Raw genomic sequence first — 57,671 nt, 5'->3', positions numbered from 1 at the left:
ATGAAGGAAAATACTATATTGCGAGAGTTAAGGCAAACAGTACCTGGGTGTTTCGCGAAGATGCGGTACAGATGGATGCAGCGAATCAGTTGACTAATATAGACTGGTATCCAGCTACAGATAAGGCAGATGAAGAATCCGTTCCGGGTGCTGTGGCAACATCATTTATTATGGGTTCAACCATCCAGAGAATTAAGAAAAATGGAGTGGAAGAATACAGTCAGATGTTGTATAACCGTGTCCACGATTCAGCACTGGATCTATTCAATTATCCCGATCCGGCTCTTTCATTATGTGAAAAGCATTTTTACAGCTTGCTCCAGCCGGAAGATGTTGAAGATTTACTTGCGCTGTGGCTGTATGATACGAAAGGCTATGTCTGCATCCCATCGACAAATAAAATTGCTACACCAAAGTATGAGTGTGTTTTGGTTGACCCAAATGACCTGAACCGAAAGCATATTTACATTCAGGTAAAGAAGGGTGATGTTGATCTCAATACAGATGACTATTCCAGCCTGAATGGTGAAGTATATTTGCTTACAACAGAAGGAAACGTTCAGAATGCACAGAAATATTCAAATGTGAAAGTAGCAGATCCAACAGTTATTTATGAGTTTGCGATCAATCCGGATAAGTCCCATATCATCCCGGAGAATGTTTTATACTGGGTGAAGTTTCTTACAGAAATAGAAAATAATCGTTTGAAGTTTTCTGCGTGTAAGGGAATCATGTTTGATACGAATATCTCGTATTCAGATTCAAATGAGTCTGAGATGCTACTTGGAAACAAAATAGCGGCATATGGAGATGCAAAACGGTATATCGACAGCTTCCGCAAAGATGACTATGCTCTTTTTTATTCTAAAGGAAGAGGAATTATTGCGGTTGGAAAGATTATCACAGACGCGCCGACGGAAGTGGCTGATGAAAAATATCACAGTGTAAAAATGATTGTACCGGAAAAATTCAATGGAGATGTCAAAGCCCTACCTGCGCTTTCTCCGAATGAGATTAAAACAATTTTGAAGCGGAATTTTTATTGGGCATCGACAATCAAAACACCGTTCCTTACAGGAGCACAGGTTGAAATGTTGATTCGTGAATTGAAAAAGAAGCATGTTTAACGAGGCGGCAGAAAGGGGAAAATAAGCAATGCCCTTACAGATTATCAGAAACGATATTACAAAAATGAGCGTTGACGCGATCATCAATGCTGCCAACACTTCTCTTTTGGGCGGTGGCGGTGTGGACGGCTGCATTCATCGTGCCGCCGGACCGGAGCTGCTTGCAGAATGCAGTACGCTGCATGGCTGCGAGACCGGCAGTGCAAAAATCACAAAGGGTTACCGACTGCCCTGCAAATATGTGATCCATGCAGTCGGCCCGCGCTGGCGGGATGGCAAGCATCGGGAGCAGGAGCTTCTGGAATCCTGTTATTGGACATCTTTGAACCTGGGAAAGAAAATGGCTGTCAGTCGGTGGCCTTTCCGCTGATTTCCTCCGGCATTTACGGCTATCCTAAAGACCAGGCTCTGAAGGTTGCAGTCGATACCATCAGCACATTCCTGCTGGAGAATGAGATGATGGTCTACATCGTTATCTTTGACCGGAAGGCATATCAGATTAGCGGAAAACTTTTTGCGGATATCGCAGCGTACATAGATGACCGGTATGTGGAGGAACATACCGATAGCCGGGCAGAGCAGAGACGGCGGCTCAAGGCGTTGTCAGAGGAATCTTGCTTTCCATGCGACCACTCCACAAAAGAAAATCGCTATACTATGGCTGTAAGGTACGAAACCGAGCAGCCATAATCTTTTGGGAGGACAAGCATATGAGAAAGAATTTAACAGAGATCGTTTTTATCTTAGACCGTAGCGGTTCCATGAGCGGATTGGAACGTGATACCATCGGCGGATTCAATTCCATGATTGAGCAGCAGAAAAAAGCAGAGGGCGAAGCACTGATCTCAACGGTGCTGTTTGACAATGTGAGCGAAGTTCTGCACGACCGTGTAAATGTAAGGGACATCCGACCGATGACTGACCGTGATTACACGGTTCGGGGATGCACAGCACTCTTAGATGCCATCGGCGGTGCGATTCATCACATTGGAAATGTTCATAAGTACGCAAGACCGGAGGATGTGCGGGAACACACCATGTTTATAATCACTACGGATGGAATGGAGAATGCCAGCCGCCGGTACAACAGCGAAAAAGTGAAGCAGATGATCGAGCGGCAGAAAGCGAAATACGGTTGGGAGTTTTTGTTCCTTGGTGCCAATATTGACGCAGTAGAGACCGCAAGTCAGTTCGGAATCGGTGCAGATCGTGCAGTCAACTATCAGTGCGACAGCGAAGGGACCGCGTTGAATTATGAGGTGGTCAGCGAAGCAATCAGCTCTGTCCGGTGCAGTGCCCCACTGAGCGCAGATTGGAAAAAGCGTATAGACGAGGACTACAAAAAGCGTGGAGGCCGCAAGCACAAGTAAATGTTTTTTGAAGCCGGGGTGATGATTCACTCCGGCGTTTTCTTTGGCAGGAACTGCCGTTAAAGCATCCGGAACGGACGCGCAGCCCGATGCCGCAGGCAGCGTTCTATGGGGATTGGGGAGTTTCCCCAACAAGCAGAAAATCGCTTTCGTGACACGAAAGCCCTGCTTGCAGAAGAGTGGATTCTAAAAAAATCGTTCAAAATTTGGAAGAACTTTCGATTGATTTTGTTCGTTTCTTGGAGTAGAATATAAATGAGAAATTTTAACTTGCTGCGAGTGACTTTAGACATCGAAAAAGAGGTTCCGTATGGATTTCATGACGATTAAGCAGGCTTCTGAAAAATGGGGAATCTGCACAAGGAGAGTACAGACATTATGCACAGAAGGGCGAATTGATGGTGCCGAGCGTTTAGGCCATCAGTGGGTCATTCCTATTAACGCCGAAAAGCCGAAGGATGCCAGAATCAAAAGCGGCAGATACATTAAAACAAAATCCGGAAATGGAGAGAACGAAGATGGAAAGAAAACCGTATAGTGCCGGAGCAGTGAAATTTTCGTTCTGGTTCATGGAATTTCGGAAAACCGTGCAGCTTTTGAGCGAGGGTAAGAGCTTTGCAGACATTAAAAAGTTGAATGAAGAGACAAACATTTATGGCGCACCAACAAAACTACGAGCGCAGCAGATTTATTCTACCGTAACAGCCCGTATCAAGACATTAGATGAAAGCTTTTACCCAATCTTTTTGAGCAGTGATCTTGCTACACAAAAATTATTTGTGCTGACTGCGGCTCTTTTGCATGACACGCTGTTCTTTGATTTTGTGTATGAAGTAGTGCGGGAAAAAATGATTCTTGGTTCCGACGAGCTGACGGATGCAGATATCCGGATATTCTTCAAAAATAAGCAGGAACAGAGTGAGAAAGTGGCTTCTTTTCAAGACTATACGCTGCACCGTCTCGGTTCCTGCTATAAGACACAGCTTTATGAAGCTGGGCTTTTAGAAAGCAACCGGGCAAACAGCACAAGAAAAATACTGAAGCCAATTCTTGATATTGCATTTGAGCATTGGCTTTATGACCATGATCTTGGCATCATGGTAAAAACACTGGCGGGGGTAAGATGAAATGGATTTAAGCCAAAGACTGGATGAGATGGAGCTTGCAATCCATAAGCCATCTTTCCGAAAAGGAACAGGCCGCGCAAATGAGGTCAACTATTGGGTGTTTGATTATCCACCGGAAAAGGAACTGGAAGTTCGGGAGCGTGTAGAGTATCTGAAAAATAAGAACGACCGGGGCGATGATGATTTTGAGCTTGTGGTCTTTGACCTGTATGATATCATCATTGACTTTTTGGAAAAGAAAAACTTCATGGAAAAGTGCTATGACTTTGAAAAAAAGCGAGGAATCGAGCGTATCGTCAAGGCAGTGACCAACTCCATGAAGGTGAATGACGATGACAGCCTGATCGTGCAATATATCAAAGAACATACGCCGGAGAATGCAGTTGTGTTCCTGACCGGTATCGGCAAGTGCTATCCGATTTTGCGCTCCCACAAGGTGCTTAACAACTTGCACCAGGCGTTTGTGCGCTGCCCGGTCGTGATGTTCTTTCCGGGAACCTATAATGAGCAGGAGCTGATTCTGTTCAATGAGATTAAAGACGATAACTATTACCGGGCATTCCGACTGGTAAAGTAATGGATGGAGGAAACTGTTATGCAGATCAAGGACATGTTCCGAAAGAAAATTGACCGTGAGATACAGGGCGTTATCATTGTCGGTCAGGGTGAAGAGACAAATGTAGCGCAGGAGCTGGAAGAGTATGTTGTGACCCGTGAGCTTCAGCGTCATTTTGCAGATTTCTTTGCAGCATATAAAAAAGGTATTCAGGGAACCACACCGAAAATGGGTGTCTGGATTTCCGGCTTCTTTGGAAGTGGTAAATCTCATTTCCTGAAAATCTTGTCCTATCTGCTTCAGAATAAACAGGTCGGAGACAAACATGCCATCGACTACTTTATCGAAGATCAGAAGATTACCAATCAGATGGTGCTGGCAGATATGCAGCTGGCAGCAAACACCCCATCGGACGTAATTCTTTTCAACATTGATTCCAAAAGCGATTCTAATGGCAAGGAAAATAAAGATGCCATTGTGAACGTGTTCCTGAAGGTTTTCAATGAGATGCAGGGCTTCTGCGGTTCCATGCCGCACCTTGCTGACCTGGAGCGCAGGCTTTCCGAGGAAGGTCGTTTTGAAGAGTTTAAGGAAAAGTTTGAAGAAGAGTATGGCGATCCGTGGGAAAGCTCTCGTCAGGACTTCGATTTCATTCAGGATTCTGTTGTCGATGTTCTTTCTGACATGGATTTCATGAGCGAATCAGCTGCCCGTAACTGGTGCGAGAAAGCAACCGAGAGCTACCAGATCAGCATTGAAGATTTTGCCAAGCGTGTAAAGTCCTATATTGATAAAAAAGGCAATAACCACCATGTAGTTTTCCTTGTGGATGAGATCGGTCAGTACATTGGTGATGATTCCAAGCTGATGCTGAACCTTCAGACAGTGACGGAAGAACTGGGCAAGGAGTGCATGGGCAAGGCTTGGGTAATCGTAACGAGCCAGCAGGATATCGACTCCATTACCAAGGTGAAGGGTAACGACTTCTCCAAGATTCAGGGACGTTTCGATACACGCCTTTCTCTGTCCTCTGCCAATGTAGATGCTGTTATCAAAAAGCGTATTCTGGATAAGACTGAGACCGCAGCACAGAGCCTGCGTCTGCTCTATGACCAGAAATCAACCATTATCAAAAATCTGATTGTCTTCAATGACGGTGTGGAGAAAAAACTGTACGCCAACGCAGAAGATTTTGCAGAGGTTTATCCTTTTGTTCCGTACCAGTTTAATTTGCTTGCAAGTGTACTGACCAGCATCCGTACCCACGGTGCATCCGGTAAGCACCTGTCCGAGGGTGAACGTTCCATGCTGGCTCTGTTCAAAGAGTCCGCCATGCAGCTGATGGACGATGAGATGGGGGCAATCGTGCCGTTCTATCGGTTCTATGATGCATTGGAGAACTTCCTCGACCACAGCCACAGCAGCGTGATCATCCGCGCTTATGATAACAGCTACATCAACCCGGAAAAGAAGGAAAAAGATGTCTTTGCCATCAATGTGCTGAAGACCCTTTTCCTGATTAAATATGTTCTGGAGATCGAAGCCAATGTGGACAACATCGTCAGCCTGATGATTACCAGCATTGACGATGATCGTATCTCTTTGAAAGCACAGGTGGAGGACGCACTGAAAGTGCTGATGCGCCAGATGCTGATCCAGAAGAATGGCTCCATCTATGTATTCCTGACCGATGAGGAACAGGAAATTAACAACGAAATCGAAAAAGAAAATGTGGAGATGCCGGAGGTCATCACGAAGATCGCGGAGATGATCTATGAGGACATTTTCTCCAGTAAGAAGTATCAGTACCCCAGCTTTGGTGGGCGGTATGCGTTCTCCTTCAATCAGACAGTGGATGACCGCCCCTATAAGGCAAATCAGAATTACGATATCGGCCTCCGTGTGCTGACCCCGTGGTATGAGGGCGGCACCGATGATGGTACGCTGCGTCTGCTCTCTGGCCAGGGCAAGGAAGTCCTTGTGGTTCTGCCGAACGATGATGCGTTCCTGACGGAAATGCGGGCATACTTGAAAATTGAGCGGTTCCTTCGCAAGAATACTTCTGTGCAGCTTGCCAAGTATGAGACCATTAAGGAAGCAAAGCGCGTAGAGATGCGGGAACGCAACGGGAACGCCAAGCTTTATCTGACGGAAGCTCTGAAAGAGGCTACCATCTATGTCAATGGCGATGTGCTGCACACCTCCGGCAAGGAAGTAACCAGCCGCATCAACGAGGCCATTGGCAGATTGGTGCAGACGGTTTACCACAAACTGTCCTACATTGACGCAGCGATGGGTGAAGCAGACATCCGGAAGATGTTCAAGACCAGCAACCAGCTGTCGCTGGCACTGGGAGATACCGGAGAATCCAATGTTCACGCACTGGATGATGTGCTGCAATTCGTGGCGGGCAATTCCCGGATGCACATGAAGACTTCTATGAAAACCATCAAGGATCGCTTTATGAAAGCACCCTATGGCTTTGTCGAAGATGACATCCATTGGCTGGTGGCACGTCTCTTTAAGCGTGGAGACCTGTCCTTTACGGTCAACGGTGAGAGCGTCAATCTGAACAACCGCTCCGAAGAGGAAATCATCGGGTACATCACGAAGAAGCAGTTCGTGGATAAGCTGCTGACGGAAGTGCGCGTCCGTGTGCCGGAAAACCAGAAAAAGACCGTCCGCACCGTGATGAAAGAGCTGTTCAAGGTGGCACCGCCTGCCGATGACGAAGATACCATCATGAAGAACTTCCAGCACTACTGCGAGAATCGGATCACCGAGGTTGAGCGGCTGGAACCGAAATATGAGAATTACACCTATCCCGGAAAAGAACTTCTGGAAAAGGGCAAGAAGCGGCTTTCCGCACTGGTGCAGATTCAGGCACCGCTGGAATTCTTTAAGACCGTATTTGACGAACAGGACGATCTGATGGATTTTGGAGAGGACTATGAGCCTATCCGTGATTTCTTTGGCAGTGAACAGCTGACCATCTTCACCCGTGCGCTGGATATGCTGAATATCTACGAGGACAGCAAGACCTACATCGTGGATGCAGAACTGGAAGAAGTGGTGGCTAAGATGCGCACCATCGTCCGGATGGCGAAGCCTTACAAGGAGATTCCGAAGCTGCCGGAGCTGCGCGAGAAGTTTATGAACTGCTATATGCGCATTCTGGAAGAGCAGGCAGAGCCGGTCAAGGATTCCATCAATCAGGATCGGAACCGTGTCTTTGAAGTGCTGAACACCAAGCCCTATAAGGATACGAAGTTCAACCGCTATCTGGAGCTGTTTAAGGAGATCATGGATGGTGCAGAGCACTGCAACAATGTCTCTACTTTGCGCAGCTATGCAGATAAGGCGGAGGCACTGAAGCTGCGCCTGCTCAACGAGATGAACGCAGAGGACATTCGCCTTGCGAAGGAAGCAGCGGCAAAGGCCGAGGCAGAGCGCAAGCGTCAGGAAGAAGAGGCGACAAAACGCGGCGAGACCGTGAAACCGGCTGAAAAGGTTGCAGAACCGCAGCCGGTATATAAGGTGCGCACCACGAAGAATGTTTCCATCAAGACGGTTGCCAAGACTGCATCGTGGCGACTGGAGAGCAAGGATGATGTTGATAAATACCTTGCCGCATTGCGTGAAAACCTGCTGAAAGAGATGGACGAAGATACAATCGTCAACATTGAACTATAAATGACAGGAGGATTGGCTCCATGAACAAGACAGCCATAAAGAATTTTGCGATCTGGGCGCGGAACAAGCTGATTGCAGATGTCAGCTATGATGCCCGCCTGATCGGTATTACGGAGGACGGCATTGCCAAGCCGCTGCCGCAGAGCTTCGACGGCACTCAGTTCTTTGATATCGGCACCGCAGAACCGTACTCGATTTCCGGCGAGGCCGTGCGCCAGCGTGACAAGCTGATAGAGGTTATTCAGCAGAAGGAAAAGGATACCGACTATAAAACCGCATATCAGTATGTGATCGAGGAGGTTGCCTATACATGGTTCAACCGCCTGATTGCGATCCGGTTCATGGAGGTCAACGACTATCTGCCTTCCCATATCCGGGTTCTTTCTTCCGAGAGCGGAAAGCTGGAGCCGGATCTGGTTACAACACCGTTTGACGCAGAGCTGCCCTTCACTGCGGAGGAAGAGGCTCAGATTTTCCAGTTGAAGCAGGACAACAAGCTGGACGAGGTGTTCCGCATCCTGTTCCTGAAACAGTGCAATGCCCTGAACGAGATTCTGCCTGCTCTGTTTGAAAAAACAAAGAACTACACCGAGTTGCTGCTCAGCCTGTCCGTTATTGACCAGGATGGTGTGGTCTATCATCTGATTCACGATATCCCGGAGGATGACTTCAACATCGAGCGCGGTGGTCAGGTGGAGATTATCGGCTGGCTGTACCAGTATTACAACACTGAACCGAAAGCGGCTGCATTTGCCAAGAACGGTAAGATCACCAAAGAGGAAATCCCTGCTGTAACCCAGCTGTTCACTCCGGACTGGGTCGTCCGTTACATGGTGGAGAACAGCCTTGGCCGTCTGTGGGTGGAAGGACACCCGGACTGCGGCCTGAAAGAAAACTGGAAATACTATCTGGAAGAAGCACAGCAGGAGCCGGAGGTACAGGCGAAGCTGGCTGAAATTCGCAAAGAGTACGCCGCCCTGAATCCGGAAGATATCAAGCTCATCGACCCCTGCATGGGTTCCGGACATATCCTCGTATACGCCTTTGATGTGCTGATGCAGATTTACGAGAGTGCCGGTTATAGCCAGCGTGATGCTGCAAAGAGCATTCTGGAACATAACATCTACGGTCTGGATATTGATGACCGCGCCTATCAGTTGGCGTATTTTGCCGTAATGATGAAAGCACGGCAGTACAACCGCCGTATCTTAAACGGTGAGAACACCTGCCATGTCTATGCTATTCAGGAGAGCAACAGCATTAACCGTGCGCACCTGAAGTGTTTCGGCGCAGGGATGGATGATATTGAGAAGAACGCCGCAAAGATGCAGCTGGAAGGCCTGCTGGACACCCTGACCGATGCCAAGGAATACGGCTCTATCCTGAATGTGGAGAGCTATAACTGGGATTTGCTGCGCCGGTTTGTGGCAGCGGAGGACACAGACGGTCAGATCAGCATGGACAGCGTGGGCGTGGAAGATACAGCTGAACAGCTGAATCGGCTCATTGATATTGGCGAGACGATGGCACGAAAATATTGGGTTACCTGTACGAATCCGCCCTATGCCGGAACCAGCAACCTGAGTGCAAACGTCAATAACTTTGTCAAGAAGAATTATCCAGATAGTAAGGTTGATCTGTATGCTGTTTTTATTGAACGTTGCCGCCAGATGACTGTAAACAACGGTTTTCAAGCAATGATTACGCAGCATAGCTGGATGTTCCTGTCCAGCTTTGAAAAATTGCGCGAAAAGATGATGCTAATTGAAACTATCAATATGGCACATCTGGGGGCTCGCGCCTTTGAAGAAATTGGAGGCGAGGTGGTGCAGACCACATCGTTTGTGCGCTGTGCAAACCATGTGGATGGTTATAAAGGCACTTACTGTCGCCTGATTGAGCCTACTTCTCAGCAGGGAAAAGAAGACATGTTCCTTGAAGGAAAGAATAGGTATATTACAAATCAAAATAGCTTCAGAATAATTCCTGGAGAGCCAATAGCATATTGGGCAAGCAATACAATTTTGAAGTGCTTTTTAAATAGAAAAGCTCTCGATGTAAAATATATGATGAGAGAAGGAATTCACACTGCAGATAATGAGCGTTTTTTACGGCTGTGGAGTGAAGTTAACTCGAATACGATTGTACAAAATGCAACTTCTTATAAGGACATTGACAAATATGGTCGATGGGTACCCTACAATAAAGGGGGAGCGTATAGAAAATGGTTTGGAAATAATGATTGGGTTATTGGTTTTGATTCAGTATATAGAGAGAAAATGGCGATGCTAAAAGGGCATGTTCGTCCTAGCGAGGGAATTTATTTTAGAGAAGGTGGAACATGGACAGCAGTTACTATGGGGGGATTTGGCATAAGATACTACCCTTCTGGATTTTTGTTTGATGCTGGTGGTCAAGTTGCTGTGGGCCCCAATATTATTTCCTGCATTGCCTACTTGAATTCTAAATTGTTTGGCGAAATCGCAAAGTTAACTATGCCAACAATAAATTATAAATGCGGTGTTATTAAGACATTGCCTGATTTATGTGTTGATGATAATGCGATAGTAGAAAAGGCTAAAAACAATATTGAACTTTCAAAATGCGATTGGAATGCGTTTGAAACCTCGTTGGATTTTAAGAAGCACCCATTGCTCCGGAATGTTTCCACGATTTCCGAAGCCTTTAACCAGTGGCAGACAGAATGCGATGACCGTTTTAACCAGCTGAAGGCCAACGAAGAAGAGCTGAACCGCATTTTTATTGACATTTATGGTTTGCAGGATGAGCTGACCCCAGAAGTGGAAGATAAAGATGTGACTGTGCGGAAGGCTGAGTTGCAGCGGGACATCAAGAGCTTGCTTAGCTATGCCGTGGGCTGTATGTTTGGCCGCTACTCGCTGGATGTGGAAGGATTGGCTTATGCAGGCGGCGAGTGGGATGGCAGTAAATACCAGAGCTATATTCCGGATGCCGACAATGTTATCCCCATCACCGATGAAGAATATCTGGACGATGATATCGTATCGCGCTTGTGTGCATGGCTGAAAGTGGTGTATGGTGCCGATACGCTGGAAGAGAACCTCGATTATATCGCAAAAGCACTTGGCAATAAGGGCAGCACCAGCCGGGAGATCATCCGCAACTACTTCCTGAACGATTTCTTCAAGGATCACTGCCAGACTTACTCTGTTACCGGCTCCGGCAAGCGTCCGATCTACTGGCTGTTTGACAGCGGCAAGCAGAACGGCTTCAAGGCACTGGTTTACCTGCACCACTATACGCCGGATACCATTGGCAACCTGCGTATCGACTACCTGCACAAGATGCAGCGCGTGTACGAATCCGAAATCAACCGGATGCAGGATATGATGGATCACAGCGGGAATGCCCGCGAGGTGGCAGCAGCCTCCAAGCGTAAGGATAAACTTGCCAAGCAGCTGAAGGAATGCCGGGAATATGATGAAAAGATCAGCCATCTGGCACTTTCCCGTATCGAGCTTGACCTCGATGACGGCGTAAAGGTCAACTACCGTAAGCTCCAGACTGCGCAGGACGGCAAGTTCTATGAGGTGTTGGCAGACAGTAAGAACATCATGGTGAAAGAAAAGAAATAAGAGGAACAGGAGGCGTTTGCAATGATTTTGTATCACGGAAGCAATGTTATCGTAGAACAGCCGAAACTTATCCGGCAAAATCGCTATCTGGACTTCGGTTTTGGATTTTATACCACCACCAACCGCGATCAGGCAGTGAACTTCGCTCAAAAGGTCACTGACCGCCGCAAAACAGGAGCCGCTACGCTCAATATTTATTCCGTAGAGGAAGCTGTGGCTTTCAAGGAGTGCAGCTTGCTGCGCTTTGATAGCCCAGATGAAGCATGGTTGGATTTTGTAGCCGAGAACCGTCAGGGAACCTATCAGGGAAAGCAGCATGACCTGATTTATGGTGCTGTGGCAAATGATGATGTGTACCGCACTATTACCCTGTATATGACCGGAGTGTTGGATAAGGAACAAACACTGGCGGCACTCAAGATTCGGAAATTGTTCAACCAGCTGGTGTTTGCAACTGAGAAGTCCCTGCAATACTTGCATTTTGAAGGGAGGGAGCTTGTATGAACGAAGATCAGTTCAGCGCAATGCTTGCAATCATTGTGCCGCCCATCATCGAACAGATTACAAAAAACAGCAATGTGGATGATGAAAAAGCGATATCCCGCTTTTATCAGTCCAAGCTCTATCAGGAGCTTTCGGATGAAAAATCAAAATTGTGGCACTACAGCCCGATGACGCTGTATACCATGTATCAAGATGAACTTCTGACAGGTTCCTATGATTACCCGGAGGAGGCGTGAGAGATGAGCAAAGAATCCAATTTTTTGATTTATTGCATGGAGCGGTACCGTCATTTCAAAGGGCTTTCCGGTGCGGATGTGGCGAAAACCTTTGAAGAGTATGGCATCTATGGGTATATCACAAAGTATTTTGAATCACTGCACACAATGGGGGATCATTGCATCGTGCAGGATATTGACGATTATATTAGTAGCATCACAGGCAACAACCGGATCAAGGCGTAACTGCCTGTATGATATTCCCCAAAGGGCGGAATCTATCAAGTAAAGGAAATTGATATGGCAGAATTGAACCTGAAACAAATTATAGACCGCCTGAATGCGGAATTTACCGGGGAGACCCGAAAACTGGTTTTCTGGTATGATGACAAGGCAGAATTTGCCGAGGATATGGAGACGGTGGAGCTTCAGAATGCGAAGATCTACCATCTCCAGCCGGATAACCAGTTCTATACAAAGTATTTTTTGGAGCGTGTGGATAAGACCACGAATTATCTGATCTATGCACCGTTTCCGAAGCCGGATGTAAGGGACAACCATCTGGAAGACACAATGCTGTATTCCAGACGGTTCTTTGCCGACCGTGCCTCCCTGCTGTCGGTTGACCTCGGTATTGAGGAAAGGTACAAGCCGGTTATTGAGAAGCACATTAAGTTCTTCGCCAACAAAGAGCGCACCCAACGCTTCTATGATCTGGAAATCGAAAACTTCAATGAAGAAAATATCCTTGTCGGTCTGCTGAGTGCAGTCTGCAAGGCGCGTACCTGCTCTTTTGAGGAAGTCGTGCGCATCGTGTTGACGGATGGCGAGCTGGTGGACAATGCTTTCTTGCAGGAGTTTGAAAAATACGATCTGCTGTCTGCATTCTGGCAGCTCTGTGAGCAGCATTTTGGATACACCGATACAAAACCGAGTTTGGAACGGCTGCTGGTGACGCTGTTCGTTACCTATACTGGGCGATATGTGCAGGCAGAGCTTCCGGCAGCATGGAAGAGTTTTGTCTCCTACAAGTCTGGCAATATTATCGCATTCCTCGATAGCCTGATGAACAGCGTCCTGTATCGGGACAAATACGATGCTCTGTCAGCGCACGTTGCCAAAGGGCTGAATGTTTTTTCGGCATTTGCAGGAATGCGAGTGGACGATTTGGTGGAGTGTGACACTTTCCTTGCCGTGGATCAGGTGCTGGTAAAGTGGCTCATTGGCAGACTTGTTTCGGAAGATATCGGCGCAATCGTAAACGGGCTTACCATCCCGGAACTCTGTGAAAAACGGGCTAAAATGCACTTTGGCAGAAAGACCGGGAAGACCTATCAGATGCTTTCCAGTGCATACAGCATGGTGAAGGAAGCGGATTACCATGCCGCAGATGGCTTAAAGCCAATCATCGACCGATATCTTGCTGCGGATTACAATATGGATCAGCAGTATCGGAAATTCTACTATTATTACGACCAGCAGGAGAGCACGGAAAGCTTTGAGCCGCTTCGGGAACTGGTGGAAAATATTTACACGAACGAATATCTGGCTTGCCTGCTCCCTGCCTGGAATGCCGGAATTCAGCAGGATGCCGCATTTTCTGCAATTCCGTTGCAGCGGGAGTTTTACAATGCCAACCTGCGCTATACCAAAGAACGCACCGTGGTCATCATTTCGGATGCCATGCGTTACGAGGTCGGACAGGAATTGTTTGCCCGAATGCAGGATGACCCGAAATGCACGACAAAACTTTCTGTACAACTAAGTGTCCTGCCGTCTTATACAAGGCTCGGTATGGCAGCACTTTTACCGCATAAAACACTGGAGATGACGGATGACTTCCAGGTGCTGGTAGATGGTATCCTTTGCGATAATCTGGCAGGTCGGCAGCAGGTGCTGCAAAGCTATAACCCGGATAGTGTCTGTGTACAGTTCGATGATATCAAAAATCTGAAAGTGGCAGAGCTGCGAGATGTGCTGACAAAACGTCAGATTATCTATGTATATCATAATCAGATTGACGCGCGTGGAGACAAGGCAAATACCGAGGATGAGGTGTTTAATGCGTGTGAGGAGGCCGTTCAGGAAATCATGGACTTGATTCATCGAATCTCCGTCAGCGGCAACACCTATCATTTTATCGTCACTGCCGATCATGGCTTTATTTACAAGCGTGATAAGCTGACAGAAAGTGACAAGATTTCTGGGAAAAGCGCGGAAAAAGCATTTGTTAATCGCAGATTTATTGTGTCCAAGGCGGCACTGGAAGATGACGGCATCGACCATATGAGCATGGGACGCGTTCTGGGGAATGAGGACAGCAAGGTGGTGTCCTATCCTGTCAGCAGCAATGTCTTTAAGGTGGCCGGAGGCGGTGCTAACTATGTGCATGGCGGTTCCTCACCGCAGGAAATGCTGGTACCGGTGCTGGAGTTTAAGATGGAACGTGGTCACATGGAAACAAAGAATGCAGAGATTGCTCTGGTCAGCATCGTCCATAAGATCACGAACCTGATCACTTCCATGGACTTTATCCAGTCGGATGCAGTCAGCGATACTGTGAAAGCCGCAAAATACCGCATTTTCTTCCTCTCGGAGGACAATGAGAAAATCTCGAACGAAAACAGCTATGTGGCGGACAGTCGCGAGGAAAATGCACAGAAGCGTATCTTCCGGATGCGTTTCACATTCAAGAATAAGAAATACGACAAGGACAAGCAGTATTACCTTGTGGTTTATGACGAAGAAAGCGGTCTGGAGCAGTGGAGGCAGCCTGTCATCATGGACATTGCCTTTGCAGATGACTTTGGATTCGGATTCTGATACAGAGGAGGCAGGAATTCCGTATGGAAGTGATGGATATGGCGGCAGACGATACCCGTGAAGAACTGCGCCGGAAGCTGCGCAGCAACTTTGACGGTCGGATCGTCCGCAAAGACCTGACAAAGAAAATAAAAGAAGGAGCAAATGTTCCGGTCTATGTGCTGGAGTTCCTGCTGGGTCAGTATTGTAGTTCAGACGATGAGACAATCATTGAGCAGGGCGTTCAGAATGTGAAACGCATTCTGGCAGACAATTTTGTCCGCCCGGATGAGGCTCAGAAAATTCTCTCCCAACTGCGCAAGAACGGGAGTCATACCATTATTGATATGGTGACCGTGCATCTGGACATCAAAAAGGATTGCTTTTTTGCAGAGTTCTCTAACCTTGGTCTCACCAATGTACCGATTACGGATGATTATCCGGAAAAATATGACCGGCTGCTTTGCGGCGGTATCTGGTGCATCGTGCAGCTGGAATATGAGTCTGAGGGAGACAGCAGCTTTGGAATCACGGATATAGATGGACAGCCGATTTCCTCTAAACAGAAAAAGCAGAAGGACATCTCTCCCATCAGCATCCATAAGCTGACTCCGATTCAGATGCCCCATATCGACATTGAAGAAGTTCGAGAGGGACGCAAGGCGTTCACACAGGAAGAGTGGATGGATGTTATGCTGCGTTCCTGCGGATATGAGCCGGAACAGCTGAACAATCGGGAAAAGTGGCTGCTGCTTGCGCGTATGCTGCCGTTGGTGGAGAACAACTTCAACCTCTGTGAGTTGGGGCCGCGCAGCACAGGCAAGTCCCATATCTATAAAGAAATCAGCCCGAACAGTATCCTGGTATCCGGTGGTCAGACGACCGTTGCAAATCTGTTTTACAATATGGGTCGCAAAACCGTAGGTTTGGTAGGCTTATGGGACTGCGTTGCCTTTGATGAGGTTGCCGGAATCAAGTTTAAGGACAAAGACGGCATTCAGATTATGAAGGACTATATGGCTTCCGGCTCCTTTGCCCGTGGCAAAGAGGAAAAGGCAGCATCGGCATCTATGGTCTTTGTAGGAAACATCAATCAGAGCGTGGATGTGTTGCTCAAGACTTCTTCTCTGTTTGATCCGTTCCCGCCGGAGATGGGAACGGACACCGCTTTTCTTGACCGTCTGCATTGCTACATTCCAGGCTGGGAGATTCCGAAGTTCCGTCCGGAGCATTTTACCAACGACTACGGCTTTATCACGGATTACTTGGCGGAGTTTATCCGAGAACTGCGGAAAGAACAGTATGGGGATGCGTTGGATAAGTATTTCCGCCTTGGAAAGAACCTGAACCAGCGCGATACGATTGCTGTCCGCAAGATTGTAGGCGGCTATGTGAAATTGCTGTATCCGGATGGGGAGTTCACGAAGGAACAGATTGAAGAAATTCTTGTATTTGCGCTGGAAATGCGCCGTCGTGTCAAGGAACAGCTGAAAAAGCTGGGTGGAATGGAGTTCTATGATGTGAACTTCAGCTATATCGACCTTGATACCTTTGAAGAAAAATTTGTTTCCGTGCCAGAGCAGGGCGGTGGAAAGCTCATCCCCGATGGCATCTGCAATCCGGGACAGGTATATACCGTAAGTCAGGGCAAGTCCGGTATGATCGGCGTATTCCGCCTTGAAAGCCAGATGCTGCCCGGCAACGGAAAATTTGAGCGCACTGGCCTTGGCAGCGACCGTGATTGCAAGGAATCCACGAATACGTCGTTCAATTTCCTGAAAGCAAACGGAAATCGAATCAGTGGTAGCATCAGCACCACGATGCGGGATTACATCATCAACTATCAGGATTTACAGGGCATTGGCATGACTGGAAAGCTGGCATTGCCTACATTGATTGCACTATGCAGCATTGCTCTTGGACGGCCTACGGTCAGTACACTTGCCGTGCTGGGAGAAATCAGCATCAGCGGCACGATTCTGAAAGTGGACGAGCTTGCCAATAGTTTGCAGGTGTGCCTCGATAGCGGAGCAAAGAAAGTGCTGCTTCCGATTACCAGTGCAGCAGACCTTGGCACCGTGCCGCCGGAGCTGGTGGGCAGTTTTAATCTGATTTTCTACAGCAGTGCGGAAGATGCGGTGTTTAAGGCGTTGGGGGTAGAGTAATACTAAAGGTACGGAGGAAATGCGCCAATGGAGAATAGTTCGTTGGATTACCGTAAAAAACTATATTCTCAAATACAAGAAGAATATGGGAAACTTGTATATACCTATACATGTCATTTTAAGATGGCTGATCGGTTGAGTAAGCGTAATTTTTGGATAAAATGGGGACAGATTGGGCTATCAGCAATATCGACAGGTGGCTTCTTGGGAGTGCTCATTTCAAATAAACAGATACTGTTATGGGCTGGTGGACTATGTTCGACAGCACTCCTTGCCCTAACAAGCTATCTGAAGGATAAGGATATTTCCACTGAAAAAACCGATCATATTAAGACTGCGAATAAGCTGTGGAAGGTAAGAGAAAAATATCTGTCACTTTTGACAGATTTTGACGAAATCAGTATTGAAGAGATAGTGCGCAAAAGAGATGAACTGTTGGATGGAAGTTCGGAAATCTACGGTGCTGCACCTTTAACTGATGGGGAAAGTTATGCTGCCGCCCAAGCTGCACTCAAAACAAATGAAGAGCAATTCTTTACGCAGGAGGAATTAAACAAGATGCTTCCGGCGCATTTGAGAAAAAATGAGTAAATGGGGGATGAACACATTGGGTTTGTATGTTCAAAGAAATGGAGAGGTAATATCAGCTGACAGCCGTTCTCTTATTTCAAAAAGATATTGCACTGTAACATCAGCAATGAACCGTGAGTTTTGGAATATAACAAGCGATAGACAAAATAGTATATATGTTGGCTCCTATGGAAGGGGAACTGCGATAGATACAAGTGATATTGATATTTTGATGTCCTTGCCGGAATCATATTACAACCAGTTCAACTCTGTTTTGGGAATGGTCAATCTCGTCTTCTGCAAGCAGTTAGACAGGCTATTCTTGTTCCGTATCCAAGAAGTGAAGTAAGAGCAGATGGACAGGTTGTGAAGATCAATTTTTCAGATGGAATGTTCTTTGAAATTCTGCCGGCATTCAAAAATTGGGATGGCTCATACAGATATCCAGATACAAATATGGGTGGGAATTGGCGTTCAACTAATCCGAAAGCAGAACAGGATGCCATGGAAAATAAAAATATAAGCAGTAATGGACTGCTTTTTGACACTTGCAAGCATCTACGATATGTGCGAGATAACTATTTTAGAAGCTACCATTTGTCAGGAATCGTTATTGACAGCTTCGTTTATCAAGCAATAGGAAATTGGAGATGGCTTTCCTCTGGAGAAAGTTCAACTTCAGCAGCAGGTACATACGAGAGGATTCTTTTAGATTGTTATAATCAGCATTTTATGTGGGGAGCGATGCCTCTTAGCGCACCTGGAAGTAATCAACGGGTGTCTACGGATGACAGCAGAGATTGCCTGGGTAAAGTTCTTAGGGCAACACCGCACAGAAAAAAAGCTGCAGTAAGAAGCGAGATATGATAAAATAGGTATATGGATAAGCAGATGAGTATGTCAGCTCTGTGCGATGAACTGGCACAGGTGCGTACGAAGAAAAAAGAATTTCTCGAATGGGGGAAATGGGTGGCCATGATCAAGCCGTGCTACTACAAAGGAGAGCACGGAAACAAGCCCTATGATTTGGAACTGATGCTGCGGCTGTATCTGCTGCAAAACCTATATAATCTATCCGACGAAGCAACGGTGGCTGAAACGATCGACAGTCGTGCCTTTTCGGATTTCTGCGGCGTGGAATCAAGCAATCAGGTGCCGGACGGGGATACGCTGGGAAGATTTCGTAATATTCTCATACAAAACGGTTTGCAGGAGCAGTTGTTTGCGCAGGTGGCAAATTTGCTGCAACAAAAGGGACTGCTTCTGAAAAAGGGTACCATTGTGGATTCCACCATCATAGCCGCTCCGTCCTCCACGAAAAATCAGGAGAAGCAGCGAGACCCGGATGCACATCAGGTGAAGAAGGGCAATGCGTGGCACTTTGGCTACAAGGCACATGTTGGGGTGGATAAGGATAGCGGGCTTGTTCACACGGTTGAGGTAACGGCCGCCAATGTCCATGATGTCGCCATGACCTCCAAACTGCTGACCGGAGAGGAAAGCGTTGTATACGGAGACAGCGGATATTTGGGAGCGGAAAAGCGCGAGGATGCCATTATAAAGAACAATGCTGGCAAGCGTATCCGTTACAAGTTCAATCGTCGCCCATCGCAAATCAAAAAGGGTTCCAACAGGTCGCAAGCCCAACTCAAGCGCAGAGAGCACGAAAAGTCATCGGTTCGTGCCAAAGTAGAACATGTTTTTGCCGTTGTGAAAGGTCTGTTACGGTACCGAAAGACGCGATACCGAGGTCTGCAAAAGCAGACCGCCAAACTGAATATGATGTTTGCGTTGGCGAATCTGATTCTGGCTGACAGGCCCGGCCTGGCAGTCTGATTGCGTTTGCCTTCGCAGATATAATTGGGAGAGTTCCTCGCTGTTTGCCGCCTTTGGCAGATGGCGTGGATTTTTTATGCCATTGTGCGGTGTCGCCCTAATTCACGCATCGGTTGATCCTAAAACAGTTCAGTATCTTGCCGGTCATGAGAACAGCAAGATAACGATGGACATTTATGCAAAGGCAAAGTATAACCGACCGGATGAACTGGCGGGCATATTAGAGGATACCTTTACACTGTGGGATGCAGAATAGGCCAGACAGTTTCATGAATGAGATCAAAAAGAGTAGGGATAATCCCTGCTCTTTTTACATATAGCGACATCCTTGAGAACCAGAGCAGCATTCTGGATAATTAAAGAGCAAAGGTCAATTTGGATATATCAAGAAAATGGAGGAAGCAATAATGGCAAGAAAAAAAGTAGTGCCGGAATATGGAACAATTATGAAGAGGGGCGTTCAATATTACAGAACACGAATGCAGAATGCGGATGGAAAATGGATTTCGCTATATGCACAGACTCCTGAAGAGCTGTACGATAAATCCGTTGAGATGAAGCGCAGTATTGAGGATGAAATATTCCGGAAGAATAATCCGACAGTAGCTGAGTATTGCGAAAAATGGTTGAAGATGCGCTCGGCGAGTGTGCGAGAAAACACATTGAGCGGATATGAGCGCACGATAAGAAAATACATTATTGGAGCTATTGGAGATATGTATATGGACGAAGTGACGACCGATGACCTTCGCTTGCTGCTGGTTCCAATCTCCAAGCAATCAGCTTCCCTGTACAGCAAAATGAATATGCTGATCAAATGTGTTTTCTATTCAGCAGAAGAAAGCAAAATCATCAGTTATAATCCGGCTGCGTCGCTTTCTGCAAAAGGCGGAACACCAAAGCAGGAAAAGAAGGCATTGACGGATGAGCAGGTGAAAATTCTTCTGGATACAATCAGGGGATTACCACCGTATGTTTTTGTAATGATTGGGTTGTACGCAGGGTTGCGGCGGGAAGAAATTCTTGCACTGCGATGGGATTGTGTTTTCCTGGATGGTGACACACCATATATTTCGGTACGGCGAGCATGGCGTTCTGTGAACAATCGTCCAGTGATTTCAACAGAATTAAAAACGCCAGCAGCTAAAAGGGACATTCCTATTCCGGGCAAGCTGGTGGAATGTTTGAAAGAGGCAAAAGAAAAGTCAAAATCGGAATATGTGATCTCGGACAGGAATGGTAATGCTTTGGCTGAATCCCAGTTCGTGAGGGTATGGAAGTACATAGCAGTTCGTTCTACGGAAGAACGCTGCTATTACACCTATGTGAATGGGCAGAAGATTAAGCATGTTGTAAAGCCGAAACTTGGTGAGCATCAGCCGAACAATCCGAAGTTGGTATATACGATGGATTTTCAAGTGACACCGCATCAATTGCGTCACACCTATATCACGAACCTGATTTATGCTTCGGCTGATCCTAAAACCGTACAGTATCTTGCCGGACACGAAAACAGCAAGGTGACTATGGACATTTACGCCAAAGTCAAGTATAATAAACCTGCCCAATTACATGGGGTGATTAACAGAGCAATCGACACATCAAAAAAAGATTAGGGTTAAAATCCGACAAAAGCCCACAAAATTGTGGGTTTAAGAACTGGTGGACGAAGAGCAAAAGGATCGAAAAACCGCGTAATATCAAGCAAATTCGAGCTTCGGTTTCGTGAAGTACGGTCTCAAAGCCGCACGTCGTGCACCGCAGTTCTCGAAGCGTTAATTTCTGCTTTAAAAAATTGGAAAGACTCCGAAAGCGTTTGCTTTTCGGGGTCTTTTTTTGGCTGGTTTTGTTGGCAACCACAGCTTTTTCTTATCTATATATATAGAAAAGAAAAAAGCATGGCTTGCTTTTTCAGCAGAGTAAAAACAGTGGTGTTTAGAAAGTTATTCACATTTCTCAACAGCTAATAGTGGAAAACTGATGACTATTTTTATTGAAAAGAGATAAGAAACATCTTATAAATCTGATTATATAGGCAAAAATAATAATAAAAATTTTCAAAATACCGGTTATTCAGAGAGCTTCCAACAGCGAAAACAGCAGAATCTGCTTTTTCGGTGCGGCAGCCGTCCGGCAGCAAAAAGCAGCGACGGAATGCAGTACTGTCGTAGGGATATACATAAATTTGCAAAATTAGTGTATAAATATAGATTGAAAAAGATGAAAATGCAGCTTCTGAAAACGAAAATATTACCATCCTCCACTCCTGCCAAATTTTTTGATGATTTTCGTCCTCCTTTCACACAGACAAGGCTAAAACTGGTTTTAAAGTGGGAGGAAACGTTTATGTAATCTTTGTAACAAGTTTGTAATTGTTCAGATTCTTACATAATGCACAGAAAAACACGGTGCGCACACACCAGTGCCCCCCGTAAATGCAGGCTTGGTTCTCCGTTTCCGCAGGTTTCTTTGCAATGCTGTTGTGCATAATGCCTAAAATTATGCGGCTTGAAAATTTGACACGAGCAGATTGAACAGGTATGATGCAAGCGTCAAAGCAAAACCGCCGCAGAATAGTCGCAGCGCTTCGCACAACCAACCACAGAATGCACATAGAGAGTCAGGTGAACCAGATGCATATGACAGGCAAAACGTTGATCGTATTGGGTGCTGTTTTTACAGTGGGACTGGGCACAGCCAGTACGGTGATTGCAACCACGCAGAACGCGGTCGTAACCAAAAACGGCGAAACCCAAAAGCTTTATATGCTGACGAGCGATGACACCAGTGACATCTTGAAGTCGGCCGGTGTCCGCGCCGGGCACGGTGACCTGGTTTTGCGCTCTACCAATGCGCAGGGCAGTATCGAGGTAAATGTGCGCACCGCTTACCCGGTGGATGTTCTCGCAGATGGCAGCACAAAGCAGGTGACCGCGCACTTCGGCGATACCGTGCGCGACGTTCTGCAGGAGGCAGGCGTTGCGCTGGGGCCGGTGGATACCGTGAATGTGCCCCTGGACCAGCCGGTGACAGAGAACACAAAGCTGCGCATCTGCCGTAATCATATCGTCACGGTTAAAGCGGACGGCGTTTCCACACAGGTGGTGGCGGCAACCGATACACCGGCACAGCAGGCGGTGCAGCGGGCGGGTGTCACGCTGAGCAAAGAGGACGAATTGGCAGAGGGTACAGATCAGACGATAACAGTGAACCGTGTGACGTATAAAGACGAGGTGCTTTCCGAAACCATTCCGTTTGAAACAGTTACCGAAGAGGATGACGGTTTGCTCGTTGGGGAAAGCCAGGTTAAGGCTGCGGGTACCAACGGCAGCAAAAAAGTCGTGCGCCGTACAAAGTTTGTCAATGGCAAAGCAGCCAGCACAAGCGTGGTTTCGACGGAGGTCGTAAAAAATGCGGTTGACCGTGTTGTGGTGAAGGGCACGAAGGAGCGGCCGCAGGAAGCGGAAGAAAGTCGGTCTGCGGAAAGCAGCAGCGCATCTTCCCAGCAGTCTGCCAACGGCCTTTCTTACAGCAGGGTGCTGACCGGCAAATGTACCGCCTATACCGGCGGCGGCGTGACGGCAACCGGTGTTTCCGCCGCGGTTGGCCGTGTGGCGGTAGACCCGAACGAAATCCCCTATGGCACGCGTCTTTACATTGCCTCGCCGGATGGCAGCTATGTTTACGGATACGCGGTCGCTGCGGATACCGGCGGATTCGTTTACAGCAGCTCGACAATGGCGGATCTGTACATGGACACCCAGGCGGAATGTGAAAACTTCGGCCGCCGCACCATGAATATCTACATTTTGGATTGATATTTTTTTCCGCCCGCCGCACAGCGAATCTGCCGTGTACGGGCGTTTTTGCTGCCTTGCTTGTTACAGTAATTTTATAGAAATTAAAATTTTGTAACAAAATGCTTGCAAGATTGAAATGAATATGGTATTATGTTACAAGTGTTTGGAAATAGTCAGAAAGTTTCTGTTGAGTCTGCAGGCTCGGCACCCAAAACAGACGGAGGGATTGCGCAATGGACAGCTGTTTATACGTAGGGGCAATGTTACTATTCGCAGCGTGTGTTTTGACGGCGGCGTTTCGTCCCCGCGAAGAAAAAGGGAAGTTCCTCTGCCTGCTTCTTGCCGGTATGGGCGTGCTGACCATTTCCCTGCAGCAGGACGGCGCGTTCCTGCTTGGCTTTGAAATCCTGCTCGGCATCGTCATGACGGTATGTACCACCGGCGTCCTGTTTGCGGAGTTCTGCGACCGTCGAGCGAAAGAGGCGGCACAGGCTTATGAGCGCCGTCGCTTTGCGGAGCTGCGCCGCCGCCGTGCCGAGATTTCCGGCACGCTGGAGGACGAAAACGAAGCGGAGCGCCGCGTGGCCTGACCTTGCTGTGCGGACAGCCTGTAAAAAGAAACAAAGTGGAAAAGTGCACAATGCACCGGTCAGCGCATAGACTGAGAGTGCGGGGCAGCGCTTCCAACCGCTTTATCATAGATGAGGGACGACGGGCAGTTTGGCTGCCTGCCGTCCCTTTTTCGAGTCGCGTATTTTTGCTTTCCCATGGCAAATTTTTGTGGTATACTAAGTGCAATAAACAATTCAATAGAGCATGGAAAACGGAAAAAGGCATTAGGAGGGGCACCAATGCGCATATCGGTTTCAATTTTGGGCGCGGACTTTGCAAGGCTGGGCGAAGAAGTGGACCAGATCAGGAAGGCCGGTTCCGATTGGATTCATGTGGACGTAATGGATGGGCACTTTGTGCCAAACATCACCTTTGGTCCGAATATGGTGCAGTCCTTGCGGGCTGTGACCAAGCTGCCGCTGGATGTTCATCTGATGGTGACACAGCCGCAGAAGTACATTCAGTCCTTCGTGCAGGCCGGCGCGGATCTGATTACGTTTCATCTGGAGGCGGAAGGGGATCCCGCCCAGACTGTTTCCATGATTCACGGGCAAAAGGTCAAGGCGGGCATTTCCATTCGACCCGGCACACCGGCAGAGGCGGTTTTTTCCTATCTGCCGATGCTTGATATGGTGCTGGTCATGGGGGTGGAGCCGGGTTATGGCGGCCAGCAGTTTAACCGGAAGATGCTGCAAAAAGTGCGCACGCTCAAGCAGAAGGCACCGTCGCTGCCCATTGAGATTGACGGCGGCGTCAATGCCGGCAACATTGCGGAAATGGTACAGGCGGGCGTGGAAATCTGCGTGACCGGCAGCGCCGTGGTTGGCACACCGGACTACACCGCGGCGGTGGCGGCGTTGCGCGCAGCTGCGGCGGTTCCGCCGCTACACATTTAAAAAAATCGAATCGATTGCTTGCAGGCAGGCGTATTTTTGAAAATCCTGCAAATACTATCCATTACCTGACAAAAAGCGTAATGACTTCTGATAAGGGGATGTTGGTATTGAAAGCAACCGGTATTGTAAGAAGGATTGATGACCTTGGGCGGGTGGTCATCCCAAAAGAAATTCGCCGTACACTCCGTATCCGTGAGGGGGACGCGCTCGAAATCTTTACGGATAATCAGGGCGGCGTGATTTTTAAGAAGTATTCGCCCGTGGGGGAGATGTCTCTCTTTTCCACACAGATGACAGAGGTGCTTAACAGTGCTTCCGGTCTGCCGGCACTGATCTGCGACCGGGACCATATCGTAGCGGCGGCGGGTGTTTCTAAACGGGAATACCTGGAGCGCCGTGTCAGCCAGGAGTTGGAGGAGTGCATTTCTTCGCGGCAGGATTTTGTGAAAGCCGCCGGTAAGACCCTGCATCCGGTGGAGGGTGTGGACTGCACAGCGGCTGTGGTCTGCCCAATTCTGGCGCAGAGCGATGTTACCGGCGCGGTGGTGCTGCTGGACAATGGCAGCGACACAGGCAAAGATGCCGGGCATATGGCGCAGGTTGCGGCCGGCTTTTTGGCTAAACAGCTGGAAAGTTGAAAATGCGCGCTGCAAAGCCGTTTTTTTGCGAAACAGCTTGCAATTATCCTGCAGATGTGTTAAACTTAACAAAGAATAGACTGGTATGATGAAAGAGTGGGGCGACCCACTCTTTTGTTTGCATTATATGCTTTATGAGGTGAAACGATGGCAGCAAAGAAAAAAGGGAAAAACACCGCCGAAGCCGTGCGGGAGCTTGTCCAGCCCCTGGCCGCGGCGCTCGGCCTTTCCCTGTGGGATGTGCGCTTTGTGAAAGAGGGTGCCGACTGGTACCTGCGCATCTTCATTGACAAAGAAGGCGGCGTTTCCATTGATGACTGTGTGGATATGACCCATGCGGTCAATGAACCGCTGGATACACAGGATCTGATGCAAGGTGCGTATACACTGGAAGTCAGTTCTCCCGGCACTAACCGAGAGCTGACCCGGCCGGAACACTTTGCGGCGTGCCTGGGGCAGCCGGTGTGGGTGCGCTTCATCCGTCCGTTTGCAGACGGCAGCCGTGAAGTCATCGGAACCCTCTGCACCTGTGAAAAGGACGCTGTGACCCTGAAAAATGAGCAGGATGAAACCATGACCTTTGCCCTGACAGACACCGCCTGGATAAGGCTTTATGACGACGATAATTTGGGAGGAAACGAAGATGAGTGAGGAAGACATCAGCATTATTGATGCCCTGGACCTGCTGGAACAGGAACGCGGAATTCCGAAGGATTACATGGTAGAGCAGATTTGCAAAGCGATTACCACCGCCTGCAAAAACAGCTACGGCAACGATGAGGCCAGCGTGCGTCTAAACGAAGATAAAAATGAGTTCGAGGTTTTTCTGCGCAAGGAAGTTGTCGAAGACGTGCAGGATCCCGACCGTGAAATCATGCTGGAAAAAGCGCGCCGCATTGACCCGACTTGCGGCATTGGCGACAAGGTCAGCGTACAGCTGCACACGAAGGAGTTCGGGCGCATTGCGGCGCATCAGGCGCGCGGCGTCATCCGGCAGGGCATCCGTGCCGGTGAGCGCGGGCTGATGATGCGCGAGTTTGAGTCCAAACATCAGGAGCTGGTCAGCGCCGTGGTGGAGCGGGTGGACCCGCGCTCTGGCGCGGCCACGCTGCAGATTGGCAAAAGCGAGGCAATTCTGCCGCGCAGTGAGATGGTTGGTGAGGAAGTGTTCCACGAGGGCGACCACATCAAGGTGTATGTCGTCGATGTACATGATACCGAGAAAGGTCCGCACGCCATCATCAGCCGCACACATCCGGATCTGGTCAAGCGCCTGTTTGAAACCGAAGTGCCCGAAATTTATGACGGCACCGTGGAGATTAAGGCAGTTTCCCGCGAGGCTGGCTCCCGCACAAAGCTGGCGGTGCTGTCGCGCGATCCGGCTGTGGATGCGGTGGGTGCCTGCATTGGCTCACACGGCAACCGTGTGGGAACGATTGTTGAGGAACTCGGCGGCGAAAAAATTGACATTGTCGAGTACAGCGACGACCCCGCCAAGTTTATTGCCAGTGCGCTGTCCCCCGCAAATGTGGTTTCTGTCACCCTGGCGGAAGACGGCAGCCATGCCTGCCGCGTAACCGTGCCGGACAGCCAGCTTTCTCTGGCAATTGGAAACAAAGGGCAGAATGCCCGTCTGGCAGCGAAGCTGACCGGCTGGAAGATTGATATTAAGCCGGAAAGCGGCTTTTACGGGGAAGAGGGCGCCGCTGCCGCACCCGCTCCCGAAGCCTGACGCTTTCAGAGTAAGACGGATGATTTTTAAAACATGAATCGGGGAGAGACCCCCACGCAGGTCCCTCCCGCAGGAGGCTTGTGTAATTGCACCAGAAAAAAGTTCCGCTGCGGATGTGTACCGGCTGCGGTGAGATGAAACCGAAAAAAGAACTGGTTCGGGTAGTGCGTTCCCCGGAGGGGGAAATCTCCCTGGACCTGACCGGCCGTAAACCCGGGCGGGGTGCTTATGTGTGCCGCAGCACCGAGTGCCTGCGGCGCGCGCGCAAAGCCCGCCGCTTTGAAAAAGCTTTTTCCTGTCAGATTCCGGAGGACGTTTACGACCGTATGGAGAAGGAGATGGAACAAGATGCCCAATGACAGAATGCTTTCCCTTTTAGGGCTTGCCCGCCGCGCCGGCAAGGTGCAGATGGGCCACGACCCCGTGCTGGAAAGCCTTCGCCGCGGCCGCGCGCGGCTGGTGGTACTGGCCAGCGACCTTTCTCCGCATACGGCAAAAGGAATTTTGTTTGCCGCCCGGCAGGAGGAAATTCCGATTTACACGCTTTCCCACTCCATGGAGGAGCTGAGCGCTGCGGTGGGGAAACACACCGGTGCTGTGGCAGTGGAGGACAGCGGTTTTGCAAGAAAACTCGAGACGTTTTGTACGGACAGATGAGGAGGAATGTTATAGATGATGATTAAATACCGGGTACATGAAGTTGCGAAAGATCTCAATGTCCCAAACAAGGACGTCATCGATATACTCGAAAAATATACGGGTGAAACGAAAAAACACATGACCGCTTTGACCGAAAGCGAGCTGGATCTTGTGTTTGAGGCTTTCACACAGAAAAGGGCGATGAAAGACTTGAACACCTATTACGCACAGCGGGAAGAAAAAGCGGTGACTGTCAGTACAGAGGGTTCTGCCAAACAGATTCCGCTGAAAGAAGCCGCACAGAAGAAAGCCGCAAATCCCCCCCAAAAGCAGGGGAAAAGGAATCCGCGCCGGGAGCCTGCGGCAAAAGCACAGCGCGTGCCGCAGAACCAGCAGGCAAAGGTGATTGGTCATATTGAAATCAATAAGTCCGATAATGTGATTCGCCGTCCGGCAGAGCGCATTGTCGACACGCGCACCCATAATGTGGAACTGGATAAGTACAACGAAAAGTATGACCGTCTGGCCAGTGAAAAGGTGAAGACAGACAACGTCGTGCGCAAGCAGAAGCTGAACCAAAAGAGCGCCCAGTACCGCCGCGGGCGCCGGCCGAAACGCGAAACCGAGTCGGAGCGTCTGCGCCGTATCGCGGCAGAGCGCAAGGCAAAGCCGATTACGGTGCAGATTCCGGAAAATATTATGGTTGGGGAGCTGGCGCTGCGCCTGAAAGCCACTGCCGCAGAGGTCATCAAAAAGCTGATGGCAAACGGCGTGTTTGCCACTATCAACGATGAGGTCGATTTTGATACGGCTTCTCTGGTTGCACTGGAGTTTCACGCGAAAGTGGAAAAAGAAGTGGAAGTGACCATTGAAGAGCAGATTATCGATGACAGTGAAGACAATGATGCGGATCTGCAGACACGTCCGCCGGTCGTTGTGGTCATGGGTCATGTTGACCACGGCAAAACCAGCCTGCTCGATGCTATCCGCCACACCAATGTGACAGAAAGTGAAGCGGGCGGTATTACCCAGCACATCGGTGCGTATCAGGTCAATCTGGACGGTCACGTGGTGACGTTCCTTGACACCCCCGGTCATGAGGCGTTTACTACCATGCGTGCGCGCGGCGCGATGGCAACCGACATCGCCGTTCTGGTGGTTGCGGCAGACGACGGTGTCATGCCGCAGACAGTCGAGGCGATTCATCACGCAAAAGCCGCGAATGTCAATATTATTGTCGCTATCAATAAAATCGACAAGCCCGGCGCAAATCCGGACCATGTCATGGAAGAACTGACCAAGTACGAGCTGGTTCCGGAAGAGTGGGGCGGCGACGTGCCGTGCATCCGTGTTTCCGCAAAGCAGCAAACCGGTATTAAAGACCTTTTGGAAATGATTCTTCTGGTTGCGGATATGAAAGAGCTCAAGGCGAACCCGAACCGTGCCGCCAAGGGCGTTGTCATTGAAGCGCGTCTGGACAAAGGCCGCGGCCCGATTGCCACCATGCTGGTACAGAACGGTACCCTGCACACGGGAGATATCGTGGTTGCAGGTACCAGTGTTGGGCGCGTGCGCGCTATGGCCAGTGCAAACGGAAAAGAAATTGTGTCTGCCGCACCCAGCGTGCCGGTGGAGATTACTGGTTTGGACAGTGTGCCGACCGGCGGCGATACGTTCAATGCGGTTTCCGATGAGCGTCTGGCGCGCCAGCTGGTTGAGCAGCGTCGTACCGCGCAGAAAGAGGAGCAGTTTAACGCCCGCACCAAGGTTACGCTGGACAATTTGTTTGAGCAGATGCAGATTGGCGATATGAAAGAACTGCAGATTATTGTAAAGGCGGATGTGCAGGGTTCTGTGGAAGCGGTTCGTCAATCGTTGGAGAAACTTTCTAACGAAGAAGTGCGCGTAAACGTGATTCACGGCGGTGTTGGTGCCATCAGCGAGAGCGATGTGATGTTGGCATCGGCAAGCAACGCGATTATTGTCGGTTTCAACGTGCGTCCGGATCCGGTTGCGGAAGAGAACGCAAAGCGTGACGGCGTGGATTTGCGCTTGTACCGCGTCATTTACGATTGCATTCAGGAAATCGAATCTGCTATGAAGGGTATGCTTGCGCCGAAATACCGTGAAGTACAGCTGGGCCGTGTGGAATGCCGCGAAACCTATAAGATCAGCAGTGTCGGCACGGTCATTGGCGCGCACGTTATTTCGGGTAAAATCACCCGCGGTTCCGATGTGCGCGTGGTGCGCGATGGCATTGTGATTGCTGATGATAAAGTGGCATCGCTGCGTCGGTTTAAGGATGATGTAAAGGAAGTTGCGGAAGGCTATGACTGCGGTGTCTGCTTAGAGAAGTTTGCGGATATTAAAGTCGGTGACATTCTGGAAACCTATACGTTGGAAGCGTACCGCCCCGAATAACGAGCGCGGGGAAGCCCCCGCGGGCGGTGTGCTGAAGTTCACGCGGAGCGCTACTTGCTTCTTTTACAGTCTGCGTCAACGTCAAGTCAGCGCTTCGAGCAGGTTGCTTTCCGTCGCTTTCTTAGAAAGCGACTGGGGGTGTGGGGGCGAAGCCCGCCACGACCTTGGAATGTAAAGCAGGTTCGGGCTGCAAGCCCGAGTGAAAGGCTTGCTGTTGTCTGCCTTTCAAATGCTCCGGTGGAGCATTTGAAATAAAGCAGCACGCGGGGAGCCCCCGCTGGCGGTGTGCTGAAGTTCACGCGGAGCGTTACTTGCTTCTTTTACAGTCTGCGTCAACGTCAAGTCAGCGCTTCGAGCAGGTTGCTTTCCGTCGCTTTCTCAGAAAGCGACTGGGGGTGTGGGGGCGAAGCCCGCCACGACCTTGGAATGTAAAGCAGGTTCGGGCTGCAAGCCCGAGTGAAAAGTGTAGCATCTTTTGCCTGATTTATGCTCCGGTGGAGCATAAATCATAGGCAGGCTGAGCCTGCACGCGGGGAGCTACTTGCTTCTTTTACAGTCTGCGTCAACGTCAAGTCAGCGCTCCGAGCAGATTGCTTTCCGTCGCTTTCTCAGAAAGCGACTGGGGGTGTGGGGGCGAAGCCCACCGATCTTTGTACCGGAAGTTGTTCATTATTTGATTGGGAGAATGCAGGGTGCAGTGCGCTCTGCATTTTCAGACAGGAGGGTTTTCTATGCCGAGTCATAAATTGGGCCGTACCACAGAAGATATCCGCCGGGAACTGTCCGCGATTTTCCGGGAACTGAAGGATCCGCGCGTAAATCATACGCTGCTGAGCATTGTACGGGTAGAGGTCAGCCGTGATCTTTCTTTCTGTACCGTTTATGTCAGCGATATGGAGGGCCTGCCGCGCGCGCAAAAAGCGGTGGAGGGGTTAAAATCAGCCGCCGGGTTTATCCGCCACGAGCTGGGTCAGCGCCTTTCTCTGCGCCATGTGCCCGCGCTGACGTTTAAAGCAACGGATTCCATTGAGTACAGCGCAAACATTTCGCGGATTCTGGACGATTTGAAGGAGGAGGACCATGGAAGTCAGTCTGAGTGAAGCTGCCGCTTGGCTTCTGCAGCAGCAGGATATTGTAATTCTCTGCCACCAGTCGCCGGACGGCGATACGCTCGGCAGCGGCAGCGCGCTGTGCCGCGCTCTGCGCAGCTTGGGCAAGCGCGCGCAGGTGCTGTGTGGCGACCCTATCGGCAGACGCTTTCAGTTCCTCTTTGACGGGCTGGAAGAGCAGCAGTTTGTGCCCAAAGCGGTGGTTTCCGTTGATATTGCAGATGAGCAGCTGCTCGGCGGTCTGCGGGAAGTGTACGGCGGAAAAATTGAATTGTGCATTGACCATCATCCCAGCAATACGCACTATGCGCAGCGGTACTTTGTAAATCCTAAAGCCAGCGCCACCTGCGAGATCATCTATGAACTGCTCCCGCTGCTGGGGGTTCAGCCGGACATTGCCACGGCAACGGATTTGTATACCGGCATCGCAACGGATACCGGCTGCTTTCAGTATATTAACGTAACGCCGCACACATTTCGTGTGGCAGCGCAGCTGCTGGAGCTTGGCGTACCCGCGCCGCAGATTAATCACGCGATGTTTGCAACCAAAAGCCGCGCCCGCCTGCAGCTGGAGCGCGAGGCGCTGAATACTATAGAATACTTCCACCATAATGAAATTGCGGTGGTTACCTTGACACGCAAAATGGTCCAGGAATCCGGTGCGGAAGATGCGGATACCGATGGCATAGCCTCCATTCCACGTTCGATTGAGGGTGTGCATATCGGCGTTACAATTAAAGAAAAAGCGGACGATTTGGTCAAAGTTTCTCTGCGCGCGCCGCAACCATACAATGCTTCGGAAATCTGTGCAAAGTTCGGCGGCGGCGGTCATCCCGGCGCAGCCGGATGCGCCATTTCCTGCGGTGTGGAGGAAGCGAAAAAACAGCTGGTGGCGGTCATCAGCACGTATTTGGAGAGTTTATGACCGGGGTACTCATTTTGGATAAGCCGGAAGGCTACACTTCGTTTGATGCAGTGGCGGTTCTGCGCCGGCTGACCGGCGAACGGAAAATCGGGCACACCGGCACGCTGGACCCTATGGCGACCGGCGTGCTGCCCATGCTGCTGGGGCGCGCAACGCGCGCCCTTCCGTTTTTGGCGGAGCGGCACAAAACCTACGAGGCGGCATTTGCGTTCGGTGCGCAGACAGACACACTGGACCGTACCGGCACCGTGCAGGTGCAGGACGATGTCCCTATTTCCCGGGAAAAACTGGAGCAGATTCTGCCGTGCTTTACCGGAAGCATCATGCAGATTCCGCCTATGTTCAGCGCACTGCGGCAAAACGGCGAGCGGCTGTATGACCTTGCCCGGCAGGGAAAAACAGTGGAGCGCCAGCCGCGTGCGGTCACTGTGGACAAGCTGGAAATTCTGGCGTACGACGAGGAATCCCGCACCGGGCGGCTGCGCATGACCTGTTCCGGCGGTACTTATGTGCGCACGCTGTGTGACGATTTGGGTCGTGCGCTTGGGTCGCATGGGATTATGACTGCCCTGCGCCGCACCTCCGCCTCCGGATTTTCCATTCAGGATGCGGTCACAGTGGAGGCAGCAAAGCAGATGGGGCAGGCGGCGCTGCTGCAGCGGGTGCTGCCGGTAGAAACGCTGTTTCTGGATTTACCGGAAGTGTGCGTCACCCTGCCGCAGGCAAAGCGTTTTTGCAACGGCGGTGTACTTTCTTTAGAGCGCCTGCACGGTTTGGTGCAGGCTGCCGGGAACTGCCGGGTGAAGGACCCTGCCGGAAATTTTCTTGGACTGGGTGCGCCGGATGAAGCCAAAGGGGAGCTTGCGGTGGCGCGCCTTTTTGCACAGGAGGACGGAACGTTATGAAAATCTTTTATGACCTGCAGCCCAGCGCGGTAGAAACAGCGGTCGCGCTCGGCACCTTTGACGGGCTGCACCTTGGGCACCGCGCTGTGATTTTCCAGACACTGGGGGAAGCGGGGCTGACGCCGACGGTGCTGACCTTTTCCGCCAATCCGCTCTGTGACCTCGGCGGCAGCACGGGCGGTGAACTGATGACAGAGGCGCAGAAAGTGCGGGTACTGGAGTCGCTTGGCGTGGAGCAGCTGTATCTGCTGCGCTTTTCTTCCTTAATGAATTTGTCACCCGAACAGTTTGTGGACGAGGTTCTGGTGCGCGCCCTGCACGCGAAAAAAGTCTGCTGCGGATTCAACTATACGTTTGGCGCGGGCGGCAGGGCAGACAGCGAAACCTTGCGGCATCTCTGCACCGGGCGCGGGCTGCGGGCGGCGGTGGCACCGGCGGTGCTGTCCGGTGGTGAGACGGTCAGCAGCACCCGTATCCGCGCACTGGTTGAAAAGGGAGAGGTCGCCGCGGCGGCGCGGCTGCTGGGCAGGCCGTACGGATACCTTTCTGCTGTGCGGCACGGCAGGCAGTTGGGGCGCCGGCTGGGTACACCAACACTGAATCAGGAAATCCCCAAATCGTTTGTGCTGCCGCCTTTCGGTGTCTATGTGAGCCGGGTTCATCTGCAAGGCAGCACTTACTGCGGTGTCACCAATGTCGGAATGCGCCCCACGGTGGATGGGCATCGCCTCACAGCGGAAACTTGGATGCCCGGATATACCGGCCCGGAGGTTTACGGCGAAACCGTGCAGACCGACTTGCTGCAGTTTTTGCGGCCAGAGCAAAAGTTTGCCGATGTGGAAACACTGGGCAGGCAGATTCGGGCGGATGGCAAGCAGGCAGAGGCGTTTTTTGCTCGCCGCGGGCAGTAAGGTTTGCATAATCCTGCTTTCCGTGTTATAATAAACACATACACCTACTTCGCGGAGGTCGGCGACTGCCCGTTTATGGGAAACCACAAGACCCTCCTCTGCGTGTGCGGTGAATTTTTGAAAAGGTGGTTTTATCCATGACAAAAGCTGAAAAAACCGAAATTATCAAGCAGTATGCAACCCATGAGGGCGACACAGGTTCTCCCGAGGTGCAGATTGCAGTTCTGACCAAGCGCATTAACGACCTGACCGATCATCTGCGCACCCATCAGAAGGATCATCACAGCCGCCGCGGCTTGCTGAAAATGGTTGGCACCCGCCGCAGCCTGCTCAAGTACCTGACCAAGGTTGACATTGAGCGGTACCGTTCCATTATTGCAAAACTGAACATCCGTAAGTAATCGCAAGTATAGAAAAAGCCGCCGGAAATGCAGGAACCCCTGCGTTTCCGGCGGCTTTTGTCTGCTTTGTCAGGCACTGTGAACACCGTCATCCGTGGTAATGCGCTTAAAGAGAAGCGAAATACACCACAGCGCCGCAAGGCCAATGAGGATGTAAAGAATCCGTGCCGGCCACGTGGCGGCGCCGCCGAAGATCCACGCCACAAGGTCAAACCGGAACAAGCCCACCAGCCCCCAGTTAATGCCGCCAATCACGGTTAGCAGCAGTGCGATTTTATCAAACATACACACAAGACCTCCTTTGCAGAGATAGTCTTTGCTGTTTCGGCGGGATTATCCAAATTTTTTGGGAAAAGGCGCGGCTGTGCAGGCAGGCATTTTGCAAGCTCCCTTTTTCTGCTTGCGCTTTTATGCTATAATGCTTATAAAAATCAGGGGACGGAGGAAACAACAATGTCACAAATCACACAGGCGAAGCGCGTGGTGGTGAAGGTGGGAACCAGCACACTGACCTATGAAACCGGCAGGCTGAACCTGCGCCGTCTGGAGGAACTCTGCAAGGTTCTGTGCGGCCTGCAGAACGAGGGGCGCGAGGTGGTGCTGGTGACCAGCGGCGCGGTTGGCGTCGGTATGGGCAAGCTGGGGCTGCACCGGCATCCGGAAGAAATCGAAAAACGGCAGGCGGTGGCGGCGGTCGGCCAGTGTGAACTGATGTTTATGTACGATAAATTTTTTGGCGAGTACAACCACACAGTTGCGCAGGTGCTGCTCACCAAGGATGTCGTGCAAGATACCGTGACCAAGCGCAACGTGGAAAATACATTTTTAACGCTTTTAAACTGCGGTATTATTCCGGTGGTAAACGAAAATGACTCCGTTGCTACCGATGAGCTGGCAGGCAGAAACTTTGGGGACAACGACACGCTTTCTGCCACAGTGGCGGCTTTGACGCAGGCAGACCTGCTCGTGATACTGACAGATATCGACGGTCTGTACAGCAGCGACCCGCACAAAGACCCGCAGGCAAAGCGAATTCCGTATGTTTACGGTATCACCGAAGAAACCCGTGCGCTTGCAGGCGGCGCGGGCAGCGCGCGCGGCACCGGCGGCATGGCGACCAAGGTGGCGGCGGCGAGCATTGCCAACAAAGCCGGCATTCCGTGCGTGGTGATGTCCGGTGCAAACCCGCGCGATCTTTACGATTTATTTGACGGCACCATTTTAGGTACAACCTTTTTGCCGAAAGGCATAAAAGAATAAACCAAACAAACCGGAAAGGCAGGTTCGAGCTGATGACGCTTACAGAAATGGGAAAGGCCGCAAAGCAGGCGGCCGCGGTACTGGCGCAGGCAGGCCCCAAAAAGGACATGGCTCTGCGTGCGATTGCAAAGACTTTGGAAGACCATCAGGAGAAGTTGCTGGCAGCCAATGCGGCTGACCTGGCGGCTGCAGAGAAAGCGGGAATGCGGCCGGCGCTGCTCGACCGCCTCCGTTTAACACCGGAGCGCATTACCGGTATGGCGAAAGGGGTGCGCGAAGTTGCCGCGCAGGAGGACCCTATTGGGCAGGTCATAGAAGGCGGCGTGCGCCCCAATGGGCTTGAAATTCGCCGCGTGCGGGTGCCCATCGGGGTTATCGGCATTATTTTTGAGGCGCGGCCCAATGTCGCCGCAGACGCTGCCGCCCTTTGCCTGAAAGCCGGGAACGCTGTGCTTCTGCGCGGCGGCAAGGAAGCGATTGAAAGCAACCGCGCCTGCGTAGAATTGATGCGTGCGGCGGTTGCTTCTGCCGGACTGCCGCAGGACAGTATTCAGTTGGTGCAGGACACCAGCCGCGCTTCCGCGGCAGAGATGATGGGGCTGACCGGCTATCTGGACGTACTGATTCCGCGTGGCGGACGCGGTCTGATTCAGAGTGTTGTTGAAAATGCCCGCGTGCCGGTCATCCAGACCGGTGCGGGCAACTGCCATGTCTATGTGGATGAAAGCGCGGATATTGCCATGGCGGCGGATATTATCGACAACGCGAAAACCAGCCGCCCCAGTGTCTGCAACGCGATTGAAACCATTTTGATACATCGGAACATCGCAGAAAAAGCCCTGCCCGTCATCGGGGCAAGGCTTCTGAAAAAAAAGGTGGAGCTGCGTGGCTGCGCGGTTACCCGGGAAATACTGGGCAACTGCGTGGTGCCGGCAACGGAAGCAGACTGGGATACCGAATATGATGATTTGATTTTGGCGGTCAAAGTGGTGGACAGCATGGAGGATGCGCTGCGGCACATTGCGCAGTACAGCACCGGCCACAGCGAATGCATTGTGACCCGCAGCTACGAAAACGCGCGCCGGTTTCAGCAGGAGGTAGATAGCGCGGCGGTTTATGTGAATGCATCCACACGCTTTACTGACGGCGGCGAGTTTGGTCTGGGCGCGGAAATCGGCATCAGCACGCAAAAACTGCACGCCCGCGGGCCGATGGGGGTGCGCCAGCTGACCAGCAGCAAGTTTTTGGTGCTGGGCAGCGGGCAGGTGCGCTAAAGCAGCAAATACAAAAGTGCAAACGTAAGCGCCGGGTCGGTCTCTTTTTCCTCCATGAGCAGAAGCAGGATGCTCAGCACCAGGTTTCGCTCACGGTCAGAAAACAGTGCTTCAAAAAAATCGGGCTGCTTGGCGGGGGGCGCCGCAGGCGCGGCATCCTCCTGCTTGGCGGGCTGCGGCGGTGCTTCCGGCTGTTGTGCCTGTTCCTGCTTCGGTTCGGCAAATGCGCTGCCGGAGTAGCCGGGCGGCGCCTGCGCGCGCCGGTACATTTCCTGGGAACGGCGGATGGCGTCCTGCCGCATCTGGTTCAAATCGTTGGACTCCAGGCTGGCCAATGCAGCCACCCCCCTTTCCTTTCCGTTACAGTAGCTTTCCCAGCAGACCGGACTGCCGCAGCATGGGCAGAACGCGAATCATCTGCAGCAGCCGCACCGCTTCGTCCAGCTTTTTTTGGCGTGTTTCGCCCAGCAGCGGGCGCAGCGCGTGCAGCAGGCGGGTGCTGTCATCTTCCTGCTTTACGCTGGCGAGCATCGGAGCGAGCCGGGTGACCAGCCCAAGGGTTTCTGCATTTAGGCCGGAACCGGCAAGGCCGGTCAGCGTGCTCAGCGGATTTTCCACAGGTTTTGCCGCTGTCGGCTGTGGCTGCGGCGCGGGCGGTGTCTCCGGTGCGGCGGTGTTCTGCCCCAGTGCCCCCATGATGGACTGTACCTGCGCCATGGTGGCGGGATCATTGAGCATTGCAGAAAGCTTTTGGGTAAGGTCATCCATGATTTATTTCCCTCCGCCGAATTTTTTCATCAATGCTTTGGCTTGCGGGGTAGAAAGCAGCTTCTGCGTTGCTTCCTGATTTTGCAGGACGGCCTCCACGCGCTGTTTGTCGGCGGGAGAAAGGCTGTTCAGCAGCTGCTGAACCTGTTCGGGTGTTATATTCTGCGGATTTGCGGGCATTTGCACGGGGCTGTTGTTTGCGGGAACGTTGTTTTTTCGGTTTTGCAAGTTGACCCACTCCTTCTGTAAAAAAGTATGCTTCCTGTTCTTACGATATGAGTCAATTCACATGGAGGTTCTTAAAAAATGCGAGTATTGGTAGTGTCAGACACGCACCACGACCGGGCAGCGCTTGACCGGGCGATTGTGCAGCAGCCGTCTGCGGAAGTGGTTGTGCATCTGGGGGACGGCGAGCAGGAGGCGCTGGAAGCGCAGCGGGCATTTCCGGAAAAGCAGTTTTACATGGTGCGCGGAAACTGCGACTGGGGCAGCCGGCTGCCCGCGCACAGGCTGCTGACGCTGGCAGGCAAAAAGCTGCTGCTGACGCACGGCTACGCGGAAAACGTGAAGTACGGTTTGAGCGAGGCGGTTCGTCTGGCACAGGAGCGCGGCGCGGACATCCTTCTGTTTGGGCATACGCATGAGGCGCTCATGGATTATGAGAACGGCCTGTACATTCTGAATCCCGGTTCGCTGCATGGCTGGGGGGGAACTTACGGCTTTGTAGACTTGACCGAGGCGGGTATTGCAACAAATATTGTACCGATTCGATAAAGCTGTACATTGACATTTCCTGGCGGGAATGATACGCTAATGAAAAAGGACTGCTCTTTCCCGTTTGCAACAGGCAGTCCCTGTATCAGAAAATGAAAATGCATTGGACTGGGAGGACTTTTCTATGACAGAATATCAGAGATGGCTTTCACACAGTTTGGCAGATGCGGATCTGACAAAAGAATTGCAGGCGATTGAGAAGCAGCCGGAAGAAATCAACGACCGCTTCTATCGCAGCCTTTCCTTTGGCACAGCGGGTCTGCGCGGTGTCCTCGGCGCAGGCACCAACCGGATGAACGTTTACACAGTCGGACAGGCCACACAGGGGCTTGCTAATTATCTCAACAAGCACGCTTCCGGCCGCCGACCCAGCGTGGCGATTGCGTACGACAGCCGCATCAAGTCAGATATCTTTGCGAAAGAAAGCGCCGCGGTGCTTGCCGCAAACGGCATTACCGCGCACCTGTACCCGTGGCTTTCTCCGACGCCGACGCTTTCCTTTGCTGTGCGGTACCTGCACTGTGACGCGGGCATTAATGTGACCGCAAGCCACAACCCTGCCAAGTACAATGGCTACAAGGTTTATGGCAGCGACGGCTGCCAGATTACGGCGCAGATGGCGGCGGACGTGCAGAGCGAGATTGACCATACCGACCTGTTTGCGGATATCCGCCGCATGGCGTATGAGCAGGCAGTGCAGCAGGGGCTGATTGTCACCATTCCCGACAAGGTGCAGAACGCGTTTCTGGACGCGGTGTTTGCCGAGCGGATTCTGCAGGTACCCTGTGACAACCTCCATGTGGTTTATACACCGCTCAACGGCACAGGCCGTGTCTGCTGCACCCGCATGATGCAGCGGCTGGGTGTGCAGCAGGTGGATGTTGTGCCAGAGCAAGAGTGGCCGGACGGCAATTTCCCGACCTGCCCGTTCCCGAATCCGGAAATCAAGGAGGCACTGCAAAAGGGACTGGAACTGTGCCAGAAAACCGGTGCAGACCTGCTGATTGCAACCGACCCGGACTGCGACCGCTGCGGCATTGCGGTGAAGGATGGAGCAGACTTTCGCTTGATGTCCGGCAATGAAGTGGGCGTGCTGCTGCTGGACTTCATCGCCAGCGCGAAAAAAGAGCAGGGTCGTCTGCCGAAAGTGCCGGTGGGCGTTACCACCATTGTCAGCACCGATATGGCGGATGCTGTGGCAGAAACCTACGGCATAGAAATGCACCGCGTGCTGACCGGCTTTAAGTACATCGGCGACCAGATTGCTTTGCTGGAGGAGAAAGGCGAGGAGGAGCGGTTCCTGCTTGGTTTTGAGGAAAGCTACGGCTATCTTTCCGGCGGCTATGTGCGCGACAAGGATGCGGTGGATGCCACCATGCTAATTTGCGAGATGGCAAGTTGGTACAAAGCCAAAGGCATGACGCTGGCGGACGCCATAGAGGCGCTGTACAAAAAGTACGGGTACTACCGCAACGGTCTGCTGAATTTTGGCTTCGAAGGGGAAGACGGGATGCTGCAGATGCAGCAGATTATGGATGGTCTGCGCAAGCAGGCTCCTGCAGAGATTGCCGGCTTCCGGGTTTCGGGCTGGAGTGATTATGAGCGCAGCGTGCGCTGCGACGGTGGACGTGAAAGCACCATCGCCCTGCCGAAATCCAACGTGCTGGAGTATCGTCTGGAAAATGGCTGTAAGGTCATTGTGCGCCCCTCCGGCACAGAGCCGAAAATTAAGGTGTACCTTTCCGCGAAAGGAAAGGATGAGGCGGAAAGTATCCGCCTGATTGCGCAGCTTTCAGAAGGCGGAAAGACCCTGTTGGGAAAATAATGCCGGCGCTGTAGTCGAAAAAAGACCGGACAGGCACCTTTATTTCAAAACTTTTTCGGGAGATTTTATTTGTTTCTCTAAAAATTTTAAATTCCTATTGACATTTTACAGCATTATGCGTATACTATATGTAACGTACAGATTCGGGCAACCGAGGCCCGCGCGATATATTTGAATTAGCGCCATGCGTCTTTACGCATATCGTTCAAAGAACGAGTCGGAACTGTATAATGAAAGAGCAGCTGCTGGTTTGCGGCTGCTCTTTTTTGCTGTATTCTTTAGAAAAGAGGACATAGAAAGCCATGAACCAGAAGTTGAAAATTCGCGCGGCACAGCCGGCGGACGCGCCGCGGCTTGCGGAAATTTATGCGCCGTATGTTCGGGAAACCGTGGTCACCTTTGAAGAAACCGCACCGGATGCTGCAGAGATGGTGCGCCGTGTGCGGGAGGTCGAAAGGACGTTTCCCTGGCTTGTTTGTGAAAGCGGCGGGCAGGTGCTGGGCTATGCCTATGCGCATCAGCTGCAGGAACGCGCTGCGTTTCAGTGGTCTGCGGAGGTCAGCATTTACCTGGCTCGAAACGAGCGTGGGCATGGTGCGGGCAGCGCGCTGTACCACGCGCTGGAAGCACGGCTGTATCAAATGGGCGTGGCGCAGCTGTATGCGCAGATCAGTGTGCCGAATCCGGAAAGCATGGGGTTTCATCACCGGTGCGGGTATCAGGATTTGTGCGTTTATCCACATGTGGGGTACAAGCTTGGCAGATGGTGCGATTTGGCGGTGCTGACAAAGCAGCTGCAACTGCCGGAGCATCCGCAGCCGCGGAAAAATCCGTGAGGGAAAAAACTTTTCAACAGAAAGTCGGGGGTAGTGTGGAAAACTACCCCCGGCTTTTTCTGGCTATCCGATTTTTTTATGGATGTACTGTGGATGGAATTTGCTGTACAAAATCAGCTGTTCCGCATATAGACCTGTGTAACCGGAAAGTGCGTAGGAAATGGCGCACCCCAGGAAAAAGTACGGTGCACCACTGTAGCCGAAAATCGAGCAGCCGAGCAGCAGGGCGGTTAGCGGGCAGTTGACCACGCCGCAGAAAACACACAGCAGACCGACTGCGGCGCCAAGCCCGGGGTCCAGCCCAAGCAGGCCGCCCGCCCAGCAGCCGAATGTAGCACCGATGAAAAAGCTGGGCACAATTTCGCCGCCTTTGAATCCTGCGCCGAGTGTCAGCGCCGTGAAGAAAATTTTTAGCAGGAAAGCTTCCGGGCGGGCGTTTCCGCCGATGGCGCGTGCAATCACGTCGCCGCCGGCACCCTCGTAGTCTGTGGAGCCGCTTAGGAGCATTAGAGCGGCGACCAGTGCGCCGCCGACCGCAACGCGTACATACGGGTTTGGCAGAAAGCGCTGGTACAGGCGACCTGCCAGCTGCATGGCGCGGCAAAACAGGATGGCCACAACCGCACACAGTGCTGCCAGAATGGCGACCTGCAGCGCGGGCAGCAGATGGATATTTCCGTCCACCTCCGCCAGCGCGAAGTGTGTGGGGATGGCGCCCAAACGGGTGGCAATGCCGGAGGCAAGCAGGCTGGAAATCGAAACCGGAACCAGCGCGGAGTAGTACATCTGACCAACACTGGTGACCTCCAGCGCGAAAACCGCCGCGGCAACCGGCGTGCCAAACAGTGCGGAAAAAACTGCCGCCATGCCGCACATGGTAACCACATGAATGGCCTTTTCATCCAGTTTGAACAGACGACCTGCGCCGTAACCGAGGCTGCCACCGATTTGCAGGGCGGCACCCTCGCGTCCGGCAGAGCCGCCGAACAGGTGGGTCAGGACGGTTGCCGCAAAAATGAGCGGCCCCATCCGAACCGGAAGCGGCTGTGGTGAGCGGATGGCCAGCAGAACCAGATTGGTGCCCCGGCTTTCCTGAATGCCGCAAAGGTGGTACAGCCAGACAATCAGCAGACCGCCTGCAGGGAGAAAGTACAGAAGCCAAGGGTGGCTCATGCGCGTTTGCGTGCTCCACTGCATCATGTAGTAGAACAGCGTGCCGACACCGCCGCCGATGAGTCCGCCGACACTGATGCTAATGAAAATCCACTTGAAAAAAGTGAGCAAACGCTGTTTCCAGTGAATCGCCTTCTGTCGAATCTCCTCTTTTTGCAAATTCTTTTCGCTCCTTCATAAGCTTTTCTTTATTTTATCATGGGAAAGAACCGAATGCAAGGCAGCAAAGGCTCAAGTTTGGACCTTTGCTCCGCGTTGCTGAACAAAGTTTCTAAAAAGATATTGCATAATGAACAAATGTTTTGTATGATAAGAAATAGAGGAATTCCGCTGCACAACAGAAAGTGAGTGGTAAAGCATCATGGATTTTCAAAAATGGGGAGAAGAATATCTGCAGGAGGCAGCTGTGCTCAAGGCGCATCTGGCGCCGGTCAGAGCAGCCTTAAAAAGAACGGGGCTCGGTGTGGAGGAGAGCCGCACCCTGGCTGCACGCGAAAGTATGCTGTACCAGATGTATCTGGAGTGCCGCAGCACAGGACTTTACCTTAGGGGGTACAGGCAGTGAGACATCAAATTTTGAGTTACGACCTGCTGCCGCAGGAGCTGAGCGGTTCCGGCCCGGACCAGCCGGACTACCGCTACGACGCTATGCGCCGAGCACTGCGGCTGGCCATGCGGCAGGAGTTGACACAGCGGCAGCGCGAGTGCCTGGAGCGCCGGCTTGCCGGGCAGCGGGTGAAAGACATCGCTGCCGCGCTGGGCATTACTTCGCCGACAGTTTCCAAACATCTGCAGCGGGCGGCGTGTCGGCTGCAGCACGCACTGCGGTACAGCTGCTTTATTCCCAGCGACTGACCGGAAACTTAAACGCCCGGAAACTTCCAGCTCAAACGGAAGCCTCCGGGCGTTTGTTTTACAGTGCGAACGTTTGTGTAATTATGCCGCCGCCCAGCAGTAAGTCGTCGTCATAAAAAACAGCGGCCTGCCCCGGCGCGGGCGCGCGCTGCGGTTCGTCAAAGTTGAGTCGCAGCGCGCCGTCCGGCTGCGGCACCGCCGTGGCCGCAGCCGGACGCGCCTGATAGCGAATTTTTGCCTGCAGGTGCAGCGGCGCTTCCGGTGCGGAAATCGAAACCCAGTTCAGGTCGCGCACAAGCAGCGAACGACTGTATTGGCTGCCCTCCGGCCCGAGAACAACGCGGTTGTGCACTGCGTCCAGACGGGTCACATACATTGGCTGCCCAAAGGCGATACCCAGCCCTTTGCGCTGCCCGACGGTGTAGTGCGTCAGTCCGCGATGACGGCCCAGTACCGTTCCCTGTGCATCCACAAAGTCGCCCGGCTCGCTGACCTGCCCACGGCGGCAGAGAAAAGCGGCATAGTCATTGTCCGGAACAAAGCAGATTTCCTGGCTGTCCGGTTTGTGCGCAACCGGCAGGCCGGCGTCCTCCGCAATGGCGCGCACTGCAGACTTTGGCAGGGAAGCAAGCGGCAGCAGCGTGTGTGCCAGCTGCTCCTGTGTCAGGCTGTACAGCACATAGCTCTGATCCTTGCCGGTGGGGGAGGCGCGCAGCTGCCAGCGGCCGTTGTTCCCCTGCTGTACAATGGCGTAGTGTCCGGTGGCCACAGCGTCGCAGCCCAGTTCCCTGGCGCGCTGCAGCATGGCGCCGAATTTGAGCCAGCGGTTGCAGCGGATGCAGGGGTTGGGGGTATGTCCGGCAGCGTATTCCTCCATGAAGTTGCGGATGACGCGGTCTTCAAACAAATCGGTAAAATTGAAAATGAAGTGGTCAATGCCCAGTTTGTAGCAGATGCGGCGGGCATCCTGCACGTCCTGAAAGGAGCAGCAGCCACCCTCCCGCGTAGGAAAGGCGGGGTCGTCCAAATGCAGCCGCAGCGTGCAGCCCACCACGTCCCAGCCGTCACGCTGCAGTAAAAGAGCGGCAACGCTGCTGTCGACGCCGCCGCTCATGCCTACCAATACTTTTCCTTTCACGCTTCAGGTTCCTCCGGGGCGGCTTCCTCTTCCGCCGGTGTAACGGCAGGCTCCGGCGGAATCGGTGCAGCGAGCGGAGCAGACGGAATCGGCTCTGACGGTTCCTTGGGGGTTTCCGTGGATTCCGTTTCGGCAGGCGCGGCTTCGGTGTTGCCGCAGTTGTCCTGGAACTTGCAGGCGCTGCAGTCGTCACTGCAGTCGGCACACTCGGTTTCCGGTACCTGTGCAATGGTTTGCTCGCGGATTTCTTCCAAATGCGCAAAAGCGCGTTTCAAGCGGCGGTCGCTGTCATCAATGGAGGCGCACAGCGCTTCGGTTTCGGCGTTGCCCTGCGCGCGCAAATGTTCGTAGTAATATTTTCCCAGGGCAACGTAGGCGCGGGCACTGTTTTCGCGCTCATTTTTGATGACAATGCGCAGCCGGTTGATGACAGCCGAGCGGTGGTTTTTTTCACGCAGGCTGTCAAATGTGCCGGAAAGCTGTTTTCCAAAAGAATCGAGTATTCCCATGATTCGTTCCTCCGTGCCGCACCGGGTACCGATGCGGAAATAGTTGTGGTCAGTTATTTGGCTTTATTATACCGCATCGGCGGCGCTTTTAACAGGGGTATTTGAGAGAAAGGCGCTTTTTCCCGCGGCAGGGTAAAAATTTCACGGAGGAGTTGGGTTTTCGGTAGGCATTTCGGCGCAATTGTGGTATAATAAAATCCTGTATCATCAGCAATCAAACACGGGGGTGTTTTTATTTTATGTCTACTCAGGTGAATAAAGATGTCTGCTGCCCGCAGTGCGGAAAGCCGGTGCGCACAAAGATGTGGACCGGCATCAGCGCGGATACGGAGCCGGCGCTGCGGCAGAAGGTTTTGGATGAAACCCTTTTCGACTGGCAATGCCCGCACTGCGGCTATCAGGCGGAGCTGGTTTATCCCTGCCTGTACCATGACAAGGCGAAGAAATTCATGATCTATTTGGTGCCGGAAGGCAGCGAGCAGGATCTGAAAAAAGTCGAGGTAGACACCCGATTCCCACAGCTGTCCGGCGTTCAGAAGCGCGCGGTAACCTCCCCGATGGAGCTGAAAGAAAAAGTCCTCATTTTTGAGGCGGATCTGGACGATGTGGGTGTGGAACTGGTCAAAACAGGCCTGGCGGCCATCGTGGAAGAAAAGCAGGGCAAAGCGGTGGAGGCGGGCTGCTTTTGCTTTGCGAATCCCGCGACCGACCGCATGGGCTTTCTGTTCTTTCTGGAAGGGGAGGCGAATCCGCTGAAAAAGGCGACCCGCTTTGCCACGTACCAGAAGGCACTGGAAATCAATGCGCAGTGCAGCGGTGCGCAGAGCGACGACTTTACGCACGTGGACAGCCGCCTGGCTGCCCGCCTGCTGGAAAAATATCAAAGGCTTTGAGGTCCACAAAATCTACCAATTTAAAAGACGGCTGCAGGGCAAAACGCTGCGGCCGTCTTTTTTGAGGAAAACACCGGGATTTCCGTGCTCAGTAGGGGAAGAACAGGTTTTTTCTGCCGAACAGCAGTTCCTACCCCTTTGCTTACACGGTGGGTTGCATATATTGTGTTTGTATTTTAAGTGCATATTTACTTGCAATAAATTTTCAATGCTTCAAACAAAAATTCAGCGCAACCTTGTTTAATATCATCATAGTATTTTTCGAAACGAGGGTCAGCAACATACGCTTGAGCTAATCCGAGGTGTGCTTCCTTTGAGTAGTGATTCCAGTAATATCCTAACCATTCCTTATGCCAAGTGCATACTTGCTGTGCAAGCTCACTGGAGGGATCCCCCTGTTCAAAAGCCGTTTTCAGCGCACTATTTATTTGTTGAGATAACTTTTGCATATCCTCATATTGTGCGTTCGTTAATTTTATTATCTTGGCATTGCTGGCATCTATAGCAACGTCACCAAATCTTTTGCGAATTTCTTTGCCGTACTGAAGTTCATTTTTTCTGGCATTTTAATACCGACTTTTTGCAAATCATTCATGGAATTTTCAATCACATATCTGGCTTCGGTCCAAACATTCATAGCCATTAGTTGATTAAGCATACCCTTAGCGACATCATCTGCACCTGTTAAAGGGAAACAAAACATTGCCTCTGGATTGCGCGGCATCATAGTTTTTTCAAACATAGGCGCAAACGGCTCAAGTATTTTTTCATTGAAAAATGCCGACCTATCTTTGTCGGGTATGGACATCATTTCACAGTAAAGCTTGTGCGTGTTCAAAATGTTAATTTCCATAATCTCACCTTTTCCTTATTTGCTTGATAGTGAAATCCTACTCACATATTTTAATGTTACTTGGAGTATAGACTATCACGCAGCGTGAATGTCAAGGCATTTATCATATTATTTTGGCTTGTTTTTGGGCGAGAGTTTATTTTTGAAACGCAAGAGTCGCCGCCGTTTTTCTTTGATTATCTTGATGGTTTGCATACATACCCTAGCACCAAAGAGATTTTAGTTGCAATATTGACGCATGAATTGCCGACAAAGGGAAGTGGATTAGTATATCTCCCATATAAAGCTTTGTAACGGAAATGCTTTTTCAGGGCGAACTTTACTTTTAATGAAAAATTCCTTGACAATCCTCTTTGCGCAAACACGCAAAGAGGATTGTCTTTTGGGGGCGCATACGCTATAATGAAACGGAAAAAGCGGCGCTTCTGTTCCTGCAAACGGCAAGGGGAGATGGCAGTTGCAGCGCTGGTGGCGCTGCCGCAGGGAGATGCACTGAAAAAGCACCGCGTGCGTCTGCCAACGGTGCTTTTGGCGGTGCGCCAAAGTGTCCGCCCCGCTGTGACAGGCGAACAGAGGGGTATCAAAAATCCCGCAAAGCAGACAGCGTGCGGAACCGCGCTGCTTTGCGGCATCGTTTTAAAGAGGGGTAGACCAATGAAAAAGATGTGGCTGCAGGTTGCAGCCCTGGTATGGATGAGTTTTATTTTGGGATGCAGTGAGTTTTTGGTTGTGGGCATTCTATCGGACATCGCGGCCAGTCTGCAGATACCCGTTACGCAGGCAGGAGATTTGGTGACGGTCTTTGCGCTGGTGTATGCGCTGGTTACGCCGCTGGTGACCACGCTGCTGGGGCGGTACCGGCGCTATACGGCGCTTCTGGTGCTGACGGTGCTCTTCATTTTGGGCAACCTGCTGAGCTTTTTCAGCAGCAGCTACGGCAGCCTGCTGGCTTCGCGGATTTTGACCGCGGTGGTATCCGGCCCGATGATCTCGCTCGGCTTCACATTTGTAGATGAAATGGTGCCGCCGGAAAAGCGCGCTAAGGCAGTCTCTTATGTTTTTTCCGGCTTCAGCATTGCCTCGGTGTTGGGGGTACCGGCCGGTACGTGGATTAGCGTTCATGCCGGATGGCGGTATTCCTTTTTAACGATTGTGGTGCTGAGACTGGCGGTGCTTGCGCTGTTGGCGGTGCTGCTGCCGCGCACCGGCGCCTTGCCGCAAGCCAAGGGCAAGGCAGGAAACCTGCAGATTCTGCGCGACCGGCGCATTCAGATTGGTGTGTTGCTGCCGCTGTTCAGCGCGGCGGGGTTTTATGTGTTTTACACCTATTTACGCCCGATTCTGATGACCTCGCTGCACTATCCGGCATCGGCAGTCAGCACAGTGCTGTTCCTTTACGGATTGACCTCCATTGCCAGCAACCTGCTTTCCGGAGTGCTGGCGGAAAAAGGCGGTTTGCGCCGGATGCCGTGGGTGTTTCTGCTGCAGGCGGTTTTGTTTCTGGTGCTGCAGCTGTTTCTGCACAGCCAGATGGGGGGCACGGTGGAAATCCTGCTGCTGGGCGTGACCATGTATCTGCTGAACGCGCCGATTCAGCTGCACTTTTTCGCAGTGGCGGAAACAGATTATCCGGGCTCCATGGTGCTGGCGTCCTCCTTCAACTCCATCTTCTTCAATTTTGGCATTTCGCTGGGCTCGTTTGTCGGGGGGCTGCTGGTTTCGGGTGCGGGCCTTTCCAGTGTGGGCTACGGCAGCGCGGGGTTTGCTCTGCTGACCGTTGGGCTGCTGGTATGGCTCAACCAGCTGAACCGGCAGCACCGCGCCGCCGCATGAACGGAAACAAGGAACGCGCCGGAACATTCTGTTTTTGAAAGAACTCATCACACGTCAGAAGCGTTGCGGTGGGTTCTTTTTGTCATTTTCGGCGGTGTGCGCCGTGCAAAACTGCATAAGATAGAAACAACCGTAAAAAAACCATGAAATTTTGTTTTTCTTTCTGCTGTCTCTTGCAATCCCTAGTAGGGCGCGGTATAATTGGGGCGTGGAGATAGCAGACGGAACGAAAAGGGGTAAAAAATGAATCATTCTAACCTGACAAATTCCGATTTTCTGCAACTCCGGATTTACGAAAGGAACGAGCGCCGGGGAGCGCAGCGGGCAGCTGGCAGAGCCGGCTGGATGGTGCTGGGTTCCATTGGTCTGATGATGGCTGTCCAGTTTTTGCTGGTTGCGGCGCTTTACGCGGCGGGGGCCGCTGAGGGAGCGCACAGCACGCTGCTGGAGTACCTTTCTTCCTGCATCGGCTATCTGTTTCTGGCGCTGATCCCCATGATTTATGTGATGACCGGAGAGGAATCGGTCGAGCGGCTTCTGCCGTTCAGTCGGCCGCAAAAGGTCGGCCTGACGCGCGCCGATGTGCTGCTGCTGTGCGTGGTTGGTATGATGCTGACGCTTGCAAGCAACTGGCCCACCCAGGCGGTGCAGGCATTTTTGCAGGCGGTTGGGCTTTCCGGAAACATTCCGGATATGCCGTTAGACAAATCCTTCAGCACGCAGGCGTTCTATATGATTTACAGTACGGTGATTCCGCCTCTGGTCGAGGAAATCCTGTTTCGCGGCGCGGTTCTGGGCAGCTTGCGCAGGTGGGGTGACTGGTTTGCTATTCTGGTTTCCTCCATACTGTTTGGCCTTTACCATGGCAACGCCGGACAGTTTGTGTTTGCCACCCTGGTCGGTTTGGTGTTTGGGTACCTGCGGGTGCGCACGGATAATATGCTTCCGGGGATGCTGCTGCATATGCTGAACAACGGGCTTGCCACGCTGGCATCCGTTTTGGGGCAAAGCTTCGGGTCACAGGTTTCCAATGTGTTTTCTATCACGTATTTTGCTGTGGTATTTGCCGCCGGGCTGGCGCTGGTGCTGGTGCGGCTGGTGCGGCAGGGGCCGGAGTCCTTCGCAAAGCTGTGGGTGCCGGTGCAGCGCATGGTTTCTACCCTGGGTGGCAGGATGCGCGGGCTGGTCACTTCGGCGGGCGGCGTGCTCATGCTGGTGTACGGCATCGGGTTCAGCATTTTCTATATGGTGCGGTCATGATGACGGATGAGCAGTGTATGCGTCGTGCGCTGGAGCTGGCAAAGCAGGCGGCGGCGCGCGGTGAGGTGCCGGTCGGCGCGGTTCTTGTCAAAGACGGGGAAATCATTGCAGAGGGGCAAAACCGGCGGGAAACCGGCAAAAACGCCCTGTGCCATGCAGAGCTGGAGGCAATCTCCGGCGGCTGCAAAGCGCTGAGCGGCTGGCGGCTCTGGCAGTGCACGCTGTATGTGACGTTGGAGCCATGTCCGATGTGCGCGGGAGCAATCCTGAACGCCCGCATTCCGCGCCTGGTGTACGGTGCAAAGGATGCAAAAGCTGGCTCCTGCGGCTCTGTGGTCGATTTGTACGCGCTGCCTTATAATCACCATCCGCAGGTGGAGCAGGGACTGCTGGAAGCCGAGTGTGCAGAGGTGCTCCGGCAGTTTTTCAGGGATCTGCGCAGACACAGGAAAGCGGAGAAGACAAACACGGATTGATAAAACAATTTTAAGAATTTTATTTTCAATATTGGAGGGGTGCCACAATGAAGAAGCTAAAAATACGGAAGTTTTTCGCAGCCTTTACAGCGGCAGTCCTTCTGACTGCTGCCGCCACAGCAGCGCCGGCCGAGGCGGCCTCGGTTCCCGAAACCACGCCGGAGCGGGTGGGGGAGTTGCAGGTAAACGACGGTTTCGTCACCATGCAAACAGACCACGCAGCGCAGCAGGCACAGCCCGGCAAGGGGCTGCGTACCGGCAGCACCCTGCCGGCAAAGTTTGACCTGCGTAACGACAGCGGCTCCGCACGTGTGACCACGGTCAAGGCACAGGGCAAGGACGGCACCTGCTGGGCATTCGGCACAGTTGCGTCCGCGGAGTCCAACCTGCTGACGACTTTGCGGGAACAGGGCATCCGCTTTGCAACACCGGCGGCCGCCGGTGCTGCGGTGAACCTTTCCGAGCGACAGCTGGTGTGGTTCGCTTTTAACGGAACTAACCGGCAGGAAACCAGCCAGTATGCGGGCAATGACACATTTTCTGCCGCTGATCCGTTTACAACGGGCGGTTCCCGCTTTATTTCCGTGCCGACACTGGCGCGGTGGTACGGCAGTGCGGATGAAAAGGATTTGCCGTACCTTATGGATGCGAAGGGAAATGTGCAGTCGGTGGGGAATAACGCCCTGCAGACGATTTCCCGTGCACACTTGGAAAATGCGGTGTATCTGCCGGAACCGGTGCAGCGCGGTGTCATTGACACGGCGGCACTGACCGCCATCAAGCAGGCGGTCAAAACAGACGGCGCGGTCAGCGTGGGGTATCATTCTCCCACTTCGACGGCAGAGAATAAAGCGTATTATAACGCCTCTACCGCTGCGTATTTTTGCCCGCGCGACCTGCAGTCTAACCATGAGGTCAGCATTGTCGGTTGGGACGACAACTACGCACGTACAAACTTCAATGCGTCGAACCGTCCGGCAAAGAACGGTGCGTGGATTGTCAAAAACAGCTGGGGCACCGGCACTTCGAACCGAAACGGCACAGACGGATATTTTTACCTTTCCTATTATGACCAGTCGTTTGTGGAACCCACATCGTTTGAGATGGAATCAATCCGTTACAGCTCCTCCAACACCGCGCATACGTATGATGAAATTTATCAGTACGACGGTGTCGGTATGGGGGCGGGCTGGTACAGCATGAAGCAGCCCACATCTTTTGCAAATGTATTTACCGCGCGCAGCAACAGCACCTTGGAGGCAGTTTCCGCTTATGCCATCGCTGCGGGCAGCACGGTGACAGTGGATGTCTATAAGAACCCTTCCGCGGGGAATCCGACCAGCGGAGAGCACGTTGCGTCCCTGACGCGGAATTTCACGAATGCGGGGTATTACACTATTGCTCTGGGCAGCCAGTCCTTTTCTCTTAAAAAGGGAGAAACTTTTGCGGTGGTAGAGTCCTCCTCGTTCCAGCGAAGCGGCAGTACGCGCTATGCCATGCTGTATGAAACCGGAAAGTCCCTTGGCAATATGAGCGTGCAGGTGGTGTGCGGCGCCGGACAGAGTTATATGTCCGCAAGCGGCGGCGACTGGGTGGATTTAGCGGAAAAGAGCGGCTTCAACAATGATGGAAGCAAGGTTGGCAATGCGGTCATCAAGGCGTTTGCATCGGACAATCCGCAGGCGGAGCAGTCCAGTACGGCGTTGGAAACAGCCGGTGCTGCAAAAAACCTGGCGGTCGGTTCCACGTATGTGTTTCATATATCCAGTACTTCTGTGCCGGTGTTTACCAGCAGCAGTGACGCAGCCGCGAAGGTGCGCATGGTTTCGCGTAATGCACAGACAGGCGATACGGAAGTCGAAGTTTACGGCCACGGCCACGCCGGTGAAAGTGCGGATATTTCGATGACGACGGATGGAGAAACAAAGCTTCTCTGCACCGTGACACTGTTTAATCCGCCGTTCTCCAGTGACACAACGGTGAATTTTATCAAACGCGTGGGTGACACGTACTGTTTTCGAATTATTCCCGATGACAGCAGCAAGGTACCAAGCTACACTTCCGGCAACGGTAAAATCTTAGCAACCGGGTATTCCGGCAGCAAGCGGCTCTCTAACGGCTCGGTGGCTTATTACTATCAGTTCACCTGTAAGTCGGCGGGCGAAGCCGGCATCTATATCACCATAGACGGTGTGCCGTACCGCGTGTTTTACTGTACTGTACAGGCATGAGAAAAGACGAAAAGCCGCGGCGGAGTTTTTTTACTTCTGCCGCGGCTTTTTGCTGGACTTGACCTGCGCGAACCGTGCGGCTTATAATAGAAAGAATTAGGAGTTCATGCTGCCAGAAAATAAACCGCGGGCAGGCGGGCGCGGAAACACGAAAGGGAAAATAATATGAAACATTTTCAAAAGGGAATCGCGGTCGGTACGGTTCTGGCGCTATTGCTGTCGGTCAGTGTGCCGGTCAGCGCGGCCGGTACGGCGGTCAGCAGCAGTTCGCACCTTGTTAAGGTTGGCGAACTGCAGCAGAACGGCGCTTATCTGACCATGGCAGAAGACCACGAGCCGACAGCGCGGACTGCGCTACGGCGCGCACAAAGCACACTGCCGGCAAGCTATGACCTGCGCACGGAAAACCGGGTAACGCCGGTTAAGGATCAGAAAAGCAATGGCACCTGCTGGGCGTTTGGTGCGCTTGGTTCTGCAGAAAGCAATCTTCTGACCACACTGAAGTCTTTGGGCACTGCTTTTTCCTCCGTTGCGGCCGCAGGGCAGGCGGTTGACCTTTCCGAAAAGCATCTGGTCTGGTTCGCGTTTCATGGTCAAAACAGCGGCACGGTCAGCCAGTATGCCGGCGCCGACACCTTTACCACTGCGGATACGTTTAATATCGGCGGTTCTCGTGCTATTTCTGTGCCGACATTGGCCCGCTGGTACGGTGCGGCGGACGAGTCCGATTTGCCGTACAAAACGACCGCATCCGGAAAGCTGCAGGCTGTGACGGATTCTTCTCTGCAGACCATTTCCCGTTCGCACCTGCAGAATGCGGTTTTTCTGCCGGAGCCGGTTGTGTATGACCTGCAGCGCAACGGCCTGCCCGGCGACATTTCTTACAGCAGTGAGGCGCGCACCGCGGTGAAACAGGCAATCATGCAGCAGGGTGCGGTGAGCGTGGGGTATCACGCACCGGAAGACACTGCGGAACAGAATCGTTTTTACGGCGAAGATACAAACGGGTACTATTGCAATGACAAAAAACTGTATTACGCTAACCACGAGGTAACGCTGGTTGGCTGGGATGATAATTACGCCAAAGAGAACTTTGTCAGCACGCCGCAGGGTGACGGTGCCTGGTTGGTGAAAAACAGCTGGGGCAGCAGCGCAACCTGGACTTCCGGCAAAAGTGATGAGGGCGGTGTCGGCAGCGACGGCTATTTCTACCTGTCCTATTACGACCTTTCCCTGAGCGAACCAACTTCCTTCGAAATGGAAAATACCGCTTACAAGGGAACACAGACCGCGCACACCTATTCGCAGATTTACCAGTACGATGGTGCCGGTCTGGGCGCTTCCGTATGGAGTTCGGATGAACCGGTGCAGTTTGCAAATGTGTTTACAGCACGGGAAGACACCCAGCTGCAGGCGGTTTCCGTACAGGCAGCGCGCGCCAACGCGACTGCAACGATTGACATCTATGTAAACCCCACAGAGGGGAATCCCGCGAGCGGTGGTCATCTGGTGTCGCTGAAAAAGACCTTTTCCGATGCGGGGTATTACACGGTTCCACTGGGGAGCAATCTCCTGCTTAACAAAGGCGATACTTTCTCTGTGGTGGAGCAGGTTAGCTATCCGGAAGACGGGCAGACGCTTTACGGCGTGTTGGTGGAGTCCGGCAAGTCCAACATCTCCGAGGACGGTTACGGCGTGGAGATTAGCTGCACGGCAGGACAAAGCTACTACAAGGAAGCGAACGCCGGCTGGAAAGACCAGGCGGGTAATGACCGCCTGCAGACAGAGCGCGGCAGTACAACCGGAAACGCAGCCATTAAAGTTTTTGCCAATGCGCCGGCAGTCCAAAGCAGCCGCACCGGACAGACGGTGCTGCCGCTTGGCTCGGCGCGAACCTTTACGGTTACCAGCAAAACAAAGCCGCAGATGGTCTGCGGCAACGGCGCAGTTGCGCAGCTGCACGTGCTGAAGCCGTGGGATGCCTCTACCGGCGAAATGCAGATGGAGGTTTACGGCTGCGGGCACAGCGGCGAGGAAACCGGCATTTATGCGAATGTAAATGGGATGGCACAGCGGCTGTTTACGGTTTCGCTTTCCACACCGCCGTTTACCAGCGATACGACCGTGGATGTACATATGCGCGTTGGGCAGACTTACGCGTTCCGCATTGTGCCCAACAGCAGCAGCGCGCTGCCGGTATATACGGTCGGCGATGGTTCTGTGCTTTCCACCCGCTTTAACGGCAGTGTGCGGCAGGCGGACGGGCGTACGGCTTATTACTACAGCTACCGCTGCCTGAAGCCTGGAAACGCCGGTGTGTATATTTCCATCGGCGGGCAAGCGTATCGTGTATTTGCGTGCACGGTGACCCGCTGACCGCCTGCGGGCAGAGCAGAAAAAGAGAAATGCAAAAAAAGACCGGCTGCTGAGAAAGTTCAGCAGCCGGTCTTTCCTTATAAAAAGGGGGAGAAAAAGGCCAATTAGTAGTTTTCCGCGCGGCGCTCGAAGTACGCCTGCGGATGTTTGCAGGCGGGACATACCTTCGGTGCCTCGCGACCCACATAGATGTAACCGCAGTTGCGGCACACCCAGACGGTTTCTTCTTCGCACCGGAAAACAATGTCTTCTTTCAGGTTGTCAAGCAATTTGCGGTAGCGCTCTTCGTGGGATTTTTCCACGCTGGCAATCATGCGCATGGTGGCGGCAATGGCGGTGAAGCCCTCTGCCTCTGCGGTGTCTGCAAACTCCTTGTACATTTCGGTCCACTCGTACCGCTCGCCTGCGGCTGCGTCCGTCAGGTTGGTGACGGTATCTGGGATATTGTTGTCATGAAGAAGCTTGAACCAGAGTTTTGCGTGTTCTTTTTCGTTGTTTGCGGTTTCTTCAAAAATCGCCGCAATCTGTTCGTAACCTTCTTTTTTTGCCTTGCTGGCATAGTAGGTGTACTTGTTGCGTGCCTGACTTTCGCCGGCGAACGCCGCGGCAAGGTTTGCTTCTGTTTTACTGCCTTTGAGTTCCATGACGATATCCTCCTTTATGCTCCATTTTATCTTAAGCGGAGGTGTAAAAATTATCCCCGCAAAATGGACAAAGTTTTGTTACACGTTAAAGCGGAACAGAACCACGTCACCGTCCTGCATGACATAGTCCTTGCCCTCGCTGCGAACCAGACCCTTTTCACGGGCAGCGTTCATGCTGCCGCTGGACACTAAATCGTTAAAAGCGACCACTTCCGCGCGGATGAAGCCGCGCTCGAAGTCAGAGTGAATCTTGCCGGCGGCCTGGGGCGCCTTGGTGCCCTTTGTGATGGTCCAGGCGCGCACCTCCGGCTCTCCGGCGGTCAGGTAGCTAATGAGCCCCAGCAGCGAGTAGGAAGCCTGAATCAGGCGGTCCAGTCCGGACTCGGTCAAGCCCATATCGGCGAGGAAAATTTCCTTTTCCTCCGGCTCCAGGTTGGAGATTTCCGCTTCGATTTCCGCGCAAATGGGCAGAACGCCCGCGTGCTCCTGCCGGGCAATGTCCTCGACGACTTTCAGGTATTCGTTGCCTTGAATCCCGTTTTTAAAGTCTTCTTCGCTCATGTTGGCGGCATAAAGGATGGGCTTGTTGGTCAGCAGGTTTACCGTTGCGAGCAGCGCCGCTTCGTCTTCGGTGCATTCCACGCTGCGGGCAGGCTTGCCGTTGTCAAGCGCTTCTTTCACGCGCAGGAAAAAGTCCAGCTCCTCCTGATAGGATTTGTCCGCCTTTATCATCTTTTTGGTTTTGTCAATGCGGCGGTCTAAAACCTCCAGGTCGGAAAGAATCAGCTCCACATTGATGGTGTCGATGTCGCGTGCCGGGTCAATGCTGCCCTCAACGTGCACGATGTCGTCGTTTACAAAGCAACGTACCACGTGGATGATGGCGTCTACCTCACGAATATTCGCGAGGAATTTGTTTCCCAGACCCTCGCCCTTGCTGGCGCCTTTTACCAGACCTGCGATATCCACAAATTCAATGGTTGCCGGGGTGTACTTCTGCGGATGGTACATTTCCGCCAGCTTGTCCAGGCGCTTGTCCGGCACAGCCACGACACCCACATTGGGTTCGATGGTGCAGAACGGGTAGTTGGCGCTCTGTGCGCCTGCGTTGGTGATTGCGTTAAAAAGGGTGCTTTTGCCGACATTCGGCAGCCCCACGATGCCAAGTTTCATGCAGTCTTTTCCTTCTTTTCCGACAAACGAGCCGCGGGAAGCCCCTTGCAGACGGCTCTGTTTCAAGTGTCTTAATCTATCTAAGAGTATACCATTCCCGCACGGGAAACGCAAGGCGGAAGCGATAGCGGAACAAAGAAAATCCGGATTCTGCCTGCGGAAAAGCCCCGCAGGCAAAGGGGAACCGGCTGCGGGGCTGCGCCCTTATGAGGCGCGCACGTGATATTTATTCTGAAAGTCGTCGTTGCTCATGGTAAACAGCAGGATTGCCTCTGTCAGGGAAACCGCATAGGCAATGCCCCAGATCCAGCCGGTCCAGCCAAGGGTGATAAGCAGGAACAGGTACACCACGCCCCAACCCCACTGACCGGTGTAAAATTTGTGAAGACCGAACGGGCCGAGCAGCAGGCATAGAATTGCCGCCACAGAACGGCTGCGCACAGGGGTCAGGCTGCCGGGGACGAAGCGGCCGTCAAAGTGCCCGAAAATACGGTCAATTTGCCCAAACGGGAACTGCGGGCGGGACGGGCGTGGGAAGCCGCCGTATCCATACGGCGGCTGAGCGCCGGGTGTGCCGTAACCAAAGCCGGGCTGGTAGGGCGGGTGCTGACCGTTTGGCTGCGGTGCGCCGTAACCATAACCGGGCTGGTACGGCGGCTGCTGGCTGTCGGGCGCGGCGTTTGGCTGCGGTGCGCCGTAACCGTAACCGGGCTGATACGGCGGCTGCTGGCCGTTGGGCGCGGCGTTTGGCTGCGGCTGCTCATCGGCAGCGGCTGCCTGCGAAGCGGATTCGCCGGTGCCTGCGGATGCCGGCTCCTGCGGCGCATCGGTCGGGCGGGCGCTTCCGTCGGCTGCTGCGGGATTCGGCACAGCCTGGGCGGCAGGCTCTGTGGGTTCTGTCTGTGCGGTTGCTGCTTCTGGTTCCATGCGGATACCGCACTGCTCACAG

Annotated in this window: 54 protein-coding genes and 3 pseudogenes (2 of these 57 cut by a window edge); 45 read left to right on the top strand and 12 right to left on the bottom strand. The window is 52.3% G+C overall.

Features of this window, described 5'->3' with window-relative positions:
* The 32 genes and pseudogenes from PXC00_RS13865 to rpsO form a co-directional block, all read left to right on the top strand.
* Positions 1-1,127, top strand: the 3' portion of a protein-coding gene (locus PXC00_RS13865) for a hypothetical protein (protein WP_275846634.1). It extends 241 nt beyond the left edge of the window; only the last 1,127 of its 1,368 coding nucleotides appear in the window; its start codon lies off the left edge, out of view; it ends in the stop codon at positions 1,125-1,127.
* Positions 1,128-1,155: 28 nt separating this feature from the next.
* Positions 1,156-1,772 (top strand): annotated as a pseudogene (locus PXC00_RS13860) (O-acetyl-ADP-ribose deacetylase); the annotation flags it as partial.
* Positions 1,773-1,837: 65 nt separating this feature from the next.
* Entirely contained in the window at positions 1,838-2,497 is a 660-nt protein-coding gene (locus PXC00_RS13855; protein ID WP_275846636.1) for a vWA domain-containing protein, read from the top strand.
* Between the two features lie 310 nt (positions 2,498-2,807).
* Positions 2,808-3,035 carry a helix-turn-helix domain-containing protein gene (locus tag PXC00_RS13850; RefSeq protein ID WP_002576387.1) on the top strand — a complete coding sequence of 76 codons (228 nt, stop codon included), beginning with the start codon at positions 2,808-2,810 and terminating at the stop codon, positions 3,033-3,035.
* Entirely contained in the window at positions 3,016-3,624 is a 609-nt protein-coding gene (locus PXC00_RS13845; protein ID WP_275846648.1) for a DUF1819 family protein, read from the top strand. The genes PXC00_RS13850 and PXC00_RS13845 overlap by 20 nt, the downstream gene beginning before the upstream one ends.
* A 1-nt stretch (position 3,625) precedes the next feature.
* Positions 3,626-4,201: a DUF1788 domain-containing protein gene (locus PXC00_RS13840; RefSeq protein ID WP_005929853.1), complete on the top strand. Its 576-nt coding sequence runs from the start codon at positions 3,626-3,628 to the stop codon at positions 4,199-4,201.
* An 18-nt stretch (positions 4,202-4,219) separates the two neighbouring features.
* Positions 4,220-7,873 carry a BREX system P-loop protein BrxC gene (gene brxC / locus PXC00_RS13835; RefSeq protein WP_275846657.1) on the top strand — a complete coding sequence of 1,218 codons (3,654 nt, stop codon included), beginning with the start codon at positions 4,220-4,222 and terminating at the stop codon, positions 7,871-7,873.
* Between the two features lie 20 nt (positions 7,874-7,893).
* Positions 7,894-11,490 carry a BREX-1 system adenine-specific DNA-methyltransferase PglX gene (gene pglX / locus PXC00_RS13830; RefSeq protein ID WP_275846659.1) on the top strand — a complete coding sequence of 1,199 codons (3,597 nt, stop codon included), beginning with the start codon at positions 7,894-7,896 and terminating at the stop codon, positions 11,488-11,490.
* A 21-nt stretch (positions 11,491-11,511) separates the two neighbouring features.
* Complete coding sequence (locus PXC00_RS13825) at positions 11,512-11,994, top strand: DUF3990 domain-containing protein (RefSeq protein WP_013274275.1); 483 nt, start codon at positions 11,512-11,514, stop codon at positions 11,992-11,994.
* Positions 11,991-12,230 carry a hypothetical protein gene (locus tag PXC00_RS13820; protein WP_005539002.1) on the top strand — a complete coding sequence of 80 codons (240 nt, stop codon included), beginning with the start codon at positions 11,991-11,993 and terminating at the stop codon, positions 12,228-12,230. Before PXC00_RS13825 ends, PXC00_RS13820 begins: the two co-directional genes overlap by 4 nt.
* A gap of 3 nt (positions 12,231-12,233) precedes the next feature.
* Positions 12,234-12,455 (top strand): DUF3791 domain-containing protein, encoded by a 222-nt coding sequence (locus tag PXC00_RS13815; RefSeq protein WP_118728543.1) that lies wholly within the window; start codon positions 12,234-12,236, stop codon positions 12,453-12,455.
* Between the two features lie 54 nt (positions 12,456-12,509).
* A complete protein-coding gene (gene pglZ / locus PXC00_RS13810; RefSeq protein WP_275846670.1) occupies positions 12,510-15,032 on the top strand; it encodes a BREX-1 system phosphatase PglZ type A in 2,523 nt (840 codons plus the stop codon).
* Positions 15,033-15,064: 32 nt separating this feature from the next.
* On the top strand, positions 15,065-17,176 hold the full coding sequence (gene brxL / locus PXC00_RS13805) for a protease Lon-related BREX system protein BrxL (RefSeq protein ID WP_456064462.1): 2,112 nt from the start codon (positions 15,065-15,067) through the stop codon (positions 17,174-17,176).
* A gap of 27 nt (positions 17,177-17,203) precedes the next feature.
* Positions 17,204-17,767, top strand: a complete 564-nt coding sequence (locus PXC00_RS13800) for an SLATT domain-containing protein (protein WP_275846675.1) — start codon at positions 17,204-17,206, stop codon at positions 17,765-17,767.
* A pseudogene (locus PXC00_RS13790) lies at positions 17,760-18,613 on the top strand (SMODS domain-containing nucleotidyltransferase). The gene PXC00_RS13800 and the pseudogene PXC00_RS13790 overlap by 8 nt, the downstream one beginning before the upstream one ends.
* Positions 18,614-18,637: 24 nt before the next feature.
* Complete coding sequence (locus PXC00_RS13785) at positions 18,638-19,582, top strand: IS5 family transposase (protein WP_316935223.1); 945 nt, start codon at positions 18,638-18,640, stop codon at positions 19,580-19,582.
* A gap of 97 nt (positions 19,583-19,679) precedes the next feature.
* Positions 19,680-19,838: pseudogene (locus tag PXC00_RS13780) on the top strand (tyrosine-type recombinase/integrase); the annotation flags it as partial.
* A gap of 151 nt (positions 19,839-19,989) precedes the next feature.
* Entirely contained in the window at positions 19,990-21,198 is a 1,209-nt protein-coding gene (locus PXC00_RS13775; protein WP_275846979.1) for a tyrosine-type recombinase/integrase, read from the top strand.
* Positions 21,199-22,122: 924 nt separating this feature from the next.
* Positions 22,123-23,400: a G5 domain-containing protein gene (locus tag PXC00_RS13770; RefSeq protein WP_316935015.1), complete on the top strand. Its 1,278-nt coding sequence runs from the start codon at positions 22,123-22,125 to the stop codon at positions 23,398-23,400.
* A 215-nt stretch (positions 23,401-23,615) separates the two neighbouring features.
* A complete protein-coding gene (locus PXC00_RS13765; protein WP_316935014.1) occupies positions 23,616-23,972 on the top strand; it encodes a hypothetical protein in 357 nt (118 codons plus the stop codon).
* 261 nt (positions 23,973-24,233) lie between these two features.
* Complete coding sequence (gene rpe, locus PXC00_RS13760; RefSeq protein WP_275846985.1) at positions 24,234-24,890, top strand: ribulose-phosphate 3-epimerase; 657 nt, start codon at positions 24,234-24,236, stop codon at positions 24,888-24,890.
* Between the two features lie 107 nt (positions 24,891-24,997).
* Positions 24,998-25,528: a stage V sporulation T C-terminal domain-containing protein gene (locus tag PXC00_RS13755; RefSeq protein ID WP_275846997.1), complete on the top strand. Its 531-nt coding sequence runs from the start codon at positions 24,998-25,000 to the stop codon at positions 25,526-25,528.
* Positions 25,529-25,675: 147 nt separating this feature from the next.
* Positions 25,676-26,179: a ribosome maturation factor RimP gene (locus tag PXC00_RS13750; protein WP_275846987.1), complete on the top strand. Its 504-nt coding sequence runs from the start codon at positions 25,676-25,678 to the stop codon at positions 26,177-26,179.
* Positions 26,172-27,260: a transcription termination factor NusA gene (gene nusA / locus PXC00_RS13745; protein WP_275846989.1), complete on the top strand. Its 1,089-nt coding sequence runs from the start codon at positions 26,172-26,174 to the stop codon at positions 27,258-27,260. The genes PXC00_RS13750 and nusA overlap by 8 nt, the downstream gene beginning before the upstream one ends.
* An 86-nt stretch (positions 27,261-27,346) precedes the next feature.
* Positions 27,347-27,619 (top strand): RNase P modulator RnpM, encoded by a 273-nt coding sequence (gene rnpM / locus PXC00_RS13740; protein WP_275846991.1) that lies wholly within the window; start codon positions 27,347-27,349, stop codon positions 27,617-27,619.
* Entirely contained in the window at positions 27,609-27,917 is a 309-nt protein-coding gene (locus PXC00_RS13735; protein ID WP_275846993.1) for a L7Ae/L30e/S12e/Gadd45 family ribosomal protein, read from the top strand. The genes rnpM and PXC00_RS13735 overlap by 11 nt, the downstream gene beginning before the upstream one ends.
* Before the next feature lie 15 nt (positions 27,918-27,932).
* The gene (gene infB / locus PXC00_RS13730) at positions 27,933-30,320 is read left to right on the top strand and encodes a translation initiation factor IF-2 (RefSeq protein WP_275846995.1); all 2,388 of its coding nucleotides are present in this window, start codon (positions 27,933-27,935) and stop codon (positions 30,318-30,320) included.
* Between the two features lie 731 nt (positions 30,321-31,051).
* Positions 31,052-31,420: a 30S ribosome-binding factor RbfA gene (gene rbfA, locus PXC00_RS13725; RefSeq protein ID WP_275844286.1), complete on the top strand. Its 369-nt coding sequence runs from the start codon at positions 31,052-31,054 to the stop codon at positions 31,418-31,420.
* Complete coding sequence (locus PXC00_RS13720) at positions 31,401-32,354, top strand: DHH family phosphoesterase (RefSeq protein WP_275844285.1); 954 nt, start codon at positions 31,401-31,403, stop codon at positions 32,352-32,354. The genes rbfA and PXC00_RS13720 overlap by 20 nt, the downstream gene beginning before the upstream one ends.
* Positions 32,351-33,259, top strand: coding sequence for a tRNA pseudouridine(55) synthase TruB (gene truB / locus PXC00_RS13715; protein ID WP_275844284.1), 909 nt, complete (start codon positions 32,351-32,353; stop codon positions 33,257-33,259). The genes PXC00_RS13720 and truB overlap by 4 nt, the downstream gene beginning before the upstream one ends.
* A complete protein-coding gene (gene ribF, locus PXC00_RS13710) occupies positions 33,256-34,170 on the top strand; it encodes a riboflavin biosynthesis protein RibF (protein WP_275844283.1) in 915 nt (304 codons plus the stop codon). Before truB ends, ribF begins: the two co-directional genes overlap by 4 nt.
* Positions 34,171-34,307: 137 nt before the next feature.
* Positions 34,308-34,571: a 30S ribosomal protein S15 gene (gene rpsO, locus PXC00_RS13705; RefSeq protein ID WP_275844282.1), complete on the top strand. Its 264-nt coding sequence runs from the start codon at positions 34,308-34,310 to the stop codon at positions 34,569-34,571.
* A gap of 69 nt (positions 34,572-34,640) precedes the next feature.
* Here rpsO and PXC00_RS13700 read toward each other — a convergent pair whose 3' ends face one another.
* Positions 34,641-34,856, bottom strand: a complete 216-nt coding sequence (locus PXC00_RS13700) for a DUF378 domain-containing protein (RefSeq protein WP_275844281.1) — start codon at positions 34,854-34,856, stop codon at positions 34,641-34,643.
* 168 nt (positions 34,857-35,024) lie between these two features.
* Between PXC00_RS13700 and proB the strand changes: the two genes are divergently transcribed.
* Together proB and PXC00_RS13690 are read left to right on the top strand one after the other, a co-directional pair.
* Positions 35,025-35,831: a glutamate 5-kinase gene (gene proB, locus PXC00_RS13695; RefSeq protein WP_275844280.1), complete on the top strand. Its 807-nt coding sequence runs from the start codon at positions 35,025-35,027 to the stop codon at positions 35,829-35,831.
* 32 nt (positions 35,832-35,863) lie between these two features.
* Positions 35,864-37,105: a glutamate-5-semialdehyde dehydrogenase gene (locus PXC00_RS13690; RefSeq protein ID WP_275844279.1), complete on the top strand. Its 1,242-nt coding sequence runs from the start codon at positions 35,864-35,866 to the stop codon at positions 37,103-37,105.
* Here the strand turns inward: PXC00_RS13690 and PXC00_RS13685 are convergent.
* From PXC00_RS13685 to PXC00_RS13675, 3 genes are read right to left on the bottom strand one after another with little or no spacing between them, the layout of a single operon-like run.
* Positions 37,102-37,440, bottom strand: a complete 339-nt coding sequence (locus tag PXC00_RS13685; protein WP_275844278.1) for a hypothetical protein — start codon at positions 37,438-37,440, stop codon at positions 37,102-37,104. The two genes, PXC00_RS13690 and PXC00_RS13685, sit on opposite strands and share 4 nt — an antisense overlap.
* A gap of 25 nt (positions 37,441-37,465) precedes the next feature.
* On the bottom strand, positions 37,466-37,873 hold the full coding sequence (locus PXC00_RS13680) for a hypothetical protein (RefSeq protein ID WP_275844277.1): 408 nt from the start codon (positions 37,871-37,873) through the stop codon (positions 37,466-37,468).
* A 3-nt stretch (positions 37,874-37,876) separates the two neighbouring features.
* Entirely contained in the window at positions 37,877-38,101 is a 225-nt protein-coding gene (locus PXC00_RS13675) for a hypothetical protein (protein WP_275844276.1), read from the bottom strand.
* 78 nt (positions 38,102-38,179) lie between these two features.
* On the opposite strand from PXC00_RS13675, the gene PXC00_RS13670 reads away from it, so the two are divergent.
* The 3 genes from PXC00_RS13670 to PXC00_RS13660 all read left to right on the top strand — a co-directional run bounded on the left by PXC00_RS13670 (position 38,180) and on the right by PXC00_RS13660 (position 41,308).
* Entirely contained in the window at positions 38,180-38,647 is a 468-nt protein-coding gene (locus PXC00_RS13670; protein ID WP_275844275.1) for a metallophosphoesterase, read from the top strand.
* A gap of 124 nt (positions 38,648-38,771) precedes the next feature.
* On the top strand, positions 38,772-40,472 hold the full coding sequence (locus tag PXC00_RS13665; RefSeq protein ID WP_275844274.1) for a phospho-sugar mutase: 1,701 nt from the start codon (positions 38,772-38,774) through the stop codon (positions 40,470-40,472).
* 302 nt (positions 40,473-40,774) lie between these two features.
* Complete coding sequence (locus PXC00_RS13660; protein ID WP_275844273.1) at positions 40,775-41,308, top strand: GNAT family N-acetyltransferase; 534 nt, start codon at positions 40,775-40,777, stop codon at positions 41,306-41,308.
* A gap of 63 nt (positions 41,309-41,371) precedes the next feature.
* Here PXC00_RS13660 and PXC00_RS13655 read toward each other — a convergent pair whose 3' ends face one another.
* Complete coding sequence (locus PXC00_RS13655) at positions 41,372-42,640, bottom strand: chloride channel protein (RefSeq protein WP_275844272.1); 1,269 nt, start codon at positions 42,638-42,640, stop codon at positions 41,372-41,374.
* 202 nt (positions 42,641-42,842) lie between these two features.
* Between PXC00_RS13655 and PXC00_RS13650 the strand changes: the two genes are divergently transcribed.
* Positions 42,843-43,046: a hypothetical protein gene (locus PXC00_RS13650; RefSeq protein WP_275844271.1), complete on the top strand. Its 204-nt coding sequence runs from the start codon at positions 42,843-42,845 to the stop codon at positions 43,044-43,046.
* The gene (locus PXC00_RS13645) at positions 43,043-43,336 is read left to right on the top strand and encodes a LuxR C-terminal-related transcriptional regulator (RefSeq protein WP_275844270.1); all 294 of its coding nucleotides are present in this window, start codon (positions 43,043-43,045) and stop codon (positions 43,334-43,336) included. The genes PXC00_RS13650 and PXC00_RS13645 overlap by 4 nt, the downstream gene beginning before the upstream one ends.
* Before the next feature lie 58 nt (positions 43,337-43,394).
* Here the strand turns inward: PXC00_RS13645 and mnmA are convergent, their stop codons facing one another.
* Positions 43,395-44,474, bottom strand: a complete 1,080-nt coding sequence (gene mnmA / locus PXC00_RS13640; RefSeq protein ID WP_275844269.1) for a tRNA 2-thiouridine(34) synthase MnmA — start codon at positions 44,472-44,474, stop codon at positions 43,395-43,397.
* Positions 44,471-44,983, bottom strand: a complete 513-nt coding sequence (locus PXC00_RS13635) for a hypothetical protein (RefSeq protein ID WP_275844268.1) — start codon at positions 44,981-44,983, stop codon at positions 44,471-44,473. Before PXC00_RS13635 ends, mnmA begins: the two co-directional genes overlap by 4 nt.
* 239 nt (positions 44,984-45,222) lie before the next feature.
* Here PXC00_RS13635 and PXC00_RS13630 point away from each other — a divergent pair, with 239 nt between their 5' ends.
* A complete protein-coding gene (locus tag PXC00_RS13630; RefSeq protein ID WP_275844267.1) occupies positions 45,223-45,876 on the top strand; it encodes a CpXC domain-containing protein in 654 nt (217 codons plus the stop codon).
* A gap of 188 nt (positions 45,877-46,064) precedes the next feature.
* On the opposite strand, the gene PXC00_RS13625 is transcribed toward PXC00_RS13630, so the two are convergent.
* A complete protein-coding gene (locus PXC00_RS13625; protein WP_275844298.1) occupies positions 46,065-46,358 on the bottom strand; it encodes a TipAS antibiotic-recognition domain-containing protein in 294 nt (97 codons plus the stop codon).
* Positions 46,359-46,375: 17 nt separating this feature from the next.
* Complete coding sequence (locus PXC00_RS13620) at positions 46,376-46,729, bottom strand: hypothetical protein (protein WP_275844266.1); 354 nt, start codon at positions 46,727-46,729, stop codon at positions 46,376-46,378.
* Positions 46,730-47,131: 402 nt separating this feature from the next.
* Between PXC00_RS13620 and PXC00_RS13615 the strand changes: the two genes are divergently transcribed.
* From PXC00_RS13615 to PXC00_RS13595, 5 genes are all read left to right on the top strand, one after another.
* Entirely contained in the window at positions 47,132-48,562 is a 1,431-nt protein-coding gene (locus tag PXC00_RS13615) for an MFS transporter (RefSeq protein ID WP_316935013.1), read from the top strand.
* A 243-nt stretch (positions 48,563-48,805) separates the two neighbouring features.
* On the top strand, positions 48,806-49,822 hold the full coding sequence (locus PXC00_RS13610) for a CPBP family intramembrane glutamic endopeptidase (protein WP_275844263.1): 1,017 nt from the start codon (positions 48,806-48,808) through the stop codon (positions 49,820-49,822).
* Complete coding sequence (tadA, locus tag PXC00_RS13605) at positions 49,822-50,298, top strand: tRNA adenosine(34) deaminase TadA (protein ID WP_275844297.1); 477 nt, start codon at positions 49,822-49,824, stop codon at positions 50,296-50,298. Before PXC00_RS13610 ends, tadA begins: the two co-directional genes overlap by 1 nt.
* A 47-nt stretch (positions 50,299-50,345) precedes the next feature.
* Positions 50,346-52,529 (top strand): C1 family peptidase, encoded by a 2,184-nt coding sequence (locus PXC00_RS13600; RefSeq protein WP_275844262.1) that lies wholly within the window; start codon positions 50,346-50,348, stop codon positions 52,527-52,529.
* Positions 52,530-52,694: 165 nt separating this feature from the next.
* Positions 52,695-54,905 (top strand): C1 family peptidase, encoded by a 2,211-nt coding sequence (locus PXC00_RS13595; RefSeq protein ID WP_275844261.1) that lies wholly within the window; start codon positions 52,695-52,697, stop codon positions 54,903-54,905.
* Between the two features lie 104 nt (positions 54,906-55,009).
* On the opposite strand, the gene rbr is transcribed toward PXC00_RS13595, so the two are convergent.
* From rbr to PXC00_RS13580, 3 genes are all read right to left on the bottom strand, one after another.
* Positions 55,010-55,549 carry a rubrerythrin gene (gene rbr / locus PXC00_RS13590; RefSeq protein ID WP_275844260.1) on the bottom strand — a complete coding sequence of 180 codons (540 nt, stop codon included), beginning with the start codon at positions 55,547-55,549 and terminating at the stop codon, positions 55,010-55,012.
* A gap of 78 nt (positions 55,550-55,627) precedes the next feature.
* Positions 55,628-56,722 (bottom strand): redox-regulated ATPase YchF, encoded by a 1,095-nt coding sequence (ychF, locus tag PXC00_RS13585; RefSeq protein WP_275844296.1) that lies wholly within the window; start codon positions 56,720-56,722, stop codon positions 55,628-55,630.
* A 204-nt stretch (positions 56,723-56,926) separates the two neighbouring features.
* Positions 56,927-57,671: the 3' portion of an NINE protein gene (locus tag PXC00_RS13580; RefSeq protein WP_275844259.1), read on the bottom strand. It continues 59 nt past the right edge of the window; 745 of the gene's 804 nt are visible here — the last part of the coding sequence; its start codon lies off the right edge, out of view; its stop codon occupies positions 56,927-56,929.

Origin of the sequence: Caproicibacterium argilliputei (genome assembly GCF_029211325.2) — a bacterium.
Taxonomy (GTDB): domain Bacteria; phylum Bacillota; class Clostridia; order Oscillospirales; family Acutalibacteraceae; genus Caproicibacterium; species Caproicibacterium argilliputei.
The sequence above is the reverse complement of the archived record's forward strand: the minus strand, read 5'-3'. Positions and strand labels throughout refer to the sequence as shown.

Bases quoted from the DNA above. Each gene is read 5' to 3' on its own strand.
- PXC00_RS13855 (WP_275846636.1), top strand. From the start codon at position 1,838: ATGAGAAAGAATTTAACAGAGATCGTTTTTATCTTAGACCGTAGCGGT.
- PXC00_RS13850 (WP_002576387.1), top strand. From the start codon at position 2,808: ATGGATTTCATGACGATTAAGCAGGCTTCTGAAAAATGGGGAATCTGC.
- PXC00_RS13845 (WP_275846648.1), top strand. From the start codon at position 3,016: ATGGAAAGAAAACCGTATAGTGCCGGAGCAGTGAAATTTTCGTTCTGG.
- PXC00_RS13840 (WP_005929853.1), top strand. From the start codon at position 3,626: ATGGATTTAAGCCAAAGACTGGATGAGATGGAGCTTGCAATCCATAAG.
- brxC (WP_275846657.1), top strand. From the start codon at position 4,220: ATGCAGATCAAGGACATGTTCCGAAAGAAAATTGACCGTGAGATACAG.
- pglX (WP_275846659.1), top strand. From the start codon at position 7,894: ATGAACAAGACAGCCATAAAGAATTTTGCGATCTGGGCGCGGAACAAG.
- PXC00_RS13825 (WP_013274275.1), top strand. From the start codon at position 11,512: ATGATTTTGTATCACGGAAGCAATGTTATCGTAGAACAGCCGAAACTT.
- PXC00_RS13820 (WP_005539002.1), top strand. From the start codon at position 11,991: ATGAACGAAGATCAGTTCAGCGCAATGCTTGCAATCATTGTGCCGCCC.
- PXC00_RS13815 (WP_118728543.1), top strand. From the start codon at position 12,234: ATGAGCAAAGAATCCAATTTTTTGATTTATTGCATGGAGCGGTACCGT.
- pglZ (WP_275846670.1), top strand. From the start codon at position 12,510: ATGGCAGAATTGAACCTGAAACAAATTATAGACCGCCTGAATGCGGAA.
- brxL (WP_456064462.1), top strand. From the start codon at position 15,065: ATGGATATGGCGGCAGACGATACCCGTGAAGAACTGCGCCGGAAGCTG.
- PXC00_RS13800 (WP_275846675.1), top strand. From the start codon at position 17,204: ATGGAGAATAGTTCGTTGGATTACCGTAAAAAACTATATTCTCAAATA.
- PXC00_RS13785 (WP_316935223.1), top strand. From the start codon at position 18,638: ATGAGTATGTCAGCTCTGTGCGATGAACTGGCACAGGTGCGTACGAAG.
- PXC00_RS13775 (WP_275846979.1), top strand. From the start codon at position 19,990: ATGGCAAGAAAAAAAGTAGTGCCGGAATATGGAACAATTATGAAGAGG.
- PXC00_RS13770 (WP_316935015.1), top strand. From the start codon at position 22,123: ATGATGCAAGCGTCAAAGCAAAACCGCCGCAGAATAGTCGCAGCGCTT.
- PXC00_RS13765 (WP_316935014.1), top strand. From the start codon at position 23,616: ATGGACAGCTGTTTATACGTAGGGGCAATGTTACTATTCGCAGCGTGT.
- rpe (WP_275846985.1), top strand. From the start codon at position 24,234: ATGCGCATATCGGTTTCAATTTTGGGCGCGGACTTTGCAAGGCTGGGC.
- PXC00_RS13750 (WP_275846987.1), top strand. From the start codon at position 25,676: ATGGCAGCAAAGAAAAAAGGGAAAAACACCGCCGAAGCCGTGCGGGAG.
- nusA (WP_275846989.1), top strand. From the start codon at position 26,172: ATGAGTGAGGAAGACATCAGCATTATTGATGCCCTGGACCTGCTGGAA.
- PXC00_RS13735 (WP_275846993.1), top strand. From the start codon at position 27,609: ATGCCCAATGACAGAATGCTTTCCCTTTTAGGGCTTGCCCGCCGCGCC.
- infB (WP_275846995.1), top strand. From the start codon at position 27,933: ATGATGATTAAATACCGGGTACATGAAGTTGCGAAAGATCTCAATGTC.
- rbfA (WP_275844286.1), top strand. From the start codon at position 31,052: ATGCCGAGTCATAAATTGGGCCGTACCACAGAAGATATCCGCCGGGAA.
- PXC00_RS13720 (WP_275844285.1), top strand. From the start codon at position 31,401: ATGGAAGTCAGTCTGAGTGAAGCTGCCGCTTGGCTTCTGCAGCAGCAG.
- truB (WP_275844284.1), top strand. From the start codon at position 32,351: ATGACCGGGGTACTCATTTTGGATAAGCCGGAAGGCTACACTTCGTTT.
- ribF (WP_275844283.1), top strand. From the start codon at position 33,256: ATGAAAATCTTTTATGACCTGCAGCCCAGCGCGGTAGAAACAGCGGTC.
- rpsO (WP_275844282.1), top strand. From the start codon at position 34,308: ATGACAAAAGCTGAAAAAACCGAAATTATCAAGCAGTATGCAACCCAT.
- PXC00_RS13700 (WP_275844281.1), bottom strand. From the start codon at position 34,856: ATGTTTGATAAAATCGCACTGCTGCTAACCGTGATTGGCGGCATTAAC.
- proB (WP_275844280.1), top strand. From the start codon at position 35,025: ATGTCACAAATCACACAGGCGAAGCGCGTGGTGGTGAAGGTGGGAACC.
- PXC00_RS13690 (WP_275844279.1), top strand. From the start codon at position 35,864: ATGACGCTTACAGAAATGGGAAAGGCCGCAAAGCAGGCGGCCGCGGTA.
- PXC00_RS13680 (WP_275844277.1), bottom strand. From the start codon at position 37,873: ATGGATGACCTTACCCAAAAGCTTTCTGCAATGCTCAATGATCCCGCC.
- PXC00_RS13670 (WP_275844275.1), top strand. From the start codon at position 38,180: ATGCGAGTATTGGTAGTGTCAGACACGCACCACGACCGGGCAGCGCTT.
- PXC00_RS13665 (WP_275844274.1), top strand. From the start codon at position 38,772: ATGACAGAATATCAGAGATGGCTTTCACACAGTTTGGCAGATGCGGAT.
- PXC00_RS13660 (WP_275844273.1), top strand. From the start codon at position 40,775: ATGAACCAGAAGTTGAAAATTCGCGCGGCACAGCCGGCGGACGCGCCG.
- PXC00_RS13650 (WP_275844271.1), top strand. From the start codon at position 42,843: ATGGATTTTCAAAAATGGGGAGAAGAATATCTGCAGGAGGCAGCTGTG.
- PXC00_RS13635 (WP_275844268.1), bottom strand. From the start codon at position 44,983: ATGGGAATACTCGATTCTTTTGGAAAACAGCTTTCCGGCACATTTGAC.
- PXC00_RS13630 (WP_275844267.1), top strand. From the start codon at position 45,223: ATGTCTACTCAGGTGAATAAAGATGTCTGCTGCCCGCAGTGCGGAAAG.
- PXC00_RS13620 (WP_275844266.1), bottom strand. From the start codon at position 46,729: ATGGAAATTAACATTTTGAACACGCACAAGCTTTACTGTGAAATGATG.
- PXC00_RS13615 (WP_316935013.1), top strand. From the start codon at position 47,132: ATGAAACGGAAAAAGCGGCGCTTCTGTTCCTGCAAACGGCAAGGGGAG.
- PXC00_RS13610 (WP_275844263.1), top strand. From the start codon at position 48,806: ATGAATCATTCTAACCTGACAAATTCCGATTTTCTGCAACTCCGGATT.
- tadA (WP_275844297.1), top strand. From the start codon at position 49,822: ATGACGGATGAGCAGTGTATGCGTCGTGCGCTGGAGCTGGCAAAGCAG.
- PXC00_RS13600 (WP_275844262.1), top strand. From the start codon at position 50,346: ATGAAGAAGCTAAAAATACGGAAGTTTTTCGCAGCCTTTACAGCGGCA.
- PXC00_RS13595 (WP_275844261.1), top strand. From the start codon at position 52,695: ATGAAACATTTTCAAAAGGGAATCGCGGTCGGTACGGTTCTGGCGCTA.
- rbr (WP_275844260.1), bottom strand. From the start codon at position 55,549: ATGGAACTCAAAGGCAGTAAAACAGAAGCAAACCTTGCCGCGGCGTTC.
- ychF (WP_275844296.1), bottom strand. From the start codon at position 56,722: ATGAAACTTGGCATCGTGGGGCTGCCGAATGTCGGCAAAAGCACCCTT.